Genomic DNA, 56,153 nt, shown 5'->3' with positions numbered 1-56,153 from the left:
GACGTTCCGGTCGATGTCGACGAAGCCGCGATGATCGATGGCGCCTCGCGCTTGCAGATCTTCTGGCGCGTCGTGCTGCCGATGGTGAAGGGCGGCGTCGCGGCGACCGCCGTGCTCTGTTTCATCTTCTCGTGGACCGAATTCCTGCTGTCGCTGTTCCTGACCAACTCGATACGGACGCTGCCGGTCAAGATCACGACCTTCGTCACGTCGACCGGCTCGGAATGGGGATTCATTGCGGCTCTCGGCACCACGGCCGTGATCCCCAGTTTCATCTTCATCCTGCTGGTCCAAAAGCAACTTGTCCGTGGCCTGACCCTCGGATCTCTCAAGGAGTAGGCGCGCGGATCGGGACTACAAAGTCAAACAAAACGTTGGGAGGAGTATCTATGAGTTTCAAGAAGTTCGACCAGCAGACATTCATCGTCGATAGCGCAAACGCCTATACCAACAAGCAGATCTCCAAGCGCGAATTTCTGCGCCGGATGGGATTGGCGGGCGTCGGATTTTCGGCCTTCGGAGCCGGCATGCTCGGCAATCCCAGGGGCTTGCGGACCGGCAACATGCTCACCAGCGCGGCTTATGCCGACGGCCTGCCGGACAACCAAGCCAAATGGCTGAAGGACGTCGGCAGCAAGTTCAAGGGCGCCAAGATCCGCTACTCGACCGAGTCGACGCCGCCGTCGGTGATCCTCAACCAGATCAAGAAGGAGTTCACCGATCCGACCGGTATCGAGGTTGAGGTCGAGATCGTGCCGCTCGAGCAGGTGCTCGCCAAGGCGACGCAGGACGTGCAGGGCCAGCTCGGGTCCTACGACCTCTATTATCTCGATCAGTCCTGGATCTCGATGTTCCAGCCCGACTGCATCGATCCGGTGGCCTACTACAAGGAGAAGCCGGAACTGGCGATGCCCGATTTCGATTGGGACGATTTCTCCAAGCCGCTGGTCAAGAACGTCGCCCAGGTCGAAGGACAATGGATGGGCATTCCGTTCGACATTCCGATCTTCACGCTGATGTACCGCAAGGACATTCTCGAGAAGCACAAGATCGCGGTGCCGACCACCTACGAAGACTTCCTGGCCGCGGCCAAGCAGATCACCGAGGCCGAGAAAGGCAACGGCGTGTTCGGCACCGGCCTGCAGGCCAAGTCCGGGCATTACTCGCTGGAATGCGACTGGAGCCAGGCGGTGTGGGGCCATGGCGGCTCGATCTTCAACAAGAACAAGAGATTCTCGGGCAATGACGAGCAGGGCGTTGCCGGCTTGAAATGGTACCAGGAGTTGCTGAAGGTCTCGCCGCCGAACTCGACGGCATCGACCTGGGACGGCCAGTTCGAGATGATGCATTCGGGACAGGTGGCGCTGGTGCAGAGCTGGGACGAATTCTTCCCGGGTCTCGACGCCGACGACTCCAAGGTCAAGGGCCTGTGGGAGCCGGCAAAGCCGCTGACCGCCAAGAAGCTGCGCTCACCGTCGGATGCCGGATTCAATGAGCAGCCCAATCTCGGCCATCAGGGCGGCTCGTGCATCTCGCTGTCGAAATACTCCAAGAACAAGGAGGCGGCGTGGATCTTCATGCAGTGGGGTTGCTGTAAGGAGATCATGACACGCTGCACGCTGCTCGGCGGCTTCGCGCCGATGCGCAACTCCTCGTTCGCCGATCCCCGGGTCAAGGCAAAGGCCAAGGTCGGCGCCGGCACCACGCGGCACCTCGATACGGTGAAGTGGGTGATCGACAATGCGATGGCGACCGAACCGCACATGGCGCTGTGGGCGGGCCTCTCGACCAACGAGATTCCGACCGAGCTCGGCAAGCTGCTCACTGGCCAGGCCTATGGCGGCGACCCGCAGAAGTGCATGGATGCCCTGGCCAAGGACATTGATGCCAAGGTGAAGGATGCCGGCCTGCTCTAAGGGCTTGCACGACAAGAACTTGCGAAGGCGACCCCGGTCGCCTTCGCTTCTTGTGGAATGAGGCGGCATGACCAAGGATCTGGTAATCGGTATCGACAGCTCGACCTCGGCGACCAAGGCGATCGCCTGGGACCGCAGTGGTCGTGCCGTTGCGGAGGGACGCAAGGCGATCGGCCTCGCCAATCCGCAGCCGGGTTATTTCGAGCAGAACCCGGACGAGTGGTGGGACTCGACGGCGGCCGCCTTGCGCGGCATCACCGAGCAGGTCGGTTCTGGCCGCATCGCGGCGTTGGCGATCTCCAATCAACGCGAGACGTTCAGTGCGTTCAGCGAGGACGGCACCGCGATCAGGCCCGGCATGACCTGGCTCGACGAGCGGGCACGGCCTCAAGTCGTGCGCTTCGGCAAGTCGTTCGGCGCCGAACGCGTCCATGCGATTTCCGGCAAGCCGCTCGACGTGTTGCCCTGCCTGTACCGCATCATCTGGATGGCGGAGCAGGAGCCTGACATCTTCGCGCGCACCGCGCGGTTCGCCGAGGTCCATGGCTATCTGACGCATTGCCTGACCGGCCAGTGGCGGACATCGACGGCATCGGCCGATCCGACCGGGCTGCTCGACATGACGCGCAACACCTGGTCGGTCGAGATTCTCGATGCCGTCGGCATTGCCGCGGAAAAGCTGCCGTCGCTGGAGCGGCCCGGCATGCGGATGGGCGAGGTCACGCCGACGGCTGCCGCGTTCACCGGTCTGTCCGCTGGGACGCCGGTGATCTCCGGCGGTGGCGACGGGCAATGCGCCAGCACCGGTGCCGGTGTCACATCGCCGGGCAGCGCCTACATCAATCTGGGCACGGCCGTCGTATCCGGCAGCTACGGCCTCAACTATGCCTATGACCGCGCATTCCGCACCGAGAAGGCGGTATGCGACGACGGCTACATCTACGAGCAGTGCGTCCGGACCGGAACGTTCCTGGTCGACTGGATGGCGCGTGAGATGTTCGGGATCGATCCGGCGGCGCAGCGCAGCACCTTCAAGGCGCTCGAAGCTGAAGCCGCGACATGTCCGATCGGGGCGGGGGGCGTCGTGGTGCTGCCGTATTGGCTCGGCTGCATGACACCTTATTGGGATCCCTATGCGCGCGGCGTCATCGCCGGGCTGTCGGGCTCGACCCGGCGCGGCGCGATCTATCGCGCGTTGCTGGAAGGCATCGCGCTCGAGGTTGCGGCGCAAGCCGAGAAGATCGCAGCGGTGACCGGCGGCGAGATCGGGCAGTTCTCGGCAATCGGCGGCGGGTCGGACAGCGATCTCTGGCTGCAGATCCTGGCCGATGCCTCCGGCCGTCCCGTGTCCCGCTCGACGGCGCGCGAAGCCTCGTCGCTTGGCGCTGCGATCGCGGCGGCCAAGGGCGCCGGTTGGTACGGCACCATCGCCGAGGCAACCGCGGCGATGACGCGGCCGCCGGCCAGGATATTCCAGCCCGTACCGGCCAACGTCGCGCGTTACGCCGAGCTGCGCGCCATCCACGCCGACCTCTGGCCGAAGATGCTCGATTGGAACGCGCGCCTTGCGGCGTTCGCCGAGGGCACGCCGTCATGAAGCCGATCTCGTGCTTTCCCGCGGAGACCGCGCGTCGGATCGTCTGCGTCCTGACCGATATCGACGACACGCTGACCACCGACGGTCAGCTGTCCGCGGCTTCCTACGCCGCGCTGGAGCGGCTGCGCGGTGCCGGCCTCGCGGTGGTCCCGGTCACCGGCCGGCCCGCGGGCTGGTGCGACATGATTGCGCGGTTCTGGCCGGTCGACGGTGTGATCGGGGAGAACGGCGCGTTCTACTTCCGGCACGATCCGGTGGCCCGCAAGATGGAGCGCAAGTTCATCGCGACCGAAGCCGAGCGCGCCGCCAACCGGCACAAGCTGCGGGAGCTCAGTGAGCGGATTCTATCCGAGGTGCCGGGGGCTGCGATTTCCGCCGATCAACTCTACCGCGAGGCGGACCTTGCAATCGACTTCTGCGAGGACGTGCCGCCGCTGCCGCGCGATGCCGTCGACAAGATCGTCTGGCTGTTCGAGAGCGCGGGCGGCATCGCCAAGGTCTCCTCGATCCATGTCAACGGCTGGTTCGGCCGCTACGACAAGCTCGCCATGACCCGGATCTTCCTGCGCGACCGGTTCGGTCTCGATCTTGATGCCGCGAGGGACCGTATCGTGTTCTGTGGCGACAGTCCAAACGACGCGCCGATGTTCGGCTTCTTTCCGTATGCCTGCGGTGTCGCAAATGTGCGGGACTTCGAAGGCGCGATGGCCGCAACGCCAGCCTTCGTGGCCAACAAGCGGGGTGGCGAAGGTTTCGTCGAGATTGCGGAACACATTTTGTCGGCGAGAGCGGCCGCGTAGCGGGAAGGTTCAGTCATGGCATCTGTCACCATCAATAGCGTACGCAAATCCTATGGCGGGTTCGAGGTGCTGCACGGCATCGATCTCTCCATCGCCAATGGCGAATTCGTCGTGCTGCTGGGGCCGTCGGGTTGCGGGAAATCGACGCTGCTGCGGATGATCGCGGGTCTCGAGCCGATCACGTCGGGCCAGATCAGCATCGGCAACGTCGTGGTCAATGAGCTGCATCCGAAGGACCGCAACATCGCGATGGTGTTCCAGAATTACGCGCTCTACGCACATCTGAGCGTGTTCGACAACATGGCATTCTCGATGCAGCTCAAGAAGGTCCCGAAGGAGGAGATCCGGCGCAAGGTGGAATGGGCCGCGTCGATCCTCAATCTCACGCCCTATCTCGACCGCCAGCCCCGGCAGTTGTCCGGTGGTCAGCGCCAGCGCGTGGCGATGGGCCGTGCCATCGTGCGGGACCCGTCCGTGTTCCTGTTCGACGAACCTTTGTCGAACCTCGATGCCAAGCTGCGCGTGCAGATGCGAACCGAGATCAAGGAGCTGCATCACAAGTTGTCGACGACGACAGTCTATGTCACCCACGACCAGATCGAAGCCATGACGATGGCCGATACCATCGTGGTGCTGCGCGACGGTCACATCGAGCAGATCGGCAAGCCGCTCGACATCTACGACCGTCCGGCAAACCTGTTCGTCGCCGAGTTCATCGGCTCGCCATCGATGAATTTCCTGTCCGGCGAGGTGGCCGCCGAAGCGGGCCGGCTGGTTGTGCGCGCCAACGGCGTCTCGCTGCCCTTGCCGCCCGGCGCCAATGTGACCGCGGGGCAGGTCGTGAAATACGGCATTCGGCCCGAGCATCTGCGGCCGGACACCGGCGGCGCGGGCATCCCGGCCAAGGTATCCGTCGTCGAACCGACCGGTCCCGAAATTCATATCTACGCCGACATCGGGGGACAGGAGATCTGCGCCATCACGCAAGATCGCCTCGAACTGGCGCCTGACGACGCGATCAGCCTGGTTCCCGCACTCGACCGGATCCGCCTGTTCGACCCGACCACAGGCAAGGTCATCAATGGGCCCAACGAAGCCCCGCCGCGCACCCTGATGCGGGCCTAGCTCGAGCACTGCGACTGCGCGGACGTCACCAAACATAAGAAGCCGGAGGAAAAACATGGTGGACTACGTCATCGTCGGCGCGGGCTCGGCCGGATGCGTCTTGGCGAACCGTCTGTCAGCGTCCCCGGACAACAAGGTCGTCTTGCTCGAGGCCGGCGGCAGGGATACCAATCCGTTCATCCACATGCCGGCGGGCTACCTCGCGCTGATGAAATCGGGCAGCGTCGACTGGCATTACCACACTGATCCGCAGGCGCATCTGAACGACCGCATCCTGTTCTGGCCGCGCGGTAAGGTGCTGGGAGGATCCAGCGCGATCAACGGGATGGTCTATATCCGCGGCCATGCCTCCGACTACGACATGTGGGCTCAGCTCGGTAATCGAGGCTGGTCTGCCGCGGACTGTCTGCCCTATTTCATCCGCTCGGAAGGACGCGAGGCGGGAGCTGATGCTTACCACGGCGGCGATGGCCCGTTGCTGACAAGCAGGATGAAGGAGATCACCCATCCGCTGACCAAGGCGTGGTTCGAAGCCGGCAAGCAGGCCGGATTTCCCGCGACCGACGACTTCAACGCCGCGGACCAGGAAGGCTTCGGTCCGGTCGACAGCACGATCGGTGATAACAGGCGCGCCAGCGCGGCGCGGTGCTATCTGCATCCGGTCATGAGCCGTCCGAACCTCCAGGTGATCACCAAGGCGCTGGCGTCGCGCGTGCTGGTCGAAGGCGGCCGCGCCGTCGGCGTCGAGTACATCAGGAACGGCCAGCTCCATACGCTGCGGGCCGACCGCGAGGTGATTCTGTCGGGCGGCGCGATCAACTCGCCGCAGCTGCTGCAGCTGTCCGGGATTGGCGATGGCGATCATCTGCAATCGCTCGGGATCAAGGTCGTGCACGAGCTGAAAGGTGTCGGCCAGAATCTGCAGGACCATCTTGCCTGCGGCGTCAAGCAGCGCTGCACTCAGCCGATCTCGTTCCTCAAGCACACCAAGCCGCTCGGCGCCACCAAGGCCTTCATTCAGTATGTGCTGACCAGGACGGGGCCCGCGACGTCACACGGTCTGGAAGCGATGGCATTCCTGAAATCGCAGCCCGATCTGGTCGCACCGGACCTGCAATATTTCTTTGTCCTGTTGATGTACAGCGATCACGGTCGCCAGATCACCAACGAGCACGGCTTCATGGCCTACTTCAACATCGCGCGTCCCGAAAGCCGCGGCACGATCATGATCAGATCGACGGATCCGCGGCAGCATCCCTCGATCCAGCCGAACTATCTGGAGGCGCAGAAGGACGTAATCAACATGCGTGACGGCATCAGGATCGGCCGCGACATCATCGCGCAACAGGCATTCGACCCGTATCGAGGCGACGAGTATAGCCCTGGTTCCCGCGCGACGTCAGACGCAGACATCGACAGCTATGTGCGTCAAACTGCCGAAACCATCTATCACCCGGTCGGCACGTGCAAGATGGGTTCCGACCCGCTTGCAGTTGTCGATGATCACCTTCGTGTCCACGGCATCGAGGGATTGCGGGTCATCGATGCGTCCATTATGCCGCGATTGGTTTCGGGGAACACCAACGCACCAACAATCATGATTGCGGAAAAGGGAGCGGACTTCGTCCTCGGTCGGCAGCCGCTCGCGGCGATGGCGAGGCTGGCGTAGCTGCCATAGCTGTCCGCGGATGTCGGCGGACCTTCCTTGAAGGTCAGCTTCGCTTCAGATAGGCCGCCAGCATCTTGCGTGCGTCTTCGGCTAGCGCGCCACGCCGGGTCGGCAAGGTCGCTGGCGAACATCGACGAGAGCGTGTAGACGTTGGTGAGATGAAACTGGCTCAACGCGGCAATCATGACATAGAGTCGCAGCGGATCGATGTCGGCGGCAAGCGCGCCCTCGGCGACACCGCGCGCGAGCAGGCTTTGGGCATCGAGAGCGCCGGCGAGGACATCTCGTGAATGCGCGGCGATTTCTTCATGAAGCGTGCCTTCAACAGGTTCTCGGTCCGCAGCAGGCTCGCTCCGCTTTCGGACCGCGACATCGAAGAGAAGCGGCGCGAAGGCGTACGGACCGGCCGAAGCGACTGGGACGCGGATCGTGTCATCGGCGCCGTCTGGCGGCTCGATTCGGCGGATGACGTCGGCTATGTTCTGCAATCGCTGCGGCCGCCATCAGCGGCGCGCCAGACAACTTCCAACTAGACTCTCTAAGGACCTGAAAGGGACGATCATGAGCAAGACCGAACTGTTCGAAAAGGGCCTCAAGGTTCGCAAGGAGGTCCTCGGCGAGGATTACGTCAACAAGTCGATCGCCGGCGCCGATGAATTCACGCGCACCATGGCGGAATGGTCCACCGAGTTCTGCTGGGGCGCGCTGTGGACGCGGCCCGGCGTCGACCGGCGCACGCGCTCGATCGTCAATCTGGCGATGCTCGGCGCGCTGAACCGCCCGCACGAATTGAAGCTGCATGTGAAGGGCGCCCTGAAGAACGGGCTGACGAAGGAAGAAATCAAGGAGATCCTGCTGCAAGTCGCAGTCTATTGTGGCGTTCCCGCCGGCATCGACGCCTTCCGCAATGCGCGCGAGGCGTTCAACGAGATCGATGCCGCCGGTTCCTGAGGTGAGTCCCATGGCGGAGCCCGAATACGAGCTCTTCGCCATCCGTTACGCAACGCGTGATGCACATCGAAGTGAGCATTTCATCGGCAGCGGCCTACGAGCACGAGCCTGCCTGAATCTGCCGATCAAGCAGGCAGCGCCTCCCGATTTGTCGGTCTGAGAAGTTAGCCTCGGTACCCGATCGTCGGACCCTCGATCGATGGAGCGCTTCGCTTCGATTGCTCACCCTTCGGCGTCGCGTTGTCTAGCTCGCTTCGAAGGGAAGCGAGAGGAAAGCCTTGCTTCGGCAGGCTGCGCGACCGGGCCGGCTCCCATAGCCCAATTGGGCTATCCAGGTGCCGCACATGACGTGACTGTTTGGCACAAGCTGCACTGGCCTGTGGGCTCCACCGTGATCTACAGTGACGATCATGGGGCAGGGCAGCGATAGATTTTGGCGAGTGTGTCGTGCGGGCCTGCCAGCCGGCGCTCGCAAATGGCTGCATCATCGGCTCGAAGCGGCCGATGGCGATCTGGCCTTCAAGGTATTGGTCGTGACAGGCGGGATGCTGTCGACCGTCGCGATCGCCTTTGGACTGTTGTCGTCCTGAGCGCCTCAGCTGAAGTTGAGCGAGCTGATGTCGGCGACGAGCCCTGCGGTACGGATCACTCCCGGCGGTAATGAATGCGCTTCAGATTAGCTGCAAATTTGATCGGACGTCGAGACCGCCCGGTCGCTAGTTTAGGCATCGGGACCTGGGCCGCGGTCGTCCTGGTTTGCTGCGCACAACAGGCGGCCGCGCTGCCGCTGACGCCGTTCCGGTATGAGACTCAGGCCCAGCGGCATTGTCCCGGTGATGCCGTGGTCTGGCTCGATTTCCGCCGCGGACGCTACTACCTCAAGGGCCAGAGCCGCTATGCCAGGGGCTTCGATGGCAGCTTCGTGTGCAGGAACGAAGCGCGCGAGAGCGGCTATCGGCGTTCGCTGCTCGGCCTGCGGTGACGTCACCGAAGGCCGGGATGCGTGCGGCCTACCAGCCGTAATAGCGCGGTCGGTAGTAACCGTAGCCTCCGCCAGGCGGGCAATAGCCATAGCCGTATCCCGAGCCATAGCCGTAACCGTATCCGCCGCCGTAATAGGGATATGCGCCGTAGGCCGAGCTCGCGATGGCTCCGCCGACGATCGCGCCCGCCGCAGCCGCGCCCCAGCCGCGATAACCCCATCCTCCTCGATATCCGCCCCAGCCGCCGTAGCCTCCTCGCCAACCGCGATAGCCCCAGCCGCCGCCGCGCCAGCCGCCGCCCCAGCCACCCCAGCGAACCTGAACGGTGGCATTGTCGACCGCGCTCTTCATCGCAGCAACATTGGTTGGAAGCGGCGCGGCCTGGCCGGCGCCAATACCGACCGTGCTCGCGAGCAGGGTCAAGGCGAGCACAGTTTTGATGTTCATCATGACGTCCTCCACATCGGGGTGACACAGGCAGTCGTGATCGCATGGCAGCCAAAACGAAAACCGGCTTCTCGATCATGCGCAGCCGAGCTTCGCAACCAAGCGCGAGCCGACGCTTGATCTGGATCAAGTCGTGCGTGGCAGGGCGATGGCACCGATTCCTGCGTGCCTGCTGACGCTCAATCGAAAGCACGCCCTTGAAAACCCTTCGCCAGCTCGTGGCCGGAGACGAGTTCATCCAGCTCGCAATTCGCCTCGGGTTGCTGGCGCTGCTGATTTACTGGTCGTTCGTGCTGGTTCGGCCGTTCGTGCCGATCCTGACCTGGAGCGTGGTGCTCGCGGTCGCGCTCAATCCCGTCTTCAATTGGCTTGCAGGCGTGCTCGGCGGCCGCGCCGGCATCGCTGCGCTCGTTCTGACCCTGATTTCGCTGGGCGTCGTCATCGGACCGGCGACCTGGCTCGGGATCGGAGCGGTCGAGGGAGTGAGGGAGATCGCCGGACAATTGAGCGCCGGCAACGTGGTCGTGCCGTCGCCGCCGGCGGCGGTCAAGGATTGGCCGCTGATCGGCGCGCCGCTCTATGATTTCTGGGATCGGGCGTCGACCAATCTGCGCGCCGTGCTGCGTGAGGTCGTGCCGCATCTGAAGCCGCTCGCCGGGCCCCTGCTTGGGTTCGCCAGCAATGCCGGGGTCGGGATGCTGAAGTTCCTGCTGGCGGTCGTCCTGGCAGGCTTCCTGTTTCCCTATGGCTCGCAGCTTGCCGCGGCGTGCCGAAGCTTCCTGTCGCGCATCGTGCCGGAACAGAGCGAGCACTTCCTCGACCTGGCAGGCACGACCATTCGGGCGGTCTCCCGCGGCGTCATTGGCATCGCCGTCCTGCAGTCACTGCTGGCCGGCATTGGCTTCAAGCTGGCCGGAATTCCGAGTGCGGGTCTGTTGGCGTTTGTCGTGATGCTGCTGGCGATCGTGCAGATCGGGGCAGCGATCGTGCTCATTCCGGTTATCATCTGGCTGTGGTCGGCCAAGGACTTCACGACGGCGCTCGCGCTGACGTTGTTCTTCCTGGTCGTCGGCGTCCTCGACAATGTGCTGAAGCCGCTGGTGATGGGGCGGGGCCTCACCACACCGGCGCCCGTCATCCTCGTCGGGGTGATCGGCGGCACACTCGCGCACGGCATCGTCGGCCTCTTCATCGGTCCAATCATTCTCGCAGTCGCCTGGGAGTTCATCACGGCATGGATTCGGGACGACCGCGCCCGGCTGGCGGGAGAGCGATGATGTTGTTTCAGCTCCTTGTGGGGTCGGCGGTCAGCGCCATCAACATCGTGATCCATTCGCTGTGGACCGTTGCAGCCATCGGGTGGCTTCGCAACGTCGGCTTGACCGCGTCCGGCCGGGCGTGGCTACAGCTCAGTGGTGTGATGGTCGCAACCGCGCTTGCGCTGATGCTGGCGCACACGCTGGAGATCGTGGTGTGGACGTTGGCCTATTGGGTGCTCGGCGCAGCACCCGATGGCAGCAACCTGCTCTATTTCGCCTTCGTGAACTACACCACGCTTGGCTATGGCGACGTTGTGCCGGTCAAGCAGTGGCTGCTGGTCGGACCGATGGCTGCGATGAACGGTATTCTGATGTTCGGCTGGTCGACCGCGGTCCTGTTCGAGGTGCTGCAAAAGACCATCGAGCGCCAGGCGGCGCTGACGAAATCCCCGTAACGTTGCGGTTAGTTGTCCAGCCTGGCCAGCTGCTCGCGGTCGACCAGCATGATCTCGCGCTGGTTCGAGCCGAGGAAGTCGAGCGCGCCGTAGGCATGCAGCTTTGACAGCGCGCGCGATACCGTCTCGAGGGTAAGCCCGAGGTAGTCGGCAATATCACGCCGGCACATCGGCAGGGCGACGACGCCGACCCCGGTCAGCCGGCGGTCCATTTCGAGCAGGAACGCGGCAACTCGCTCCAACGCGGTCTTGCGACCGAGCAGTAGCATGTGATCTTCGGCGTGCTGCAGGTTGCTGGTGGTCATGATCAGCAGGTTGCGAGCCAGGGCGAAATCGGAATCTGCCACCCGTTCGAGGCTCATCCGCCGGATCAGGCGCACGTCAGTGTCGACGACTGCTTCGGCGGTGAAGCGATGGGTTTCGGCATTTTCAAGGCCGAAAATGTCGCCGACGAGGTGAAAGGCGCCAATCTGGCGGCGTCCGTCGGAGAGGAGCTTGTAGCTGCGGACTGCCCCAGAAACGACCTGGTAGACGTATTCCGCCGGCTCCTTCTCCCCGTAGATCTCGGTGCCCTTCCGGTAGTGGAATTCGCTGGTGATGCAGTTGGCGTGCTGGGCGGTCAGCCCGCCGAGGATGCTCGGTATATTGGCCGGTCTGACATTGACGCGAGCAAACATGGACTAGCTCTCTTTGGGTATCGACTGTTGCAGCGTCCGTGGCGGCTTGAAATGCTTGTCCGCGCGCAATGTCTACGACAGGGCCCGGCCAGTCTCTATTGGTCCTGAGGTCATTGTCCCAAAGGACAGGGTGCGCGAAATGCGGCAATTTGTTCGTAATTGGTGTGCACAGTCTTAGATTACTTTTCAATTTTCATGCTGATAGTCGGGTGCTAGATTTCAAACCCGTTGGTCTCCGGCTCCGAACGCTATGGGCAGTGCAATTCGGCTCTCTGGACTGATCATCCTCCTGGCTGCCTTGTTGTCGCCGGCTGGTTTGCAGGCGCAACAGATGCGCCCACATTCCATGCTGGTGCTGGACCAGTCTGATCGACGTGGCCCCTTCTACTACCAGGTGTTTGTTGGGCTGAGGGATGCGGTGAGCGCTCACGGCCACGCGCCGACCACCGTCTACACGGAAAGCCTCGATCTCAACCGTTTCGGCGGTGAGGCCTATCAGGAGGACTTTCGCCGGTTTCTCGAGGCGAAATATCGCGATCGACCGATCGGCGTCGTGGTCACCATCGGTGCGGCTGCGCTTGAGCTTGCGCTCCGCTGGCGCCCGCAGCTCTGGCCCGACACGCCAATCGTATTTTCGCTGGTCGAAGAGGCCGATTTCAAGCGACTACAACCGCCGGCCTATGTCACCGGCGGCATCGTGAGCTTGAAGCTGAAGGATGCCGTCACGGCTGCTCGCGCCGTGGTGCCGGGACTCAGGAGCGTCGTGCTTGTTGGCGCGGATTGGAACCAACAGGTTCTGTTTCGCAATTGGAAAGACCAAGCAGCGGCCGGCATTCCGGGTCTCGACATCATCGAGATCATTGGACGTCCGATGCCCGAGATCGTCGAGCGGGTCGCAGCGCTCCCCGAACATAGCGCGATCATCTACACCGGCCTCTATAGCGACGGTAAGGGCAACTACTATCCGCCCTCGGATGCCCTCGCATTTGTCGCCGCAAGAGCCAATCGTCCCATTGTCGTCGCAGCGGAGACTTTCCTCAATGCGGGCGGGATAGGCGGATTCGTTATCGTCCCGGCATCGATTGGTGCCGAGGCGGCGCAAAGGGCGCTGCGAATTCTGGATGGCGAGACGCCGGAAAGCCTGCCCCCGTCGATGATCGATGCCGTGAAGCCGATCTTCAACTGGCGGCAGATGCAGCTCTGGAATGTCAGCGAATCGAGGCTGCCAAAAGGCAGCGAAATTCGCTTTCGCGAGCCGACCTTCCTGGAAAAATATCGTTGGCGGGCGGTCGCTCTGGTCACGGCACTCCTGGTTCAAACAACGCTGATTGCATTCCTGCTGCACGAACGGTTCATGCGGCGGAAGGCCGAGGTCGAATCCGGCAATCGCCTGTCTGACCTCGCCCATATCAATCGGCAGGCGACTGCTGGAGAGCTCTCGTCCTCGATCGCCCATGAGCTCAATCAGCCGCTGGGCTCGATCCTGACCAATGCCGAGAGCGCGGAGTTGATCCTGGCCTCGCCGACGCCCGACCTTCAGGAGGTGCGGGAGATCATTTCCGACATCAAGCGCGATGATCTCCGGGCGAGCGAGGTGATCCGCAGGATGCGCAGCCTGCTGAGACGTGCGCCATTTGAGAAAAAGGAGATCGACCTCAACCAGACCATGCGGGAAGCATTCGATTTCCTCAAGCTTCAGGCCTCGGCGCGCAACGTCGCAATCTATTTGCAGACCTCACCGCAGATCCTGCGGGTGAAAGGTGACCCGGTACAGTTGCAGCAGGTCATTCTCAATCTGGTGGTCAATAGCATGGACGCGATGGCCAAGATGCCGTACGGGCGCACGATCATCGGTCGCACCGAGGTCAACGGGGACGCGTCGGCGGTGATTTCGATCTGCGATTCCGGTCCGGGAATTCCGCAGGACAGGCTGAACGAGATCTTCGATCCGTTCTTCACCACGAAGGAGCAGGGCATGGGCGTCGGCCTGTCCATCGCTCGGACGATCGTTCTGGCGCATAGCGGTCAGATCTGGGCCGAAAACCAGTCCGGAGGAGGCGCGGTATTCCACCTTTCACTGCCACTGGCAGCGTAGTGCGTTTGGGTCTTGCTTGTCCGATTGCAAGGTTCAATTTACGACGAACGCAGCATTTTCAGATTGCCGCTGATGATCATTCTACAGATAGCGGCGATCATCCGCGGTGGAGCAGTAATGCACGCTTACGTGCACATAGTCGACGACGATGCCTCGTTTCGCGCAGCTCTCGAGCGCCGGCTCAAGCTCGCAGGCTATCGTGTTGTCACCTACGCGTCGGCCCGGGAATTGCTCGACCGATTGCCTGACGACGAAGAGACCGGCTGTATCCTGCTCGACGTGCGCATTCCCGGAATGAGTGGTCCGGAGTTGCAGCGTCGTCTGAACGAGTTGGGATCGACGCTTCCGATCGTGTTCCTGACCGGACATGCCGACACGGCAACCACCGTCCAGGCCATCAAGGCCGGTGCCGAGGATTTCCTGACCAAGCCGATCGCCTCGGAGCAGCTGATCGAGGCAATCAATCGCGCCGTCGTCCGGCACGAGTTGGCCCGAGGCCAGCGAACCAGACTCGACTCACTCCGCGCGCTGCTGGCGAAGCTGACCCCACGGGAGCGGCAGGTGTTCGATCTGATCGTGTGCGGCCGGATCAACAAGCAGATTGCGCACGAGCTCGGCACCACCGAACGCACCATCAAGGCGCATCGTCATCAAGTCATGGAGAAGATGCAGGTGCAGTCTTTGGCCGAGCTGGTCTCGATCGCGGAACGGCTCGGCACGCGCGCATCCGGTGATGAAATCAAGGCCTGATCCATCGGGAGTTCTGCCCGTCCTGTCCCATGGTACAATATGAAAGCTGTATGACGGAGCTTATCTCAGATATTGGCCGCGACAATGTTGTCGAGCCGATAGCCGCTTGACATGCCCCTTGTCCAAGGGCGGACGAAGGTCATTCAGCGATCAGGGTGAGGCCTCAGGATTTGCCGACCGCGAAATTCGTCTTCGTCGTGGATGATAATCCCTCGATGCTCCGTGGAATCGGACGGCTTCTGCGGCAGTATGGATTTGCATCCAGGCTATTCGAGACCGGAAGCGCATTACTGAGGGATGGCAGCCTTGATAGCGCAGTGTGTCTCATCCTGGACATCAATCTCAGCGATGGCTCCGGGATCGAACTGCGCCACCGGCTGGCGGATCTTGGCGTCGACGTCCCGGTCATCTACATCACCGGAAACGACAGCCCGGCGACACGCATGGCGGCGATGGCATCGGGATGCGTGGCCTATCTGACCAAGCCGTTCACGGCCAGTTCGCTGATCCAGCCGATTGAACGGCTGCTGGCCGGCGTCGCCTAGCGACTGCGGCTCCCGATCATTCGTCGATGGCTTGATCAAGCGTCAGCGCGGGGGCGCCCTTGCGCACGGTCGCAAAGCGGTCGAGTGGCACCGAGGTCGTTATCGTCAGAATGCTGCTGTCGACAACCTCGATCGAGAGCGCCTTTCCGCTATCCATGTCCTCGAGCAGCTTGGGATCGGCGACATCGGCCGCAATGCACATGTTGGTCACGCACCAGCTATAGGGCAGGCGATAGACCTGCTTCTGGTCGACCGATAGTTTGACCCCTGCCCGCAAATACATCCCGACCGGGAGAAAGAGCTGGACGCGGTCGCTGCCGTCGTCGCGCTCGACCAGATCGACGCGAACGGCGGTCTGCCCGGTGGGGAAGGTGCCGGTGATCGTCGTTCGGCACAATGTCTTGGCGCCGGCGGCGTTGAAGCAGAGCTTCTTCCATTCACCATATTTGATGTCCCGGACCGGCGCGCGCGTTCCGCGCGGGGCCACCTCGCCGCCGTCCTTGATCGCAGCGGGCGGTGAAGGCGCCTGTTGGCCGTGAGCCGCACCGATGCCGGCCGCGAACAGCACCAACTTGGCCAAGACTCCATACCGGACCATGGATGCTCCTCCAGCGGGCTGATTAGCTAGCGAACGTTGCCCAGAAATCGTTCGACCAATGGCGACCAAATGGGGATGGAATCGGGAGAGCCGATCAGGAAGTGCCCTTCGTCGCCGAACGGCGGTAACAGATGGTACTCGGCACGGCCGCCGGCGGCGGTGAAGGCCCCGTACATCCGCTTTGACAGCGCCGGGCCGAAGAACGTGTCGTTCTCGATGTAGAACCACAGCATCGGCACCCGCGAGGTGTGGCCGAACGCGCCGGTCGCCTCGACCAGTCTGTCGGGATTGCAATTGTTGTTGGGCTTGCCATCGACGCGGCCGCCGCGGCCTGCCGCGAAGGTGATGATGGCCTTGACCTGCGGTGGATTGAGGCTCGACAGCGCGATCGCCGCCCAGCCGCCGGCCGATTGTCCGACCACGATGACGTCTTTCGGCACGATGCGCTTCTCGGCGGCCATGTAGTCGATGATCCAGAGATCGACCTGCGCGACGGCGAGACCCGCATCGTGGAAATTCGGATTGGTGCATTTGCCGATCTTGGAGAAGAAGGGGCCATAAAGTCCGCGTTCGGGTATGTCGATCGCTGCCGCGCCGTAGCCGGTACCGACCGGCGCCACCACGAGATAGCCGCGCCGTGCGAACCACATCGCGGCATCGCGGAATTCGACCAGCGGGAAGAAGCTGCGATCCCTGGGATTCAGCGAGACGCCATGGTTCATGATGACCAGCGGGAACGGGCCGTCGCCGACCGGACGAACCAGATAGGCGAACATCGGCAGCGGTAACGGCAACACCCAGATCTCTTCCTGGATGCGTTGGGACGGACCTTGGTCATCGGTGCGTGCAGGAGTGGTCAAGCCAAGCAGCAGAAGCACGCCGATTGCGAGGGTCCGTAAGCGGTGCTGACGCATGCCACGCGCTCCAGCGATCATCAGGCAAATGGGCAGGTCACGACAATCGAGCCGAATACGACCAGAAGCACGTTGCAGGCCGCGATGGCTTGATCTGAATCAACGAGCATCGGTCCCGCTTGCGCAACCAGATTCGAGCGTTGCGTCGTTACATGGCGGGCCTGATGTCAATCCAGGGGAAGACGAGTTGGTTTCCGCCGGCGAGCTGGTTGGCCGACTACCGCGCATCCTGGCTTGGGCCGGACGCAATTGCCGGGGTCACGCTGGCGGCCTACGCGATCCCGGTGTCGCTCGCCTATGCGGGACTAGCCGGCCTGCCGCCACAGATCGGCGTCTACGGCTATCTGCTTGGCGGCGTGGGCTACGCCTTGCTGGGCTCGTCGCGGCAACTCGCGGTGGGGCCGACTTCGGCCATCTCGCTGATGATCGCCGGCGCCGTCGGCGCGTTGGCCGGCGGCGATGCCACACGTTACGGGCAGATCGTCAGCATCGTTGCCTTCAGCGTTGCCGTGCTCTGCCTGATTGCGTGGCTGTTCAGGCTCAGCCTGCTGGTGCGGCTGATCAGCGACAGCATTCTGGTTGGCTTCAAGGCCGGGGCTGGGCTCACCATCATCATGAGCCAGCTGCCGAGCCTGTTCGGCGTGGCGGGGGGCGGCCACAACTTCTTCGACCGGGCGATCAAGCTTGCCGGTCAGCTCGGCGATACCAGGCCACTGGTGCTCGGCTTCGGCCTGGCGGCGACCGTTCTGCTGCTGCTCGGCGAGAAGAGACTGCCCGGAAAACCCATCGGGCTGGCAGTCGTTGCGCTGTCGATCCTCATTGCGAGTGTGCTCGGGCTTGCGGCATTGGGATTGCCGGTGACGGGAACAATTCCGACCGGGTTACCGAAAATCTCGTTGCCGACATTTGGCCTGCTCGAGTTTGACGATCTTTTTCCCATCGCTGCCGGCTGCCTCGTGCTTGCCTACGTGGAAGGCGTGTCGGCCGCGCGAAGCTTTGCTGCAAAGCACGGTTACGCGCTCGACGTCCGGCAGGAGTTCCTGGGGCTCGGTGCGGCCAATCTCGCAGCGGCCTTTGGGCATGGCTATCCCGTTGCGGGCGGCCTGTCGCAATCGGCCGTCAACGATGCCGCCGGCGCGCGGACGCCACTGGCCCTGGTGTTCTGTTCGGGAACGCTTGCGCTCTGCCTGCTGTTCTTCACCGGCCTCCTGACCAATCTTCCGAAAACCGTGCTTGCCGCGATCGTCTTTTCGGCCGTCTACAAGCTGGTCGATATTCCGGCGCTTGCCAGGATGTGGCGGATCAGCCGGATCGACTTCTACGCGGCGATCATCGCGCTGGTGTCGGTGCTGTTCCTTGGAATCCTGCAGGGCGTGCTGCTGGCGGCCGTCGCCTCGATCTTCCTGCTGCTGTTGCGCGCGTCGCAGCCCAATATCGCGTTTCTGGGCCGTCAAGCCGGCAGCGGCCGCTATTCCGATCGCGCGCGACATGACGACGTCGAGCCTTTGACTGGGATCATCGCGTTCCGCCCGGAAACCTCGCTGCTCTATGTCAATGCCGAGACGATCTTCGAAACGGTGCTCGCCGCACTGCAGGTGTCGCCCGACGTCAAGCTGGTCGCCTGCGACCTGTCGGCCTCGCCCTTCATCGACCTGGCGGGGTCGCGCATGTTGCACGACCTTCACCAGGAGCTCGCATCGCGCGGAATCTCGTTCTGCATCGTTGGTGCACACGCGCAGCTGCGCGACCTGCTTCAGGCAGATGGCCTCGCCGACAAGACCGATAGCAGGGACTGGATGAGCACGCTTGACCACGTATTGAGCAACAGGAAGCAGCAGCCCAACAACTAGCGTGTGCGGCCAAGTGGATCGCTCCCGGATTCCAGCTCCGGAATCCCAGGATGTCCTGGCCGCTCAGCAGCAAAGGGGTTGTCTCAACCCGGCTGCGGCTTTGACTTGGATCAATGGCAGCGACGGGCGCGGTTCTTACGATCGGCCGGAACCAGCGCCGAGATCACGAGATCAGGAGACATCGATGGCCAATGACGCGAAACCGGCACAGCAACGCATCGATCAGTTCTTCTCCGGACCCGGCGGGCGCGCCGACAATTGGCGCGATCTGGTCGAGGCGGCAAAGTCGTGGAGCAGGGGCGGCGACCGCGCGCCGTATGACGCCGCGTTGTCGGCGTTGGCGGTGACCGAGGAGTTTCACGGCTACCCGGGGCTTCGCTTGATGGCAGCGCTGAAGGAAGCCGCGGCGACGGGCGACGCTGCGACCTCGCATATGCTCGCGACGCGGATCGCGCAGGCCCTTCAGACCAAGTCCTTCCGCCAGCATGCCGGTGACTGGAGCACGCAGGATGATGCCAATGGCGACGTTCCGGATCTGCTCCCGCCAACTCTCGGACAATCGGCGGCGCGCCGACCGTATTTCGAGACCCTGATCGTGACCGGGGTGCCGGCCAGCAATTGGCCGGGACTGCTGGCGGAATGGCGCAAGCTGCGGCGTCCGGTCGACGCCTTCATCTATGAGCCCGTGGTGGTGGGCAGCCTCGAGGATGCCTTCTGTGCAGCCATGCTGAACCCGAACATTGCGGCTGTCGTGATCAATGAGGGCTTCGGGCTGCGCTCGCGGCACGATGCGCCCGTGCTTCGCGCCATGACGGCCGCTATGGGGCTCGCCGACGAGGCAGATGCGTCGGCGCTGCGGCTGGCCCATATCCTGAAGCGGGTCCGTCCCGAGCTTGACCTCTACCTCATGTCCAACCGCGACGTTGAGGAACTGGCCGGCAATCCCGAGGCCGACGTGGTGCGCCGGGTGTTCTACTCGGTCGAGGACATTCTCGAACTACACCTTTCAATTCTGGAAGGTGTGCAGGATCGCTTCGACACACCGTTCTTCGACAATCTGAAGAAATACGCGCAGCGGCCGATCGGCACCTTCCACGCGCTGCCGATCGCGCGCGGCAAGTCCGTGTTCAAGTCGGACTGGATTCGCGACATGGGCGAGTTCTACGGGCTGAACCTGTTCCTAGCCGAGAGCAGCGCCACCACCGGCGGCCTCGACAGCATGCTGGAGCCGACCGGCAACATCAAGAAGGCTCAGGAGAAAGCCGCGCGTGCGCTGGGCGCCGACCGCGTCTACTTCGTCACCAACGGCACCTCGACGTCGAACAAGATGGCCGTGCAGGCGCTGCTCGGCCCCGGCGACATCGCGATCGTCGATCGCAACTGCCACAAGTCGCACCATTACGGCATGGTGCTGGCCGGCGCGCAGCCGCTCTATGTCGAGGCATTCCCGATGACGGAATATTCGATGTACGGCGCGGTGCCGCTGAAGACGATCAAGCAGGCGCTGCTCAACGCCAAGGCCGATGGCCGGCTCGACCGGGTCAAGATGATCGATCTGACCAATTGCACCTTCGACGGTCACATCTACAACACGCGGCGGGTGATGGAGGAATGCCTCGCGATCAAGCCCGACCTGATCTTCCTCTGGGACGAGGCCTGGTTCGGCTTTGCGCGGTTCTCGCCGTTCCTGCGGCGGCGAACCGCGATGGGCGCGGCGAACGAGATCGAGGCCTGGATGCGCGATCCCAAGTCGGTTGCCGCTTACGAGAAGCAGCAGGCCGAGCTCGGCAAGAACCCCTCGGACGAGGTGCTGCTCAAGACCAGGCTGATTCCCGATCCGCGCAAGATCCGGTTGCGGGTCTATCAGACCAACTCGACGCACAAGTCGATGTCGGCGATCCGGCAGGGCTCGATGCTGGCCGTCAAGGACATCGAATTCCACACCGTCGAGGCGCAGTTCAAGGAGGCCGTCTTCACGCACGCTTCGACCAGCCCGAACCAGCAGCTGATCGCAAGCCTCGACGTCTCGCGCCGGCAGATGGAGCTCGAGGGTTATGGCTTGGTGGCCAATGCCATGGAGATCGCGTTCGCGATCCGCAATGCGGTTAACACCAATCCGCTGATCTCGAGATATTTCCGCGTGCTCGGCGCCGATGCCATGGTGCCGAAGCAATACCGCCAGAGCGGCTTCACCGATTATCTCGCGGCCGGCACCAACTGGGCGAGCGCGCTGAAGAGCCTGAACGACGACGAGTTCTGCCTCGATCCGACCCGGATGACGCTGGTCTGCGGCACGGCCGGCTACGACGGAACGTCGTTCAAGGGTCTGCTTGCCAGCCGCTACAACATCCAGGTCAACAAGACCTCGCGCAACTCGGTCCTGATCCAGTCCAATATCAACAACACGCGGAGCGATGTTGCGCATCTCGTCCGGGTGCTGGCCGAGATCGCCGGTGAGATCGATCGCGGGCTCGCCAGGGGCGGGGCGACCGCCAGGGTGGACTTCGACATGCGGGTGAACAGCCTGATGAAGGACGTGCCCGATCTGCCGAACTTCTCGCATTTCCACGCCGCCTATCGCGGCGATGCCGGCACGAAGACGAACGAGGGCGACATCCGCGGCGGGTTCTACTCAGCCTATGATGCCGCGGGATGCGAGTACATTCGCCTGAACGATCCCGAGATCGACCGGCGTCTGAAGAACGGGCCCGATCTCGTCTCCGCGAATTTCGTGATCCCTTATCCGCCGGGCTTCCCGATCATGGTGCCCGGCCAGGTGATCACGCAGGAGACCATCGATTTCATGCGCAAGCTGGATGTGAAGGAGATCCATGGCTACGACGCGGCCGAGGGCTTGAAGCTCGTGACGGCCGAGGCGCTGGCCAGGAAAGGCAAGCCGAAGGCGGCAACACCGAAGCTCAAGGCTGCATCATAGAGTGTCAACACAACCGGTCCCTGGAGGGAAAACATGAGGAAAGCGAGTTTGATCGGAGCTCTTGCTGCATTGGCGATCGGCGTGGCCGGCTTCAGCGCGCCGTCGCGGGCTGAAACAGGCTCGGTCGCTGTCATCTTCACCAAGGGTGGATTCATCGTTGGTGTCGGAGGCGGCGAGGGCGTCCTGACGCTGCGCGGCAAGCACTATCCGTTCACGGTCTCGGGCATGAGCGTCGGCTTCACGATTGGCGCCTCGACCACCAAGCTTGTCGGGCGCGCCCTCAACCTCCGGGGACCGGCTTCGATCGAAGGCTCCTACAGCGCCGCCGGTGCCGGCGGGGCGATCGCCGCGGGCGCCGGAGGCGTGCAATTGCAGAACGCCAATGGCGTGATCCTGCAACTCAGTGGCCCGAAGGTCGGTGCCGAGGTCTCGGCCGCGGTGGGCGGCGTTTCGATCCGTCTGAAATAGGTCCGAAGGACCCGGGCCGCGCGCCCCGCGCGGCCCGGCCTTTCAGTAGCGTTCCTCGACGAACGTCATCCCGCGCAGACCGGCCTGATCGTTGTAGCGACCCTTGGTGGAGCGCTTGGGCAGCTTGACCTTGTCGCGCTTCACCCGTCCGTGGGGAATTGTCTTCAGCAGGAATGAGATGCAGTTCAGCCGCGCCCGCCGCTTGTCGTCGGAGCGGATCACGTTCCACGGTGAGTGTTTCGTGCTGGTCGCCTTCAGCATCAGGTCGCGCGCCCGGGAGTAGTCGTACCAGCGGCGATAGGATTCCGTATCCATCGGGCTCAGTTTCCACTGCCGAAGCGGATCGTCGATCCGCGCCTTGAAGCGGCGTTCCTGTTCATCCATCCCGACCTCGAGCCACAGCTTGATCAGGATGATGCCGCCCTCGATGATGTATTGCTCCATTTGCGGACAAAGCGAGAGAAACCGCTGGTGCTCTGCCGGGGTGCAGAACCCCATCACATATTCGACGCCGGCGCGGTTGTACCAGCTGCGATCGAAGATCACGATTTCTCCGCCGGCCGGAAAATGCTGCATGTAGCGCTGGATGAAGAGCTGGGACTTCTCGCGGTCGGAGGGCGCGGGCAGGGCAACGACACGAAACACGCGCGGGCTGACCTTCTCGGTCATGGCCTTGATCGTTCCGCCCTTGCCGGCCGCATCGCGGCCCTCGAACAGGATGATCACCCTGAGCTTGTTCGCCTGCACCCAATCCTGGAGCTGGCAGAGCTGGACCTGCAGCTTCTGCAGCTCTTCCTCGTAGTTCTTGCGCTTCATCTTCCCGGTAGACTTGTCTTTCGCCATGGATATCCCGTCCATTGTTTGAGCTAGCTGCCCCAGGCAATGACGATGCCGATGTCGCCGGGCATGCCGCCGGGGTAATCGACGACCTGGAAAGCGATGCGATAACCGCGCGGCTGCAGGTAGTCCGCCCAGAGTTGGTAAATCTCCTTGGGGATACCTGTCAGCGTCTTCTCCCAACCGGCCTCCATCTGATTGATGGCCCGCCCCTTGTCGGTGCACAGCGAGTTCGGGAAGCGATAGACCTGCACTTCGCTCAGGCCGTTGCGCACCGCACGCTGGATCACCGTCGATGCCAGCTTGACCTTCTCGTCCTCGGTGAGCCCGGAGGGCTTGCTCAGCCGCTCGATCAAGGCGAGTTTTTCGGCTTCAATGACCGCCGCACGCTTGGCATGCTCCTCAGCCTTTTCGGATTCCTTGAGCGCGGCCTGCTTCTGGATCTCGTGCGCGTTCGGGATCAGGTCATCGATTTTGTCTCGCATGGCCGGGGACTCCTAAGCCCGATCTTCCACCTTGCGCTGGAAAAGGTAGGGATCAGCCAACCGCCATCCTTGATCCAGATCAAATCGGGGCGATAGGATGGCACCCAAAGTCGATCAAGGGGCGCGGCGATTTGATCGCTGCAGGGAGGTTTGGCTTGAGCGAACAGATGCATCCGCTGGCTCCGCACCATTTGCCGTTCTTCATTCCCGGCGCCGACGGGTCGGACACCCTGACGGTGGTGATGGGCATTTTCCTTATAGCTACAGTCTTATGGGTCGGCACCCTTTACTGGAAACTGCACAGCCTGCCGGAGCGCATGGCGCATAAGTCCCAGAAGCTTCAGTTCGAGATCGTCGGCGTCCTCGGCCTGATTTCGCTTTTCACCCACATGCATATCTTCTGGATTGCCGGCCTGCTGCTGGCGCTCATCGACCTGCCGGATTTCGGCACGCCAATCCGCAGCATTGCCGATTCCGTCGAGCGCATCGCCGACGCCACGCCGGGCACACCCGCTGCCGAATCCGAAGCCGAGGTACCCGGCGGCAGTCCCGACGTCCGGGCACCGGCGAAGCCGGAGGTGCACAACCATGCTTGAGCTCATGATCTGCTCGCTGGTGACGATCCTGCCGGATTACCTCTACCGCCGCTATCGGCAAGGCAAGCGGTTCGGCAAGGAGATCACATTCTTCTCCGTCTGGTACGAACTGAGGTGGGGCATCACCGGTTGCCTGATGCTCACGGTCTCGCTGATCACGATGATCTTCTACTTCCATCCCTCGACGAGCAACGCGGCGATCTATTTCAGGACCGTGCCGATCTTGCCGGAGGGCTCTGGCCGTGTCGTCGAAGTCAATGTCGACCACACTGCGGCGGTCAAGAAGGGGGACGTTCTGTTCCGGCTCGATAGTTCGAAGCAAGAGGCTGCGCTCGAGACCGCCAAGCGAAAGGTCGCCGAGGTGGATGCGTCGTTGATTTCGGCGCAGGCCGACGTCGTGAAGGCGGACGCCCAGATCGGGGAGGCGAAAGCCTCCTTGCAGCAGGCCAAGGATGAGCTGGACGTGAAGAGCGAATTGCAGCGTCGCAATCCCGGCATCGTGCCGCAACGCGACATCGAGAAGCTGCAGGTTTTGGTTGATCAGCGGCAGTCCGGCGTCGATGCGGCTAATGCAGTGAAGGAATCGGCGACGTTGCGGGTCTCCACGCTCTTGCCGGCCGAGAAGGCGAGCGCGGAGGCCGCGCGCGCACAGGCGCAAGTGGATCTCGACAAGACCGTCGTTCGTGCCGGCGTTAACGGCCGCGTCGAGCAATTCCTCGTTCGTCCCGGAGATCTCGTCGCCCAGATCATGCGGCCGGCTGGAATCATGATACCCGAGGAAGCTGGCCGGAACAGGTTGCAGGCGGGGTTCGGGCAGATCGAGGCTCAGGTGATGAAGCCCGGCATGGTCGCGGAAGCCACCTGCATGTCGAAGCCCTGGGTCATCATTCCGCTGGTCGTCACCAGCGTGCAGGATTTCATCGCCGCCGGCCAGTTCCGGGCCAGCGAGCTGTTGATCGACCCGCAGAACCTGCAACAGCCAGGTTCGATCCTCGTGTTCCTCGAGCCGCTCTACAAGAACGGCCTTGACGGCGTGACGCCGGGCAGCAGTTGCATCGTCAATGCCTACACGAGCAACCATGACCAGATTGCCGATCCGAAAACCGGCGCGTTGAAGGGCTTCGCCCTGCACGCGGTCGATGCAACGGCGCTCGTTCATGCATTGCTGCTTCGGATCCAGGCTCTGCTGCTGCCGATCAAGACGCTGGTGCTCAGTGGTCACTGACGGGCGCGAACAGGGAGACAGCAGATGAAGCCGGTTGGCAAGCTTCGCGCAATCGTCGTGACGGGCATGATCTTCGCGCTGCCGGATCACGCGCTGGCGTTCGATCTTACAGGCGCCTGGGCGACGAGTGCGGCCCAATGCGGGAAGGTGTTCGCCCGCAAGGGCAGGGCGAACCAGCTGACCTTCTCGAACTTCTCGGGTGTCTATGGTGGCGGATTCATCGCCGAGGCGGATCGCCTCAGGGGCAAGTTCGAGAACTGCAAGATCAAATCACGCAAGGATGACGGCAAGGACCTCAACATCATCGTGGGCTGCGCTTCGGGGATCATGGTGTCCAACGTGCAGTTCTTCCTCAAGGTTGTTGACGACGACACGATCACGCGGGATTTTCCGGGCATCGAGGGGATGCAAGTCTCCTATCATCGCTGCAAGCTCTAGCGGCAAGCTCTAGTGGAATGCAGCCTTTGACCAATTTCTGCGGCCCGATATATTGAGCGTTGTGACGCAGTATCCGGTCAACGCCGGATTGACCGAGTAGTGCGCCGTGGATCCCAACAGTTTGCCAAGGTCATTGCGCATCGCCCTCGTGGTTGGGCTTGTCCTTTTGGCAGGAGGCGCTGGCCTGGCGGGCTATCGCTGGTATGAGCAGCCGACCACCCTGACGATCGCGGTGGGCTCGCTGGATGGCGAAGCCGGCAGGCTGGTCTCGGCGATCGCCGCAAGGTTTGCACAGTCGAAAGCGCCGGTCCGCCTCAGCCTGGTCCAGACCCCGGGGCCACTTGAGTCCGCCACAGCCTTCGCGTCCGGTAAGGTCGACCTCGCCGTCGTCCGCGGCGATGTCGGTGATCTCTCGAAGGCTCAGGCCGTCATCGTGTTGGCGCACGCCACCGTATTGATGATCGCGCCGCCCGGCGCGTCGATATCCGATGTGGCGGAGCTGAAGCGCACGACGATCGGTGTGATCGGCGCCGAAGCCAATCAGAAGCTGATCAAGGTGCTGACCGACGAGTACGACCTGACGCGGGCAGGCGTGACGTTCAAGCCGCTGGCCCCCGCGGACGCGCGCCGCGCGCTCGAGGCCAAGGAAGTGCGGGCGATCCTGCTCGTGATGCCCTTGACCGAGAAATATCTGGCGCTGCTGCGGAATGTTTTTCCGCACACCGGAAAAGCCGGCCCGGTGATGATCGCCATCGAGTCCGCGGGCGCGATCGCCGAAAAGGAGCGCGCCTACGAGAGCTTCGACGTGCCGAAGGGAACCCTGCGCGGCTCGCCGCCAATTCCTGCCGATGATCTGACGACGCTGCAGACGTCGTTCTATCTGGTGGCGCAGAAGAAGCTCGGGAACGACGTGATCAGCGACCTGACGCAGTCGATCATGAATGCGCGGCGGGACTTGCTTGCCGAACTGCCGGCGCTCTCCCAGATCGCGACGCCCGATACCGACGCAGGCGCCTACATCCCCGTGCATCCCGGGGCGGCGGCGATCTATGAGGGAACCAGGGAGAGTTTTCTCGACCAATGGGGCAATGCGATCTTCCTGGCGCCGATGATCGCAGGCGCCCTTGCGTCGGTGCTTGCGGCGGCGTGGAAATTTCTCCGCTCGAGCGAGACGCCCAGCCGGAAGGAGGCGCTTGACACACTGTATGCACTGGCGGCCCGAATTCGGGTAGCGGGGCATGAGGCGGAACTGGCAGAGATCGAGCGCGAGATCGACCAGGTGCTGCGGACGCAGCGCGAACAGCCGGTCGCGGACGACAATGCCGAGCGCGCGGTGACGGCGGTGAACGTTGCCGCTCATCGGCTCGAGAACCTGATCCACGATCGCCGTATCCACCTCGCGTCGCAGCAACCGGGCCAGACCGGAAGCTGAGCGGACCGACACTTTCCTTGATCTCGATCAAAGAGGGGGCATGGCCTTGGCCGATGCTGTCGACTGTTGGTGTCGATGGAGGTCGCGATGGTCCGTTGGGGCAAGACTCTGCTCGCGGTTGTGCTGGTGTCAATGACATCAGTCGCCGCATTGGCGCAGACGGCTGACAAACCGCCAGCCCAAACCAGTCAGCCCGTTCAGGCCAATCAGCCGGCCGCGGCAGCGGCACAACCGGCCGATCAGCTGCTGAAGCCTGAACAGCTGGAAGCGCTGGTCGCACCCATCGCACTCTATCCGGACTCGCTGCTGGCCAATGTGCTGGCGGCATCGACTTATCCGCTCGAGGTGGTGCAGGCCGATCGCTGGCTGAAGGAGCGCAAGAACCTGAAAGGGGATGCGCTGAAGACCGAGGTCGACAAGCAGGCCTGGGATGACAGCGTCAAGGCGCTCGCAAGCACGGCCGATGTGCTCGCGATGATGAGCGACAAGGTCGACTGGACGAAGAATCTCGGCGACGCCGTGCTGGCCCAGCAGGCCGATGTCATGGATGCGATCCAGCGGCTGCGCAGCAAGGCGCAGGCCAACAACAAGCTGGTGACGACCAAGCAGCAGAAGGTCAGCGTCCAGACCCAGGAGAACAAGCAGGTCATCGTCATCGAGCAGACCGATCCGAACACGATCTACGTGCCCTATTACGACCCGGCCACGGTCTACGGCGCGTGGCCATATGCTGCCTACCCGCCCTACTATTTCGGTTACCCGTCGTATATCGGCGCCGGTGTCGTGGCGGCAGGCCTTGCCTTCGGCGCTGGATGGGCGATCGGTCGCTGGGGCAATTACTGGGGCGGCGGCTGCAACTGGGGCAATCGCAACGTCTATGTCAATCACCGGACTACCAACATTGCAAATGGCTGGCAGCATAATTCCGCACATCGCCAGGGCGTCCGCTACAACAACAGCAGCGTGCAGCAGCGCTTCGGCGGCACCAACAACCGGGCCGGTGTCAGCGACCGGATGAACTATCGCGGCCGCGACGGTCAGCAGGTCCTCAACCCCGGCGATCGGCAGGGCGCGGATCGCGGAGGTGATCGGGCGGGAGACCGCGGTGGTGATCGCGCGGGTGATCGCGGCGGAGACCGTGCGGGCGATCGCGCCGGAGATCGTGGCGGCGACCGCGGCGGCGATCGGGCCGGAGATCGTGCCAAGGGAGGCGACCGCGCGGGCGCCGGCAACAAGGCCAAGGGCGGTGGCGATCGCGCAAACGCCGCCAACCGTGGCAGTGCCGGTAACCGTGCAGCTGCGGCGAATCGTGGTGGCGGCGGCAATCGCGGCGGCGCCATGAACGTGTCGTCCGGACGGGCAGCATCGGCGGCATCGGCGCGCGGGCGATCGAGCATGGCCAGCATGCCGCGCGGCGGCGGCGGCGCAAGTTTCGCCGGCCGTGGTGGCGGTGGCTTCAGCGGCGGAGGTGGCGGTGGTTTCCGCGGCGGTGGTGGAGGTGGCGGCGGATTCCGTGGCGGTGGCGGCGGCGGACGGCGCTCCGACATCGCGCTCAAGCACGATATCGAGCTGCTTGGGTATCTCGCCAACGGCCTCGGCTACTACCGCTTCAGCTATCTCGGCAGCAGCAAGGCCTATGTCGGCGTGATGGCGCAGGAGGTCGAGCAAGTCATGCCGGCAGCGGTGACCCGCGGCGCCGACGGCTATCTCAGGGTCTATTACGACAGGCTCGGGATCAAGTTCCGCAGCTATCACGACTGGCTTGCCGCCGGCGCGAAGATTCCATCCTCGTCGGAGGCATCACGATGACAAGCTCTTCGCGATTGAATCGTATTGCTTCCATCAGCATGGCCGCAGCAACGGCGCTCGCCGTGCTGCTGTCTCCGGCTCGTGCCCAGCAGGGCTTCCCCAACCCCGAAGACGCGGCGTCTGCCCTGGCAACCGCGGTCAAGGCTGGCACGAGCCGGGCCATGCTGAAAGTGCTGGGCCGCGACGCGACCGATATCATCGAGTCCGGCGACGATGTCGCCGACGCCAATGCGCGAGAGAGCTTTCTTTCAGCCTACGACGCCAGACATTCGATTAAGGCCGACGGCAACAAGAAGGCGATCCTGATCCTGGGAAAGGACGACTTCCCGTTCCCGATCCCACTCGTCAACAACGCCGACGGCTGGAGTTTCGACGCGGATGCAGGTCGTCGCGAAATCCTCTACCGCAGGATCGGCCGCAACGAGCTGGCCGCAATCCAGACCAGTCTGGCCTATGTCGACGCCCAGAACGAATACGCCGAGAAGGATCGCGGCGAGGGCGTCGGCACCTATGCCCAGCGCATCGTCAGCAGGCCGGGCAAGACCGACGGATTATTCTGGCGCGACGACAAGGATCCGAGCCCGCTCGGTGAACTGGCGGCCCAGGCCGCGGCGGAAGGCTACAAGGTCGGCGAGCAGGCCGCGCCGTACCACGGATACTACTATCGCATCCTGAAGGCGCAGGGCTCCGACGCCCCGGGCGGCGCGCTGAACTATGTGGTGAAGGGCAAGATGATCGGCGGCTTTGCGCTGGTCGCCTGGCCCGCCGAGTACGGCAATTCCGGTGTCATGACCTTCCTGGTCAACCACGCAGGCACTGTCTATCAGAAGGATCTCGGCTCTCGCACCGATTTCCTCGCCAAGCGCATGATCGTGTTCGATCCGGATCACACCTGGAAGAAGGTGGAGCCGACAAATCCTTGAGAGGGGCTGCAATGATGCGAGGCGTTCGTCCCGTTATACTTGCGCTCGTCGCGATGGTCCTGCTGATCGCGCCATGCTTCGCGCAGGCGACCGGCCACGTCCAGGTCAAGTTCGTGAAGGCGGCGCTCGTCGTGGGTGGAGGCGGCGGGACGGGCACGTTGATCTATCGCGGGCGGCATTATCCGTTCATCGCGTCCGGCTTCAGTCTCGGCGTATCCGCCGGCACCTCCGTGAGCTGGCTGGAGGGGACCGCCTCCGGCCTCAGGGACGTCAACGATTTCGCCGGCAGCTACGCGCTGGTCGGAGCGGGCGGTGCATGGGCCGCTGGTGTCGGCGGGGTGACGCTACGCAATGAGCACGGCGTGGTGCTGGTGCTCAAGGGACCGAAGGCAGGCTTGGAATTCGCCGCCAATCTGGGCGGCCTGACGATCTCGCTGCGGTGAACTTGGGCTCGATTTGCCTCAATCTCGAATGCTATTTCGGAAGACATTCCACATTGTAGGCAATGATGATTTGCGCCGGGTCGGCCTTGCCGATGCTCTTCAGGTCTTCGAAGCCGCTCTTGAGCTTGGCTCCCGCCTCTTTCAGGCTTCCCTCGAGCGTGGCCTTGGCCGTGCGGCATCGCTCCTCACTCGTGAACTCCTGGAAGACCACGTTTGGCAGAAGCCTCCATTCAGCCCTGTCGTTCGTAGCAGCTGGGTTCACCGAATAGGAGAACACGTACATCAGCACCCACATCTGCATGCTCCCGTGGTGGTGCGAGGTCACTATGGCTCGTGAGCGGCGAGCATCGGAATTTCGTGGCGAAGATTGCGCGTCGGCCATGATCTAGATCAAGTGTGCGAGCCAATCTGCATGATTTGGCGGCCGGAGTTGTTCTGGTTTTGGGTGCGTCGAAGACATCCGGGTGCGCGGCGCGCCGAGCGATGGATTGATCTATCTCAAGATCGGATCCGAAACGAAGGTCCAGCTTGCACTTGGCGGGAGCGAGACGGCATCCAGCTAATCGGGAGGTGGAGGCATGTACCGGCACATTCTCATTCCGACAGATGGGTCGGAGCTGGCGGAGCATGGTGTGAGGCAAGGGTTGGCGCTGGCGAAATCTCTCGGAGCCAGGGTGTCAGTCATCTTTGTCATTGAGCCCTTCTCGGAAATCGGAGGGAGGTACCGTGAACTGCTCACAAAATTTGCCGAGATACGCAAGGAAGAAGCCATGAGCGCACTGGATCGCGCCGCTCAGGCGGCCAAAGACGCCGGTGTTTCCTGCGAGACCAACCAGGTGGAGAGCGGGAAACCCGATCAAGCCATCATCGCAGCGGCCAAGGACAAGGGCTGCGACCTCATTGCCATGTCGTCGCACGGACGCAGCGGGCTTTCCGCCCTTCTCATCGGCAGCGTGACCAACAAGGTGCTCACGCAAGCGAAAATCCCGGTCCTTGTTTGCCAGTGAACGTGCACGTTCACGCAAGGTCCCGGGCCACATTGCATGAAAATTTGGGAGCAATTCATGAAGAAAATCGCGATGTGTCTGGCTCTCGCGAGCGTGACACTGTTGAGTCCCCTGCAAGCGCAGACAAGCGTCGATATGGCGCGCATAACTTGCGCGCAGTACCTGGCCATGTCCCCAAGCGACTCTTCCGTATTTTCTGCCTGGATGAGCGGGTGGTTCAATCAGAAGAAGGGATATGTCTTCGTGGATCTCAACGCGTACGCGCGGAATGTAGCAAGCGTAAAGGCCTGGTGCGCGACCAATCCCACTCAGACCGTCATGGCGGGCCTCGAGCGCTCCACAGCTGGCCAGTGATCAACAGGATCGGAATATAGCGATGAAGCCATCAATCCTTGCCGTTGCGACCGTTGCCCTACTCGCCATGACTGTTTTGGCCAGGGCTCAAGTTGTCGTCGATCTGTCCCTTATCACCTGCAAGCAACTGCTGGAGTCGGACCAGGAAAGACAAATGCTGATCAGCTCCTGGATGTCGGGCTATTTCAGCGCGTCGAAGAACTTGAGCACGGTCGATTTTCGCTACGTCGAGCGAAACGGCAAGGTAATTGGCAAGTACTGCAAGTCGCACAAGACAGACACCGTCATGAATGCGATGCAAAAGAACTGGCGCTAATCATCGTCGCTGCGAACGCGCCGGCATTGGACAGCGCTCTTGTCCTTCTTGCGTCGGAGGTGAAGCCGGCGATTCCAATGGTCGGCAGGTTTGTCGCGGCTCACTGGCGCTTCTGATCGAGCCTTTTCTCCCTCAACTCGGGTCGCGGTGCCCGTATTTTTACGGTCCGGGCGCTTGACCAAGGTCAAGGCGCGGCTGACGGCCAGATGGTGTGTCGTTTGAGGGTTCGCTCTCTGCGGTGTTGCCGTGTCGGCCGTCTGGTATGTAACTTTCGAAATCCGCCAGCGCGGTCTGCTGCATCAACGGACGCGCAGCCCTCGCGAGACGAGAACCTTTGCCACCGAAGCGGAGGCAAAGCAGTTCGCTCGGTCGAAACTGGACGAAGGGCTGGTCGTGTTCGCCGGCACGCTCAATCCGTATCTCCCAAGGCAATTGATTCCTTCGCAGCGTATTGCCGATTGGCTCGTCGAACCGTGAGCCTGCTCTGACCACCCACGTCCGGGGCATCGGCGGTACGAGCGCTGCGCTTAACCAAGGGCTGCAAGCATCAATCAGACACGCGGTGTTTGATTGCCCTTGAGTGTTGCCATTTTGGCACGCGCTTTTTCGTGACCCGCATCTACGCTTCGATCACTGCCCGAGTGGGCGAGCGCAATGACTGTTCTCGATTAACGCGAAGAGACCCGGAGATCATTTCATGAAGAGATTTTTGCTTTCTGTCGCCGCGATTGTCGGCATGGCCACGCCGGCGTTGTCGGCTGACATGGCCGTCAAGGCGGCGCCTGTGCCGGTCCCTCCGCCGGTCTACAACTGGACCGGCTTCTATATCGGTGCGAATGGCGGCTGGGGCGAGAGCCGCACCTGCTGGGACTTCATCCCCGCTGTTGGAGCCGCTGTGGCTGACGGCTGTAGCTCGCGCTCGGGCGGCGTTTTCGGCGGTCAGCTCGGCTATCGCTGGCAGGCGGGCCAATTCGTGTTCGGCCTGGAAGGACAGGGCGATTGGGCGGATTTGAAGAGCTCCCGCCTGAGCCTGATCAATCCGGCTTTCTCGACGACAACGAAGACCGATGGGCTGGGCCTTTTCACCGGCCAGCTCGGCTGGGCCTGGGATGCCGCGCTGTTCTATGTGAAGGGCGGTGCAGCGGTCACCAGCAATCGTTATGACATCTGGACCACGGTCGGCGGAATCGGGGTGGCGTCGGCGACGTCGACCCGTTGGGGCGGCACCGTGGGCGTCGGCTTCGAATATGGCTTCACCCCGAACTGGTCGGTCGGGCTCGAGTATGACCGCCTTTTCATGGGTGATGCGAACAACACATTCTCGGTCGTCAATCCGATCGTGGCCGGCGCTGCAAACCGGATCGGCCAGGATGTGGATCTGCTGACGATACGGTTGAATTATCGCTTCGGCGGGCCGGTCGTCGCGAGGTACTGATCTCTCCGAGCATATGCAAAAGCCCCGGCACGGTCGCCGGGGCTTTTCTTTGGCTTCAGCGCTGCCGGATCAGCCTCCGGGCATGCGGCAAAGCATCGCACCGTCAGCGCTTCGCGGCTCCGCCCTTTGCCGCCTCATAGGCATCGCGATAGCCCCTGGCGATCGTTCGTACGCCGCGTCCGATATCGTCGTAGACATCGTCAGGGAGGTTCGCGAGCGACACGCGAAGCGACCATTCGGGCGCGTCGAAGCCGCCTCCGTTCAACAGCACGATCCCGTGGGCTTCCGCCAGCCTGAACGCGAGGTCCAGCGGGTGGACGTTCTTCTTCAGGTATTCAACCGCCTCGTCGCCGATGTTCTTCCGGGCCCAGAACTCGAAATCGATCAGGGCGTAGTAGGCATCATAGCTCGGATTCGGGGTCATCTTGTCGGCAAGCCCGAGCCCGTCGAGCAGCGACCACAGGCGCTTGTTGACGATTTCCATGCAGGCGGCCTGATAGGCCTTCTTCACGTCCATCATCTCCGCGAGCGAGAACAGGCTCATCATTACCTGCTGCGGCAACGACAATCCCGCGGTGTGATTGAGCGCGACGTCGCGGCTGTCGGCGACGATGCGGTCGATCAGCTTGAGCTTGCGCGGTTCGAGCGTGAGCGGCCCGTAGCGCTTGTCGAGCGCCTTCACGGCCTCATCCGGCAGATTGGCGATCTTCTTGTCGAAGATGTTGTCTTCGTGGATCGCAATCGCGCCGAGCCGCCATCCCGTGCAGCCGAAATACTTCGAATAAGAGTAGACGCCGATGGTGTTGTGCGGCAGCTCGCCGAGCAGCGAACGGAAGTTGTGCACGAAGGTTCCGTAGACGTCGTCGGTGAGGATCATCAGGTCGGGACGCTTGGTCTTGACCAGATTGGCCAGCTTGGCCACCGTCTCCTTGCTCAACGCCATCCCCGGCGGATTGGACGGATTGACGACGAAGAACGCCTTGATCTTCGGGTCCTCCAGCTTCTTGATTTCCTCGTCGGTGAACTGGAATTTGTTTTCCTGCGGCGCCCTGATCTGAACGACCTTCAGGTCGTAGTCTTCAAGGTGCGTCATCTCGATGTAGGGCGTGAAAATCGGCGTCGCCAGCGCAATGGTATCGCCGGGCATCAGCAGCCGATTGGCCTTCAGCGACTTGAACAGGTAGCACATCGCGGCCGTGCCGCCCTCGACCGCATAGATGTCGAATTTTCCGGCCGGCCGGGGCTCGCCGCAGACGGCCCACATCAGGTATTCGTGCACGATCTTCTCGTTGTGCACCAGCATGCGGTCCGGCACCGGGTAGTTGTCGCCGATGATCGAATCGACCAGTTCGTGAACGAAGGCGTCGGGATCGAAGCCGAATTTTTTGACCGTAAAGGGCAGCATCTCGGTCAGGAAGCTCGCGCCGGGCATGTCCTTATGCTGTTTGAGCCAGGCCTCGAACCGTCCGGCGATGCCGTTTGCCTGAGGCATGCCGCCGATGCCGGCGGGGTGCTCCATCACCCGCTTGCTCTCGGTGATGGCGAACTGACCCAGCAGGAAGAAGCCTTCGCGCGGCGCCGTGGCGACCCAGTTCGGATTGCCCCGCCCGGCGTTCAGGAAGGGCATCTGACTGCGCTTCGAATTGCTCTTCGCGAGGTTGATCAGCTCGTCCTTGATCTCGAAGGGGCTCAGCGCCTCGAATTTCTTTAAGGTCAGAAGATCGGCCATTTTGACACTCCCGGGGCGATGCAAGCTGTTGGAATGGAAGCGACAGGCGCTCTCGCCTGCGCAATCGCGCGCAGCATGATCGGCAGCCGGTGACGGCCCTTGATCTATGTCAACGGTCGGGCGCGGGCGACGTTGCCACGCCGACGGAGCGCTGTGTCACGATGCAGCATGCGAATTCGCGCGCGTTGTCGACAAGACGATGAAGCGACGAGGCAATCGCCGTTGCGATTGACATAGATCAACATTCGTTTCGCCAACGGCCGCCTGATGTCCATCGACGCAATTGCTTGGTTCACCCTGCGTGAGAGGTGGGCGTGTGCCGAGACTCCGGGACAGCATGAACGGGTGACATCATGATCGATTGGCTCTTCCAGACGCTCCGCACCTATCCCGAAATCGCGATCTTCCTCTCGCTGGCGCTCGGCTACTATTTCGGATCCTTCACCTACAAGGGTCTCGGCCTCGGCGCGGTCACCGCGACGCTGATCGCCGCTGTTATCATCGGCCAGATCGGAATCACCATTTCAGGTCCGCTGAAGCCGTTCTTCTTTCTGATGTTCCTGTTCGCCATCGGTTATGGCGTCGGACCGCAATTCGTGCGCGGCATCGCGCAGGATGGCGTCCCGCAGGCGATCTTCGCAGCCGTGGTCTGCGTCTTCTGCCTGCTGTCTGCCTATCTCGGCGCGAAGATCGCCGGCTATGACGTCGGATCGGCCATCGGGCTCTATGCCGGCTCGCAGACGATCTCCGCATCGATGGGGCTTGCAACCGACGCCATCAACCGCCTCGGTCTGCCCGCAGACGAAGCCAAGAAGCTGCTCGATGCCATGCCGGTCGCCTATGCGGTGACCTATATTTTCGGCACGGTTGGGTCGGCGATCGTCCTGGCCCTCGTCGGACCGGCGCTGCTCGGGATCGATCTTGAGACGGCGTGCAGGAAGTATGAGGAAGAGCATGGCGGCAAGAAGCAGCTGGGTGGCCCGGGGACGGCCTGGCACCAGTTCGATGTGCGCGCCTATCGCGTTCACGAGCGTGGGCCCGTCGCCGGCAAGACGGTCGGGCAGGCCGAGGCGCTGCTTCCCGATCATCGCATCTTTGTCCTCCGGCTCCGGCAAGGCGGGAAGATCGTGGAGGCGACTTCGGACACTGTGATCCATGCCGGCGATGTCGTCGCCGTTGCAGGCCGTCGCGATGTGCTCGTGCAGCTGATCGGTGAGCAGGCCGAAGAGGTCGACGATCGCGAGCTGCTGGCGGTCCCGATCGAGGGCGTCGACGTTTACGTGACCAGCAAGGATGTCGACGGCAAGACCTTGGAGGAGCTGGCGAAAGAACCAGGCGCGCGCGGTGTATTCCTGCGCAAGATTGCCCGCGGTGCGATTGCGGTCGAGATTCCGATCCTGCCGAATACCAAGATCAACCGGGGCGACATTCTTACGCTGGTGGGCCGCACGCCTGATGTTGCCGCCGCGACGAAATTGCTGGGCCGGCCGGATCGTGCGACCGACGTTTCCGACGTCGCCTTCATCGGGGCGGCCATTGCGATCGGCGCCCTTGTCGGCGCTTTCGTTTACAAGATCGGAAGCGTGCCGCTCACGTTGTCAACCTCAGGTGGCGCGCTGATCTCCGGTCTGTTCTTTGGCTGGCTCCGATCCGTGCATCCGACCTTCGGCCGCATCCCGTCACCCACCGTGTGGTTCATGAATTCGGTCGGCCTGAACGTCTTCATCGCCATCGTCGGCATCTCCTCAGGCCCGGGATTTGTCGCAGGTCTGCAAAAGCTCGGCTTCAGCCTGTTCCTGTGGGGCGTCGTGGTGACCACCGTGCCGCTGATCCTGGCGATGTTCGTCGGCAAATACGTGTTCCGCTTCCACGATGCGATCCTGCTTGGATGCTGCTCGGGCGCACGGACCACGACCGCTTCGCTGGGTATGATCAATGACCGCGCGAAGAGTCAGATCCCCGGCCTTGGCTATACCGTCACCTACGCGGTCGGTAACACGCTGCTGACGATCTGGGGCATGGTGCTGGTGATGATGATGACATAGCCGCGACCACAGACCATGTTGATCTGGCTGCAGCAGTTCCTCGTCCGTTATCCGGAGCTCGCGCTGTTCCTGGTGATCGCCGCGGGCTACTGGATCGGAAGCTTCAGAATCGGCGCTTTCAGTCTTGGCCCGGTGACGGGCGCGCTGTTCGCCGGCCTTGCGGTCGGCGATTTCGCGCATGTGCCGGTCTCCGGCATGACCAAATCATTCCTGTTCCTGCTGTTCCTGTTCGGGGTGGGCTATTCGGTCGGTCCGCAATTCGTGCTGGCGATGAAGCGCGACGGGCTGAAACCGATGCTGATGGCCGTTGTCGTGAGCCTCACCGGTCTTGCGGCCGCGATCATCGTGGCACGCGTGCTGCGACTTGACCCGGGCTTTGCTGCCGGGTTGATGTCCGGGGCCCTGAGCCAGAGCGCGGCAATGGGCACGGCGACCGACGCAGTCAATTCACTGCCGGTGTCCGAAGCGCAGCGCGCGCTGTTCGTCTCGCACATCGCGGTGGCCGATGCGGTCTGCTACATCTTCGGCTATGCCGGCGTGATCACGTTCTGCACATTGGTCGTGCCGGCACTTCTGAAGATCGACCTCAAGACCGAAGCGCTCAAGCTCGAACAGGCCTTGGGCATCACGCGCGCCAAACCCGGCCTGGCGTCGGCCTGGCGCAAATTCGAGATGCGCGCCTACCGGCTGGATGCCGACGCGGCGATCACCGGACTGACGGTCGCAACAGCCGAAGCCCGCGTGCCTGGGCAACGCGTGTTCATCCACCGCATTCGCCGCGGCGAGCGCATCATCGAGGCGGAGCCCGGAACGACGCTCGCGGCCGGCGACGTCATCGCGCTGTCGGCGCCGCGCCAGATCATCGTCGAGTTGATCGGGCCACGCGGTGAGGAGGTGGAGGACCGGGAGCTGCTCGACATCCCCCTGGTCTCGGCCGACGTGTTCCTGATCAACCCCAAGCTTGCGGGCACGAGTCTCGAGCAGGCGTCGGAACAGAGCTGGGCTCGCGGCCTTTATTTGCCCTCGTTGAGCCGAGGTGGAGAAGCACTCCCCGTCGCCGCCGGCACGGTCCTGGAGCGCGGCGATATGCTTCGTATCGTCGGCCCCGAAGCTGTGGTGCAGACTGCCGCCAAGAGCATCGGCGTCGTTGTCGCGCCGAGCACCAGCATCGATTTCGTGGTGCTGGGGCTCGCGATCTTCTTCGGCGGCCTCGTCGGCGTGCTCCTGAGTTTTTCGGTTGGTGGCATCACCATCTCGCTGAGCACCAGCGTCGGCACGCTGCTCGCCGGACTTCTGGTCGGCTATCTCCGCACCCGTCTGCCGTATTTCGGCCGGATCCCCGATGGCGCCATCAGCCTGATGACGTCGCTCGGGCTGGCTGCCTTCGTCGGCCTGACCGGGATCCATGCCGGTCCCGTCTTCCTTTCCGCGATACGCGAGTCGGGCATCGGCCTGCTGCTGGGCGGCATGATCGTCACCCTGTTGCCGCAGATCGTCGGCTTCTGCTTCGGCCACTTCGTGTTGCGCATGAACCCGATCCTGTTGCTGGGCGCATTGACCGGAGCACAGACGGTAACGGCCGCAATGGCCGCCATTCAGGAGCGCTCGGGTAGCTCCGTGGTGGTGCTTGGCTACACGCCAGCCTATCCGATCTCGAACATTCTGCTGACAACCTGGGGATCAATCATGGTCGTCGTTTTCGCCGGATGACCAGACGGGATGGCCGGCGGTTACCTCGCCATTGAGATCGAGCGCAAGCGACCTGCTCGGTGCGGAATGCGGCGTTTCGCCCTCGGGTTGACTAGATCGATGGTTGTGCCTCCAGGATTTGAACCTGCGGCGGGCTCACCGGTCGCGGGCAGCGAGGAAAGGGTAGCCTTTCTCACTCCTGAGACGACATCGTCTCTGATTGGATCTAGCCAACCGGTCATCGATTGCCAGAGCTAGCTTGAACGCGCCCATGATGGATTGGATCGAGAGTTCAATTTTTTCAATGGGCGAGAGGGCTGTATGTGCACGACGTGTGCACCGGGAGATCAAGAAAAATCTTGTCGCCACCAGTTTGAGACGATCGCGCGATGCGAGGCGGTCTCCCGACGTTGCGAGAGCCTCGGCGGCTCTCGCCCGCGGTCCGGTCTAGTCGGCTGACAAAGGGGCGCCGGTCAGGGACCAGCTTGCTCCGTCGAATGTCGCAATCCGCAGCGTCCTGAAGGGCGTGTAGTCTCCGGGCCGGGTGCTGATCGCGACGCCTGGAAGCATCATCGGCAATCGTTCGCCATTCAGCGAGGTGGCCTGCTTCATGAGGTTCTCGCGGGTCAGATCGTCGCCGCATTTGCGCAACGCCAACTCCACGGCGTGCACATTCATGTAGGCAACGAGCACCGAGTAGTCGTCCGGATTCGCCGAGGGGGCGTACGTCTTCAAGAAATCCTTGTAGGCCTTGACCTCGTCATCATTCGCCCAGGCCGGGTCGCCCGGCTGCTTGAGGAATTGCGTTGTGACGAGGCCCTTCGATGCTTCGAGGCCGGCGGGCTTCAGGATCGTTTCGACCGATGCTGTCGACCCTCCGATCACGTGCAGCGGTTTCCAGCCAAGCTCGTAGACCTTGCGGATCGATTGCGCGGCCGCCTTCGACGATGACTGCTCGATCAGGGTGTCGACACCGGCTGCCTTCAGCTGGACGATCTGCGAGTCGATCGTTGGATCGGCGAGCTCGTAGGAGGCCTGGGCAACGATCATCTCGGCCTTCGGACCGAGGCCGGCGCGCAGGCCCCTGAGATAGTCCTTGCCGTAGTCGTCATTCTGGTAGAGCACACCGATCTTTGCGTCGGGCTTTGCGCTCAGGATGTACTTGGCGATGACGCGGCCTTCGGTCTCGAAGTCCGGATAGAGCGGGATCGTCCACGGAAAGGTCTTGGGATCATTGAAGCGGCGTCCACCTGCGGTGATGAAGAGCTGCGGCACCTGTTTGGCATTGAGGTATTTCTGGATCGCGACGTTGGGCGCGGTGCCGATCGTGCCGACCTCGGCCAATATGCCGACATCCTCGATCAGCTTGCGCGATTGCTCGACTGCCTTCGGCGCGCTGTAGGCGTTGTCGAGCTGCGTAAAGTTGACCTTGCGGCCATTGACGCCGCCGTTCGCATTCAGCATCTCGAAATAGCCGACTACCGCGCGCCCGGCGCCGGCGCCGAAGGCGGAAGCCGGGCCGCTCAGCGGCGTTGACTGGCCGAGTTTTATCTCGGTGTCGCTGACGCCTGGACCGTAGGCTTTCTGTGCATAGGCAGCCGCCGTCAGCAGGGCGGACAGCGCGACGGCCGCCAGCGCCCGGTTGATGATCTGATGCAAGGTCGTCTCCTCCGTGTTGCAATTTGGTTCTTGTTGAAATCGATGGTTGCTAGCGCAGCAGTTCCCGCGCGATCACCACGCGCTGGATCTGGTTAGTGCCCTCAAAAATCTGGGTCAGCTTGGCATCGCGCATCATCCGCTCGACCGGATAGTCCATGGTGTAGCCGTAGCCGCCGAAGATCTGGACCGCGTCGGTCGTCACCTTCATGGCCATGTCGCTGCCGACGCATTTCGCCATGCTGGCGAGAAGGTTCAAGCGCTTCCAGTCGCCCGCATCGCCGGCACGCGCGCATTCGTAGACCAGCGCGCGGGCCGCCTCGATCTGCATCGCCATGTCGGCGAGCATGAATTGGACGCCCTGAAACTCGGCGATCGGCTTCTTGAACTGCTTGCGCTCCTTGGCATAGGCGACGCAGGCGTCGAGCGCGCCTTGTGCGAGGCCGACGGACTGTGCGCCGATGGTCGGCCGGTTGAGGTCGAGCGCGCGCATCGATGCGCGAAAGCCTTTGCCTTCCTCGCCGACCAGGTTTTCCACGGGGACCCGGACGTTGTCGAAGAAGATCGGGGTGTTAGGCGCTCCGCGAAATCCCATCTTGCGCTCGTGGCGGCCGAACGAGATGCCCGGCATTGTCTTCGGCTCGACGATGAAGGCACTGATGCCATCAGCGCCGGCGCCGTCACTGGTTCGCGCCATCACCACGATGTAATCGGCGACGACGCCGTAGCTGCACCACTGCTTGCGACCGTTCAGGACATAGCTGTCGCCGTCTTTCCGGGCGCGAGTGTTGAGCGCGGCAACGTCCGAGCCGGCCTGCGGCTCCGAGATCGCGATCGCCGTGACGACGCCGCCCTCGGCGATGATCGGCAGGTATTTCCGGCGCTGCTCTTCCGAGCCGAAATGCAGCAGTGGCATGATGAACATTGTGTTGAGCGCGGCGATCGACGCGCAGGCGGGCGAGACCTTCGAGATCTCCTCGCGCGCGATGCACGCCATGGTCAGGTTGCCGTTCGGGCCGCCGTAGCGCTCCGGCACCCAGAGCTGCATCAGTCCCATTTCGCCGAACAGCTTCACCAGCTCGAGCGGGAAGCGGTCGGTCTCGTCGATCTCGGCGGCGATCGGCGCTACGTGCTTGGCGACCATCTTGCGCACATTGTCGCGGAAGGCGACCTGCTCCTCGGAAAAACTCATGCGGGCTCCCAGTTTGTTTTATTTGCCGGAAGCCTAAAAAGGGGCTTCCATTGAATGGGTGATCCATTTAATAATTCACCGCATGAGCACCAAGTCAAGCCCTCGCGCGCCGCAGCGCTCCCGTACCGCCTCGCCGATCCGGCGGGAGCGGGCCACCGATCTCCGTGCGGCCGGCTCCGCAGCCGCGCCGACATTCAAGCCGATCCACACCAGGCGGACGTTCGAGGAGATCTGCGAGCGCATTCGTGAGCAGCTGGCGCTCGGTGTGCTGAAACCCGGCGACAAGCTGCCGGCCGAGCGCGAACTCGCGCAACAGCTCGGGGTCAGTCGCAATGTGTTGCGGGAAGCCCTGCGTAGCCTGGAGATGGCCGGCGTGCTGCGGTTGCAGAAGGGCGTCAAGGGCGGCGCCTTCATCCAGCAGGGCGACACCCGCCGCATGAACGAGGTCATGCGCGACATGCTGAGCCTCGGGACGATTTCGGTTCGGGAATTGTCCGAGGCGCGGGTCCACGTGCTCGACCTCGTGGTGCAGCTGGCGTGCGCGAATGCGCGGCGCGCCGATCTCGATGCGCTGGAAGCCAATATCGAGCGGACGGTGCTTGCCACCAGCGAGGGACGGCTGCTCGACCGGGTCGAGTGCTCGCGCGAGTTCTACAAGCTGCTGGCGGCATCGACCGGCAACAAGGTGATTGCAATGATCGTGGACTCGGTCACCGAGATCCACATGCGTTTCGTCTACGCCAAGGTTGCCTCCAGCGGGGTCGCGATGGCGCGGCTGGCGGAGAAGCGGCGGCAGTTCCTCACCGCGCTGAGCGCGCGGAACGCGGAGCTGGCAGGTCGGCTACTGCGGTCGCATCTGGAATCCGTGCAGCGCATGCTGGAGCAGGATCCTGGCGCCATGTCGCTGCATGTCGCATTGGCGGACGTGCAGCCCGGAATGCGCCGGTAGGCGCGCCGGACCGGCGAGCAAGTCAACATAGAAACAGCAATAACAACGGAGGTAAACGTGTCCAATTACGCCAAGTATGAATGCCTGACAGTCGAGGTTGCGGACAAGGTCGCGACCGTGACCCTGAACCGTCCGCAGGCGCGGAATGCCATCAACCAAAAGCTGATCCGCGAACTGCGCACCATCTGGGACGACCTTGCCGACGATCACGCCGTCAACGCCGTGGTGCTGACCGGCGCCGGCGATTTCTTCAGCGTGGGCGGCGATGTGAAGGCGATGTCGGAGCGGCCGGGCGGCGACGTGCTGGAGGAGGGCGAGGTGCACGACCCCATGATCAGCCGGCGCGGCGTCACCCGCCAGCTCGAGCTCGACAAGCCGATCGTCGCGGCGATCAACGGCGACGCCATCGGCCTTGCCGCAACCCATGCGCTGCTCTGCGACATCACCGTGATGGCCGAGGATGCGCGGATCGGCGACACCCACGTCTCCCGCGTCGGCCTGGTCGCAGGCGACGGCGGCACCGTGATCTGGCCGCTGCTGATCGGCATCAACAAGGCCAAGGAATTCCTGATCCGCGGCACGCTCCTGAAGGGCAATGAGGCGGAGCGGATCGGGCTGGTCAATCACGTCGCGCCGCGTGCTGAGGTGCTGGCGAAGGCCCGCGCCATCGCGGTCGAGCTCGCCAATGGCCCGACCTGGGCGATTCGTTGGACCAAGCTGTCGATCAACCAGATCGTCAAGGAACGCGTGAACATGCTCCTGGAAGCCTCGATGGCGCTGGAGCAGGTGACGTTCGAGACCGCCGATCACAAGGAAGCGACCATGTCGTTCAAGGAGAAGCGCAAGCCCAGGTTCGGCAAGGCATAGGTCGAGCAATGGCGGCGACCGAAGTGGGGAGCGACGATGTCACGGGGATGCTGCGCGACTCGTTGCGCGGCTTCCTCGACGAGCATTGGCGTCCGCGGGGGGGCGCGGCGGCGTCCTCGCCGGACGAGCTATCCGCGATCTGGCGCAAGTTGGTCGAGCAGGGCGTGGCCGCGCTCGGGGCGGAGCGCGGCGAGGGCGGGCTTGCCGAGATTCTCGTCGTTATGATGGAGCTCGGCCGCGCCGGATGTCCGGCGCCGATGTGGTCCACCGCGCTCGCCAATCTCGCCATCTCCGCATCCCCGGTCGATGCGACGATTGATTTTCTGGAGCGGCTGCATTCCGGGAACGCGATCGTCGCCTTCTCTTTCGGTGCGCTGGATCCAGATCCGGGAACGGGCTCGATCGAGGTTACGGAGCTCAAAGCGACGGGCGTGCTTCGCTTCGTCGAGGCCGCGGGAAGCGCAACGCATCTCATGGTCGCTCGGGATCAGTCTCACCTTGCGCTGATCGATCTTGGCGAGGCCGGTGTCGAATGCGTCGCGACCCGCGCGATGGGGGCGTGGGGGCTCTACGAGGTCAGGTTGAACGCGGCGCGAGCCACGCTCATTCCCTTCGGCGTCGATCTGGATAAACTCCGTCTTGCGGGCAAAGTCGCGTCGACGGCACGCGCCTATGGCGCGGCGCGGCGCTCATTTGAGCTGGCTGTCGACTATTCCAAGGAACGACATCAGTTCGGGCAACCGATCGGCAAATTCCAGGCCATCCAGCATAAGCTGGCCAATTGCCTGATCGCGCTCGAGGGCGTCAGGCTGATCCTGGATCACGTCGCTGGACTCCACGATCGCGGCGACGAGGCCTGGCGGTACTTTGCCGATTGTGCATCGGCGTTCTCAGGTCATGCGCTGCGGCAGGTGTCGCTGGAGACCCAGCATACCTTCGGTGCGATCGGCTATGCCGAGGAGCACGAGGCGCCGATCCATTTCAAGCGCGTGCACCTCGATACAACTGCGCTCGGTGGCGCTTCGGACGCCAAGCATCGACTGGCGGCGCGGCTGCTGGATGCGGGCGGCGCCGGACTGCCGCAATATGACCTCGGGCCCGCGGGAAATGCGTTTCGTGAGCAGGTTCGGCTCTGGCTCGATGAGAACTGGATTGGAGGTGCGAAGCAGGCGTTCGACCAGCGGCCGTTCGCCAAGCGCGAGTTCGATGCCTCCTTTGCCCGCGATATCGGCGAGACCGGCTGGATCGGTCTCGGATGGCCGGAGCAATTCGGCGGCCAGGCGCGCTCCCCGCTGGAGCAGATCGCCTTCATGGAGACGATGGAGCGGGGTGAGGCACCGCGGATCGGCGCGGCGATCCAGGCCAACGCGCTGATGATGTTCGGCACGGCAGAGCAGCAGCGGACATACCTGCCGGAAATCCTGCGCGGCGAAGCCATGCACGGCATGGGCTACAGCGAGCCGCAGGCGGGGTCGGACCTCGCGGCGCTGCGCACCAGTGCGGTCAGGGACGGCGATCACTGGGTGATCAACGGCCAGAAGATCTGGACCACCACCTGGTGGGGCAAATACATGTTCCTCGCCGCCCGGACCGACAAGAATGCGAGACCGCCGCATGCCGGCATCAGCATGTTCATCGTGCCGATGGATGCGCCGGGCATTGCGACGCGTCCATCCGTGACCATGTATGACGGCACGTTTGCCAACATCTTCTACGACAATGTCCGCATTCCGGCCGAGAACCTGGTCGGCGAGGTCAACGGCGGCTGGAAGGTGCTGACCAGCGCGCTCGCCTTCGAGCGCGGGCTGGTCGGTGGCGGGATCGTCCTGAAGGTCGCGCACGCCTTCGAGCAGCTTCGTGCGCACGTGATCGCAAAGCAAGGGGATCGGTCCCTGGCCGACGATCCGATCGTGCGCAACCGGATTGCGACCTTGGCATCCGAGATCGAAATCGGCCGTCTCCTGATGATGCACTGTGCTGAACTCGCAGCCGATGGTGTGACGCCGCCGGAATATGGCGCGATCAGCAAGGTGTTCTCCGGAGAGCTGATGGAGCGCTTCGGCGAGGCTGCGCTCGACATTCTCGGGATGCGCGCCGCGCTCTCCGAGCAGATGCCGGGCGCGATCGACAACGGCCGCTTCGAGCAGAATTTGCGGCATTCGCTGATGTGGGTGATCAGCATCGGGACCAACGAAATCCAGCGCAGCCTGATCGCGCAACGCGCGCTCGGGCTGCCGAGATAGGAGCGATCGGATGCAGAAGGATGACGACAGGGCGCCGCTCGCCGGAGTGCGCGTGCTTGATTTCTCGATCATGGTGGCGGGGCCTTATTGCGCGCGGCTGCTCGCCGACGTCGGGGCCGAGGTTATCAAGATCGAGCCACCGGAAGGTGACGACATGCGGCTGCGGACGCCGCTACGCGAAGGCCACAGCACCTATTTCGGCCAGCTCAATGCCGGCAAGCGCAGCCTGGCGCTGGACCTCAAGAACGCCGATGCCATCAAGCTCGTGCATCGCATGGTCGCGGAAGCGGATATTCTGGTCGAGAATTTCCGCCCCGGCGTGATGGACCGCCTTGGCCTTGGCTACGAGACGCTTCGCGAAATCAATCCGCGACTGATCTATTGCTCGATCTCCGGTTATGGCCAGTCAGGGCCGGCGGCCGAGCGCGCGGCCTACGCCATGATCGTGCATGCCGAGAGTGGATTTGATACCTCGCTGATGCGCTATGCCGGCGACCGGGAGCGTCCGGCCGCCGGTGCGATCTTTGTTGCCGACATTCTCGGCGGCATCTTCGGCTACTCCGCGATTCAGACGGCGATGGTCCAGCGTGAACGCACCGGGAAAGGACAGCGCGTCGATGTCGCCTTGATGGATTGCATGCTGAACCTCTTGGTCTACGAACTCCAGGAAGCGCAATTCCCGATCCGCGCGCCGCGCCCGACCTATGGGCCGGTCCGTACACGCGACGGCGATATCCTGATCGCGCCGGTCACGCCGCGCAATTTCGCGGCGCTGTGCGAGGTGACGGGGCAGGAAGAGCTGGCGAACGATCCGCGCTTCACGACCATTCCGGCGCGCGGCGCCAACTGGACTTCCATGATGCAGGTGATCGAGAAATGGACCGAGCGTCACACCGTCGCCGAATGCATCGAGGCGCTCGATCGCGCCGGCGTTCCCTGCGCCGAATACCGGACGCCGGGCGCGGCGCTCGCCGATGCGCATTTGCGCCAGCGAGGCGTGTTCGGGGCGGTCTCGGATGGTGCCGGCGAATTCACAGGCGTCAATGCACCGTGGCAGATGTCCGGGGCGGATACGCCGATCGGACGTCACGTTCCCGGAATCGGCGCGCAGCGGGATGACGTGCTATCGCGGATCCTCGGATTATCGCCGGATGCAATCGCGGCGCTCGCAGCTGCGGGTACGTTTGGCAGAGCGCAGGCTTAGGCAGCCTGGTGCCGGCAATCTCAGGTATCGGACGGGGCGTCGGGCGGCGGAGCCTTCGCGATCGCCAGCAGGCATTTGAGGAAATGTGCGCGGTCTTCCTTCCGCAGGGGAGCCAGCATGATGTTCTGCAGCTCGGCCGCTGCCGGGATCACGGCCAGGAGCGCTTCCTCTCCCTTGGCGGTGATCTGCACCTGGAGCGAGCGGCGGTCGTCCGGATTGTCTTTCTTCGAGACCAGCCTGCGTGCGACCATCCGCTTCAGCATTTCGCTCAGCGTATTGCGGTCGCAGCTGATCCGGTCTGCGAGTACGGACGGGGTGAGAGGACCCAATTGGTAGAGCGCCATCAGCACGCCGAACTGCCGCGGCGTGATGTCGCTCTGGCGCGTCATGCTCTGATAGAGCCCGTCGTAGCGCGCCTCCAGCAGCCGCAACAGAAATCCGACGCCGCCTTCGAGTTGCCAGTCGCGCGCGGTATCTGCGGCTGAACCAGTCTTCGTTGCCTTATCGACTGCCATGCCGTCGTTGGATCCCAGCTACAATTGTGCGAATTCGCCTTAGCCGTTAGCAGCTTGGTCTGACGTCCTCAACCCTGCGCCGAACCGCCGTCCAGGCTTGCTTGCGGGGCGATGCAATTGCGCTTGGCTCTTGCCAGCTATCAATCAATGTAGTACGTATACGTATTATATGCGATGCGAAAGACATCGTGCAGGGAGGTCGAACTTGGACCTGCGTGAGCTGCTGTCGATTCCTTATTTGCTTGAAGCCGAGGCGGTTGAAGCCGAGCCGGGGCAGTGGCGGGTTCGTCTCGCCTATCCGGAGCTTCCGGGGTGCACGGTGGAAGCCGCTGTGGTCGAGGAAGCTCTACGGGAGCTCGAGCGGCGGCGCATCGAACTGATTGTCGGCTTGGTGGAGGAGGGCAAGCAGCCTCCGATTCCGCGCAGGCCGCTTACCGCATCCGATCCGCTTTGGACCGCACAGGATCTCGGACTGTCTGACCGCGTTGCCGCGCTTCTCGGCGGCGTAGCGACCCCGATGACACGCAATTGAAGGAGGCATACCCATGCTCTCGCGCGAAGACAATGAACGCCTGGTAAGGGTCGGCAAGGGCACGCCGCTCGGCGACCTGTTTCGGCTGTACTGGATTCCATTCCTCCCGTCGGCGGATCTCGCCAAGGATGGGCAGCCGAAGCGCATTAGGCTGCTGGGCGAGGATCTGGTCGCCTTTCGGGATTCCGAGGGGCGCATCGGATTGGTCGACCAGGCCTGCCCGCATCGCGGCGCGCCGCTGATCTTTGCGCGAAACGAGGATTGCGGGCTGCGCTGCGTCTATCACGGCTGGAAATTCGATGTCACCGGCGCCGTGACCGACATGCCGGCGGAGCCGGTGCGCAGCCGTCTGAAAGAGCGGGTGCGGATCAAGGCCTATCCCTGCAAGGAGCGCAACGGGATGATCTGGACCTATATGGGTCCCGACCAGGCCGAACTTCCGCCGCTGCCGAACCTCGAATGGAATCTGGTGCCGGTCGAGCAGGTGCACATCTCGGTTCGGGTCCAGGAGTGCAACTGGTTGCAGGCGGTCGAGGGCGAGATCGACTCCGCGCACGCGCCGCTGCTGCACGGTCGGCTCGACGCTCAAGGCACCACCAGCGCCTGGATCCAGAAGCGCGATCTGCGTCCGACCTTCGAATGCATCAAGCAAGACTTCGGCATGAGCATCGCCGCGCGGCGCAATTACGATGCCAACACGCTGTACTGGCGGGTCAACCAGTTCCTGCTGCCATTCTATACGCTGGTGCCTCCGCTGTCGCCGTTCCCGGATCTGAGTGGGCACGCCTGGGTGCCAATCGATGACGAGAACACGCTCTGCATCATGTTCTCCTATCATCCGTCGGAGCCGTTGCTGGAGAAGACACGGCAGGTGTTCGCCGAAGGACATAAGGGCCGCGAGAGCGGTCACGCCAGCCGCCACGCGCTGGTGCAGCATCCGGTGACGGTTCCGTATGCCGGCTACTGGACCAAATACAATCCGCAGAACGGCTTTCAATTCGACTACGAGGCGCAGAGGACCACCTGGTTCTCCGGCTTGCCGGGGCTCTGGGTGCAGGACGGTGCCTGCCAGAGCGGCGTCTCGCCAATCTTCGATCGCACCAGGGAGACACTGTGCTCGAGCGACACCGGCATCGCGATGACGCGGCGCTTCATTCTGGAGGCGCTCGGCGCCTATCGCGATCACGCGATCAAGCCTAAGGGAGTCTCGGATCCCGACGTGTTCATGGTGCGCGCGGTGTCGCTGCGGCTGCCACCGGAGGATTCCTGGGTCGATGTCGGCGCGCCATTCATGCGAGCGAAGCTCGGCGCCGATTTCGGGTACGAGCTGTGAGCGCATCACGCCATGGCTGACGTGACGCAGGACGTGCTGGTCAAGCGCATCGGCTACGAGGCCGAGCGGATCAATTCCTACGAGCTGATTGCCAGGACGGGCGGCGAGCTGACGCCATTCACGGCAGGCGGCCATATCAACCTGCATCTGCCGAACGGCATGATCCGCAGCTATTCGCTGATCAATGATCCGCGCGAGCGGCACCGGTATGTGATCGCGGTCAACAGGGATGCCGAGAGCCGGGGTGGCTCCAGCTTCGTTCATGACACCGTCAGGGTCGGTGACATCATGACGATCTCCGGGCCGCGCAACAATTTCGCGCTTCACGAACAGGCTGAGAGTTCGGTCCTGATCGCAGGGGGCATCGGCATCACGCCGTTGCTGTCGATGATCCGGCGTCTGGAGACGCTCGGACGCCGCTGGGAGCTATACTACGCCGCAAGGACCCGCGCCGCCGCCGCATTCCTCGACGAACTCGGCACGTTTCGATCCGGTCATTCGCGGATGCATGTCGATTTCGACGATGAGCGACCGGGCCGTCTCTTCGACCTGCCGGCAATTGTCGGAAACGCGCCGGCTCACGCGCATCTGTATTGCTGTGGTCCAGTTTCCATGCTCGCGGCATTCGAGGCGGCGTCCGCCGGACGGGCCGCCGACCATGTGCATGTCGAATATTTCCAGGCGCGGGAAGCGCCCGCTATCGAGGGCGGTTTCGAAGTCAGGCTCGCGCGAAGCGACCGCACGATTCCGGTCGAGCCCGGCAAGACGATCCTCGATGCATTGCTGGATGCCGGCATTACCGCGAACTACGCCTGCACCGAGGGGGTCTGCGGCACCTGCGAAACGCGCGTGATCGAGGGCATACCCGATCATCGTGACCAGTTTTTGAGCAAGGAAGAGCAGGCGGCAAACAAGAGCGTCATGATCTGCTGCTCGGGCGCCAGGTCCCGCACGCTCGTGCTCGATCTCTAGAACAACGACATAACAAGGGTGGAAACGATGAGGCATCTATCGCGTATTGCTGGAATAGCCCTTCTGGCTATTTGGGCCAGTTCGCCTGCTTCGGCGGACGTTGCGCGGTCCCTGAAGATCGGCGTGCTCAACGACGCGTCCGGCCCATATTCGGACAATGCCGGCGAGGGATCGGTAACGGCGGCCAAAATGGCTGCCGAGGACTTCATGCGGCTGCATCCCGACTTCAAGGTCGAGATCGTCTCGGCCGACCACCAGAACAAGGCTGACGTCGGCGCTGCGATCGCGCGCCGCTGGATCGATCAGGAGAAGGTCGATGCGGTCGCCGATGTACCGAACTCGGCCGTTGGGCTCGCCGTCAACGAAGTGGTTCGCGGCACCAAGGCTGCGCTGATCGCGTCGAGCGCGGCGTCCTCCGACCTGACCGGGAAATACTGCTCACCCAATACGATTCAGTGGACGTTCGACACCTGGGCGGCCTCGCACACGATCGGTGCCTATCTCGTGCGTCACGGCGGCAAGAAATGGTACTTCATCGCCACCGACAACGCGCTCGGTAAATCAATGGTGCGCGACGGAACAGCGGTGATCGGCGCCGGCGGCGGCACCGTTCTCGGATCGGTCAATGTGCCGATCAACAATGCGGACTATGCATCGTTCATCCTGCAGGCCGATAGCTCCGGCGCCGACGTGATCGCGTTCGCGACCGCCGGCGGCGACACCGTCAGCCTGATCAAGCAATCCGCTGAATTCGGGCTGAAGCAGAGCGGGCGCACTTTCGCCGCGCTATTGACCACCACCAACGATGTCGAGTCCAGCGGGCTTGCGGTCGGGGAGGGACTGATCATCACCCAACCGTTCTACTGGGACCTCAATGAAGCGAGTCGCGCCTGGTCGGCCAGGTTCAGCGAGCGGCAGCATGGGCAGTCGCCGACCGCGTTCCACGCCGGTGTTTATTCCTCGGTGCTTGCCTATCTGAACGCGGCGCTGGCAGCAGGAACCAATGACGCGCCGGCCGTGATCCAGAAGTTGAAGGAGACGCCGATCGACGACGCCTTGTTCGGGCCGATCGTGGTGCGCGCCGACGGCCGCGCCATTCACAACATGTACATCTTCAAAGTGAAGAGCCCGGGTGCGTCGAAGACCAAGTGGGACCTGTTGGAGCAGGTCGGTGTGTTGTCTGGCCCCGAAGCCTTCCGTCCGCTCGATCAGGGCGGCTGCTCGCTCGTCGAGCCGAAGAGCAACTGACCGCCATTCGCTTCGCATGAATCCAGACCCGAACTCACGGATCTCCTGATGTTGGATCAACTTGAAACCGACTTCCCCGAGCATACGCCGCGTCCCGCCGAGGCTCCAAAGGCGCTTGCTGGGATCCGGGTGATCGATTTCTCGCATTTCATCGCGGGACCGTTTGCGACCATGATCCTGGCCGATATGGGGGCCGAGGTGATCAAGATCGAAGCACCGGGCCGCGGCGACGACTTGCGCCGTTACCCGCCGGTGCATCCCGATCTCAGGCACGGCGCGCCGTTCCTCTGGACCAACCGCAACAAGCGCAGCGTTGCCCTCGATCTCAAGTCCCCGGAGGGGCTGAAGGTCGCACGTGAGCTGATCGCCACGGCGGACGTCCTTGTCGAGAACTTTTCGGCGAGTGTGATGGCGCGCCTGGGGCTGGATTACGAGAGCTGTCGCAAGATCAAACCCGAGATCGTCTATTGCTCGGTGTCTGCCTATGGCCGTGATGGGGCGTTTTCGGACCGGCTCGGTTTCGATCCGATCGCGCAGGTCGAGAGCGGCTTCGTGTCGATGAACGGATATGCCGACCGGGAGGGTGTGCGGGCCTTGTCGCCGGTGATGGACATCAGCACTGCGATGATGGCGAGCAATGCGATCCTTGGCGCCTTGCTCGCGCGGGAGCGCGGCGGGCAAGGCCAGGCCATCGAGGTCTCGTTGTTCGAGAATGCCGTCCTGATGACCGGCTACGCGACCATGCAGTCGCTATTCAACAGTGCGGATCCAAAGCGTAGCGGAAACACCAGTCCGGACACGTGTCCGTCGGGCGTCTTCCTGGCGAGCGATTGCTCCTTCTACATCAATTGCGGCAATGACAAGATCTTTCAACGCTTGATGACGCAGGTGCTGGAGCGCGAGGATCTTGCCGCGGCCGAAATCTACGCAACCGGCTCTGACCGCATCCGCCGGCGGGAGGAGCTGTTCGCGATCCTCGGCGATGCCTTTGCTCAGCAGCCCTGGTCGCACTGGCAGTCGCGGATGCGGGCGGCCGGCGTGCCCTGTGGCCAGCTGCGCACCGTGGGCGAAGCGATCCGTTCGCCCGAGGCGCGGGAGCGCCGGATCGTCACCCGGATCCCGCACGAGACGGTTGGCTGGGTGCCGAATGTGAACCTGCCGATCCGCTATTCGCGGACGCCGATCGTCGATCCCGTTGCGGCACCGGCGGTCGGGCAGCACACCGATAACGTTCTGCGCGAGTTGCTTGGCTATGACGAAGCGGAGATAACGCGCCTTGCCGCAGGCGGCGCGTTCGGCGGTCAGCCTGCGCGACAGGGGGCCAAGCCGTGACGGCGCGGGCGCAAGACGAGCGGACGCTGCGAGGCCGGGTGGCTGTGATCGGGATCGGCGAAACCGAATATTATCGCCATGGCGCCTCTCCCGACCCTGAATTCAAGCTCGCGCTGAAGGCGATCCTGGCGGCGTGCGAGGATGCCGGGCTCGATCCACGCGAGATCGATGGGTTCGCGTCCTACAGCGACGATCGCAGCGAAGCTTCGCGGCTGGCCGCGGCGTTGGGTACACATCGATTGCGCTCGGCCACCATGCAATGGGGCGGTGGCGGTGGCGGCTGCTGCGCGGCGGTTGCCAACGCAGCCGCCGCAATCGTCGCGGGCCTCGCCGATTGCGTGGTGGTATTCCGCTCATTGGCACAGGGCCAATATGGACGTTTCGGACAGGCAGCCGGGATTCACACCGTTTCGGGCGAACGGTCCTATCTGATGCCCTATGGTGTGCTGGCGCCGCCGCAGCGTTTTGCCATGCGGGTGCAGCGCTACATGCACGAGCACGGCGTGCGGCAGGAGGCGTTGCGCGCAATTGCGCTCGCCTCCTATCACCATGCGCAGGCCAATCCGCGTGCTGTGATGTACGGCAAGCCGCTGGATGCGGGGAAATACGATGCGTCACGCTGGATCGCCGAGCCTTTCCATCTTTACGATTGCTGCATGGAAAATGACGGCGCTGCCGCATTGCTGCTGGTATCGGCCGAGCGCGCCAGCGACTTCCGGCACAAGCCGGTCTATCTGCTCGGCGCGGCCTTCGGGTCCGGACATCGTGCGGCGGCGACGGCGCACAACGCGCCGCTCTATGCCACCGCGAGTTTCGACACCGTCGCCCCCGATCTGTACCGCATGGCCGGGGTAGGGCCGTCAGATGTCGGTGTGGTCCAGGCGTACGAGAATTTCACCGGCGGCGTCGTGATGGCCTTGGCAGAGCACGGTTTCTTCAAGCCGGAGGAGGCCAACGATTTCCTGACTTTTGAGAACCTGATCGCGCCGTCTGGGCGACTGCCGCTCAACACCAGCGGCGGCAACCTCGCCGAATGTTACATGCACGGCTTCGAGTTGGTGTTGGAAGCCGTTCGGCAGGTGCGTGAAACGTCGACGAACCAGGTGCGACGAAACGATATAGCGATGGTCATCGGTGGACCGATGGTGACGCCGGCCAGCAACCTCATTCTGGGTTCGGAGGCGACGCTATGAGTGGACCTGCGCACTATCTTCCCGCCGGATTACCCATTCCGGTCAGCGAGCCGGATGGCCTTTCGGCACCCTATTGGGCGGGCTTGCGTGAAGGCCGTCTTCTGGTGCAGCGCTGCGACCGTTGCACGAGTTGGCAGTTCGGGCCGGAGTGGATATGCCATCATTGTCACGCCTTTGACCTCACATGGACTGAGGTCGAACCAGCGGGCCGCATCTTCAGCTGGGAGCGCGTGTGGCACCCCTCGCATGCGGCGTTGAAACAGCACGGTCCGTATGTCGCCGTGGTGGTCGAGCTGCCGCAGGCAGGCAGCGTGCGCATGGTCGGCAATCTCCTGGGCGATCCGCAGCAGACCGTCGTCATCGGAGCAGAGGTCGAAGGGGTGTTCGAACATCACCCGGAGGCCGATCCGGCCTTCTCATTGCTGCAATGGCGGCCGCGGTGATACTCAACCGTATCGGCCGGCTGACAAGGGTTCTGGACTGACAGACCTTGCGTTCTGCACCAACAGGGGGGCGAACGTCACATCCCCGCTGATCCGATGCCCTTGTCAGGGAAGCGAAACGACGCGCAGATTGTTGGTTGTTCCCGCTTGTGCAAAGGGAATGCCGGCGACGACGACCAGCAGGTCCCGGCTTGATGCAAATTGCTCTGCACGCGCGAATGCAGTCGCGCGCTCGACCATCTCCTCGTAGCTCCCGACATCGTCGGAAAGGACGCTGTGCGCACCCCAGAGCAGGCACAGGCGACGGGACACCTCACGGCTTGGGGTGATGGCGAGGATCGGGAGGCTCGGCCGTTTGCGCGCGACACGAGCGGCCGTGGTGCCGCTCGATGTGTAAGCCACGATGGCTGCGGCGTGAATGACAGAGGCGAGGTCGGCGGCTGCCGTTGCAACGGCATGCGGCGGCGTCTGCTCTTCGCCGGGCTCGGTCGCCTCGACGATCGAGCGGTACATCTTGTGCTGCTCCGTGCTGCGGATGATGCGGTCCATCATCTCGACGGCTTCGCGCGGATAGCGCCCCGCCGCCGATTCCGCCGACAGCATCACCGCGTCCGCGCCGTCATAGATGGCGGTCGCAACGTCGGAGACTTCCGCGCGTGTCGGCGTGGGCGCGGCGACCATGGAGTCCAGCATTTGCGTGGCGACGATCACGGGCTTCACGGCAAGCCGGCAAGCCCGCACCAGCTCCTTCTGACGCCCGGGCACGTCCTCATGCGGAATTTCAACGCCGAGATCTCCGCGCGCAACCATGATGGCGTCGCACAGCTGGATGATGTCGTCGATCCGCTCGAGCGCAGCCGGCTTCTCGATCTTGGCCATCAGGCCGGCGCGATCGCCGACGAGGCCTCGCGCCTCGATGATATCCGAGGGCTTCTGCACGAATGACAGCGCGACCCAATCCACGCCGAGCTTCAGGCCGAACTCCAGATCGAGGCGGTCCTTTTCGGTGAGCGGCGAAAGATCGAGCACCGTTCCCGGCAGATTGACGCCCTTGTGGTTCGAGATCGTGCCACCGACGATCACCTTGGCTTCGATGAAATCGTCACCAAGCCCGGTGACGCGAACCCGGACCCTGCCGTCGTCGATCAGGAGGTCGTGGCCGGGAGCGACGGCCGCGAAAATCTCCCGATGCGGGAGAGGAATCGCGGAGCGGTCGCCGTCGGATCCGGACAGCACGAACCGGATGGTCTCTCCGGCAGCCGCGGCAATCTTGCCATCGCGCAGGGTGCCGACGCGGATCTTCGGACCCTGGAGGTCCATCAGAATGCCGATCGGCCGGCCGGTTTCCTGTTCCAGCTTGCGGATCGCCGCGTGAACCTTCGCGTGGTCGCTTTGCGTCCCGTGGCTGAAGTTCAGACGGAACGTGTCGACGCCTGCCAGCAGCAGCGCCTTGAGCATCTCGGGGGAGCTGCTGGCGGGGCCCACGGTTGCAACGATCTTGGCTCGTCGATGACGACGCATGGGTCACCTCATTGCTGGCTTGCCGGCTGCAATCAGCACGGCGCGGATGTCGTTGACGTTGGTAAGTGTCGGCCCGGTGCGCACGAGGTCTCCAAGACGATCGAAGAAGGTGTAGCTATCATGAGCTGCCAGACAAGCCCGTGGGTCGAGGAAATT

General features: G+C 63.1%; 56 protein-coding genes and 1 pseudogene (2 of these 57 running past the window's edge). 43 read left to right on the top strand and 14 right to left on the bottom strand.

Annotation, left to right across the window (positions count from 1 at the left end; all coding sequences use genetic code 11):
* From JQ616_RS35130 to JQ616_RS35105, 6 genes are all read left to right on the top strand, one after another.
* On the top strand, positions 1-339 hold the 3' end of the coding sequence (locus tag JQ616_RS35130; RefSeq protein ID WP_212022735.1) for a carbohydrate ABC transporter permease. It extends 552 nt beyond the left edge of the window; 339 of the gene's 891 nt are visible here — the last part of the coding sequence; the start codon falls outside the window, past its left edge; the stop codon is at positions 337-339.
* A 50-nt stretch (positions 340-389) separates the two neighbouring features.
* Entirely contained in the window at positions 390-1,916 is a 1,527-nt protein-coding gene (locus JQ616_RS35125) for an ABC transporter substrate-binding protein (protein ID WP_212022734.1), read from the top strand.
* 67 nt (positions 1,917-1,983) lie between these two features.
* Entirely contained in the window at positions 1,984-3,513 is a 1,530-nt protein-coding gene (locus JQ616_RS35120) for an FGGY-family carbohydrate kinase (protein WP_212022733.1), read from the top strand.
* Positions 3,510-4,313 carry an HAD-IIB family hydrolase gene (locus JQ616_RS35115; protein ID WP_212022732.1) on the top strand — a complete coding sequence of 268 codons (804 nt, stop codon included), beginning with the start codon at positions 3,510-3,512 and terminating at the stop codon, positions 4,311-4,313. The genes JQ616_RS35120 and JQ616_RS35115 overlap by 4 nt, the downstream gene beginning before the upstream one ends.
* Before the next feature lie 15 nt (positions 4,314-4,328).
* The gene (locus tag JQ616_RS35110; RefSeq protein WP_212022731.1) at positions 4,329-5,438 is read left to right on the top strand and encodes an ABC transporter ATP-binding protein; all 1,110 of its coding nucleotides are present in this window, start codon (positions 4,329-4,331) and stop codon (positions 5,436-5,438) included.
* 55 nt (positions 5,439-5,493) lie between these two features.
* Positions 5,494-7,107 (top strand): choline dehydrogenase, encoded by a 1,614-nt coding sequence (locus JQ616_RS35105; protein WP_212022730.1) that lies wholly within the window; start codon positions 5,494-5,496, stop codon positions 7,105-7,107.
* 140 nt (positions 7,108-7,247) lie between these two features.
* Here JQ616_RS35105 and JQ616_RS39975 read toward each other — a convergent pair.
* A pseudogene (locus tag JQ616_RS39975) lies at positions 7,248-7,307 on the bottom strand (hypothetical protein); the annotation flags it as partial.
* 90 nt (positions 7,308-7,397) lie between these two features.
* Between JQ616_RS39975 and JQ616_RS35100 the strand changes: the two are divergent.
* From JQ616_RS35100 to JQ616_RS35085, 4 genes are all read left to right on the top strand, one after another.
* Positions 7,398-7,640: a hypothetical protein gene (locus JQ616_RS35100; protein WP_249137672.1), complete on the top strand. Its 243-nt coding sequence runs from the start codon at positions 7,398-7,400 to the stop codon at positions 7,638-7,640.
* A gap of 28 nt (positions 7,641-7,668) precedes the next feature.
* Positions 7,669-8,058: a carboxymuconolactone decarboxylase family protein gene (locus tag JQ616_RS35095; protein WP_212022729.1), complete on the top strand. Its 390-nt coding sequence runs from the start codon at positions 7,669-7,671 to the stop codon at positions 8,056-8,058.
* 401 nt (positions 8,059-8,459) lie between these two features.
* Entirely contained in the window at positions 8,460-8,648 is a 189-nt protein-coding gene (locus JQ616_RS35090) for a hypothetical protein (RefSeq protein WP_212022728.1), read from the top strand.
* A gap of 74 nt (positions 8,649-8,722) precedes the next feature.
* Positions 8,723-9,040 (top strand): hypothetical protein, encoded by a 318-nt coding sequence (locus tag JQ616_RS35085; RefSeq protein WP_212022727.1) that lies wholly within the window; start codon positions 8,723-8,725, stop codon positions 9,038-9,040.
* Positions 9,041-9,068: 28 nt separating this feature from the next.
* On the opposite strand, the gene JQ616_RS35080 is transcribed toward JQ616_RS35085, so the two are convergent.
* A complete protein-coding gene (locus tag JQ616_RS35080; RefSeq protein WP_249137667.1) occupies positions 9,069-9,491 on the bottom strand; it encodes a hypothetical protein in 423 nt (140 codons plus the stop codon).
* A gap of 194 nt (positions 9,492-9,685) precedes the next feature.
* Here JQ616_RS35080 and JQ616_RS35075 point away from each other — a divergent pair, with 194 nt between their 5' ends.
* Both JQ616_RS35075 and JQ616_RS35070 read left to right on the top strand, forming a co-directional pair.
* Entirely contained in the window at positions 9,686-10,765 is a 1,080-nt protein-coding gene (locus JQ616_RS35075) for an AI-2E family transporter (protein WP_212022726.1), read from the top strand.
* Positions 10,765-11,202 carry a potassium channel family protein gene (locus tag JQ616_RS35070; RefSeq protein ID WP_212022725.1) on the top strand — a complete coding sequence of 146 codons (438 nt, stop codon included), beginning with the start codon at positions 10,765-10,767 and terminating at the stop codon, positions 11,200-11,202. Before JQ616_RS35075 ends, JQ616_RS35070 begins: the two co-directional genes overlap by 1 nt.
* An 8-nt stretch (positions 11,203-11,210) precedes the next feature.
* Here JQ616_RS35070 and JQ616_RS35065 read toward each other — a convergent pair whose 3' ends face one another.
* Positions 11,211-11,879 carry a helix-turn-helix domain-containing protein gene (locus tag JQ616_RS35065; protein WP_212022724.1) on the bottom strand — a complete coding sequence of 223 codons (669 nt, stop codon included), beginning with the start codon at positions 11,877-11,879 and terminating at the stop codon, positions 11,211-11,213.
* Positions 11,880-12,129: 250 nt separating this feature from the next.
* Here JQ616_RS35065 and JQ616_RS35060 point away from each other — a divergent pair, with 250 nt between their 5' ends.
* The 3 genes from JQ616_RS35060 to JQ616_RS35050 all read left to right on the top strand — a co-directional run bounded on the left by JQ616_RS35060 (position 12,130) and on the right by JQ616_RS35050 (position 15,269).
* On the top strand, positions 12,130-13,974 hold the full coding sequence (locus JQ616_RS35060) for a sensor histidine kinase (protein ID WP_212022723.1): 1,845 nt from the start codon (positions 12,130-12,132) through the stop codon (positions 13,972-13,974).
* A gap of 117 nt (positions 13,975-14,091) precedes the next feature.
* A complete protein-coding gene (locus tag JQ616_RS35055; protein ID WP_212022768.1) occupies positions 14,092-14,724 on the top strand; it encodes a response regulator transcription factor in 633 nt (210 codons plus the stop codon).
* 170 nt (positions 14,725-14,894) lie between these two features.
* A complete protein-coding gene (locus JQ616_RS35050; RefSeq protein ID WP_212022722.1) occupies positions 14,895-15,269 on the top strand; it encodes a response regulator transcription factor in 375 nt (124 codons plus the stop codon).
* Between the two features lie 16 nt (positions 15,270-15,285).
* Here JQ616_RS35050 and JQ616_RS35045 read toward each other — a convergent pair whose 3' ends face one another.
* Together JQ616_RS35045 and JQ616_RS35040 are read right to left on the bottom strand one after the other, a co-directional pair.
* Entirely contained in the window at positions 15,286-15,867 is a 582-nt protein-coding gene (locus JQ616_RS35045; RefSeq protein WP_212022721.1) for an invasion associated locus B family protein, read from the bottom strand.
* 26 nt (positions 15,868-15,893) lie between these two features.
* On the bottom strand, positions 15,894-16,781 hold the full coding sequence (locus tag JQ616_RS35040; RefSeq protein WP_249137665.1) for an alpha/beta hydrolase family protein: 888 nt from the start codon (positions 16,779-16,781) through the stop codon (positions 15,894-15,896).
* Between the two features lie 164 nt (positions 16,782-16,945).
* Here JQ616_RS35040 and JQ616_RS35035 point away from each other — a divergent pair, with 164 nt between their 5' ends.
* The 3 genes from JQ616_RS35035 to JQ616_RS35025 all read left to right on the top strand — a co-directional run bounded on the left by JQ616_RS35035 (position 16,946) and on the right by JQ616_RS35025 (position 22,034).
* On the top strand, positions 16,946-18,631 hold the full coding sequence (locus JQ616_RS35035) for a SulP family inorganic anion transporter (RefSeq protein ID WP_212022719.1): 1,686 nt from the start codon (positions 16,946-16,948) through the stop codon (positions 18,629-18,631).
* Between the two features lie 184 nt (positions 18,632-18,815).
* Positions 18,816-21,566 carry a decarboxylase gene (locus tag JQ616_RS35030; protein ID WP_212022718.1) on the top strand — a complete coding sequence of 917 codons (2,751 nt, stop codon included), beginning with the start codon at positions 18,816-18,818 and terminating at the stop codon, positions 21,564-21,566.
* A gap of 33 nt (positions 21,567-21,599) precedes the next feature.
* Positions 21,600-22,034 (top strand): hypothetical protein, encoded by a 435-nt coding sequence (locus JQ616_RS35025; RefSeq protein WP_212022717.1) that lies wholly within the window; start codon positions 21,600-21,602, stop codon positions 22,032-22,034.
* A gap of 42 nt (positions 22,035-22,076) precedes the next feature.
* Here the strand turns inward: JQ616_RS35025 and ppk2 are convergent, their stop codons facing one another.
* Positions 22,077-22,877, bottom strand: coding sequence for a polyphosphate kinase 2 (gene ppk2, locus JQ616_RS35020; RefSeq protein ID WP_212022716.1), 801 nt, complete (start codon positions 22,875-22,877; stop codon positions 22,077-22,079).
* A gap of 23 nt (positions 22,878-22,900) precedes the next feature.
* Entirely contained in the window at positions 22,901-23,356 is a 456-nt protein-coding gene (locus JQ616_RS35015; protein ID WP_212022715.1) for a hypothetical protein, read from the bottom strand.
* Positions 23,357-23,511: 155 nt separating this feature from the next.
* On the opposite strand from JQ616_RS35015, the gene JQ616_RS35010 reads away from it, so the two are divergent.
* The 7 genes from JQ616_RS35010 to JQ616_RS34980 all read left to right on the top strand — a co-directional run bounded on the left by JQ616_RS35010 (position 23,512) and on the right by JQ616_RS34980 (position 30,222).
* Complete coding sequence (locus JQ616_RS35010) at positions 23,512-23,952, top strand: hypothetical protein (protein WP_212022714.1); 441 nt, start codon at positions 23,512-23,514, stop codon at positions 23,950-23,952.
* Positions 23,945-25,177: an HlyD family secretion protein gene (locus JQ616_RS35005; protein ID WP_212022713.1), complete on the top strand. Its 1,233-nt coding sequence runs from the start codon at positions 23,945-23,947 to the stop codon at positions 25,175-25,177. Before JQ616_RS35010 ends, JQ616_RS35005 begins: the two co-directional genes overlap by 8 nt.
* Before the next feature lie 24 nt (positions 25,178-25,201).
* Positions 25,202-25,615 (top strand): hypothetical protein, encoded by a 414-nt coding sequence (locus JQ616_RS35000; RefSeq protein ID WP_249137663.1) that lies wholly within the window; start codon positions 25,202-25,204, stop codon positions 25,613-25,615.
* Between the two features lie 133 nt (positions 25,616-25,748).
* Positions 25,749-27,047, top strand: a complete 1,299-nt coding sequence (locus JQ616_RS34995) for a TAXI family TRAP transporter solute-binding subunit (protein WP_249137661.1) — start codon at positions 25,749-25,751, stop codon at positions 27,045-27,047.
* Positions 27,048-27,134: 87 nt separating this feature from the next.
* Positions 27,135-28,856 carry a DUF3300 domain-containing protein gene (locus JQ616_RS34990; protein ID WP_212022711.1) on the top strand — a complete coding sequence of 574 codons (1,722 nt, stop codon included), beginning with the start codon at positions 27,135-27,137 and terminating at the stop codon, positions 28,854-28,856.
* A 38-nt stretch (positions 28,857-28,894) separates the two neighbouring features.
* A complete protein-coding gene (locus tag JQ616_RS34985; protein ID WP_249137659.1) occupies positions 28,895-29,779 on the top strand; it encodes a DUF2950 domain-containing protein in 885 nt (294 codons plus the stop codon).
* 11 nt (positions 29,780-29,790) lie between these two features.
* Positions 29,791-30,222, top strand: a complete 432-nt coding sequence (locus tag JQ616_RS34980) for a hypothetical protein (RefSeq protein ID WP_249137656.1) — start codon at positions 29,791-29,793, stop codon at positions 30,220-30,222.
* Between the two features lie 31 nt (positions 30,223-30,253).
* Here JQ616_RS34980 and JQ616_RS34975 read toward each other — a convergent pair whose 3' ends face one another.
* Complete coding sequence (locus tag JQ616_RS34975; protein WP_249137654.1) at positions 30,254-30,604, bottom strand: hypothetical protein; 351 nt, start codon at positions 30,602-30,604, stop codon at positions 30,254-30,256.
* A gap of 196 nt (positions 30,605-30,800) precedes the next feature.
* Here JQ616_RS34975 and JQ616_RS34970 point away from each other — a divergent pair, with 196 nt between their 5' ends.
* The 5 genes from JQ616_RS34970 to JQ616_RS34950 all read left to right on the top strand — a co-directional run bounded on the left by JQ616_RS34970 (position 30,801) and on the right by JQ616_RS34950 (position 33,334).
* Positions 30,801-31,229 carry a universal stress protein gene (locus JQ616_RS34970; protein ID WP_212022709.1) on the top strand — a complete coding sequence of 143 codons (429 nt, stop codon included), beginning with the start codon at positions 30,801-30,803 and terminating at the stop codon, positions 31,227-31,229.
* A 57-nt stretch (positions 31,230-31,286) separates the two neighbouring features.
* Positions 31,287-31,583, top strand: a complete 297-nt coding sequence (locus JQ616_RS34965) for an HdeA/HdeB family chaperone (protein WP_212022708.1) — start codon at positions 31,287-31,289, stop codon at positions 31,581-31,583.
* A gap of 22 nt (positions 31,584-31,605) precedes the next feature.
* Positions 31,606-31,899, top strand: coding sequence for an HdeA/HdeB family chaperone (locus JQ616_RS34960; protein WP_212022707.1), 294 nt, complete (start codon positions 31,606-31,608; stop codon positions 31,897-31,899).
* A 246-nt stretch (positions 31,900-32,145) separates the two neighbouring features.
* On the top strand, positions 32,146-32,376 hold the full coding sequence (locus tag JQ616_RS34955) for a hypothetical protein (RefSeq protein WP_212022706.1): 231 nt from the start codon (positions 32,146-32,148) through the stop codon (positions 32,374-32,376).
* 220 nt (positions 32,377-32,596) lie between these two features.
* The gene (locus JQ616_RS34950) at positions 32,597-33,334 is read left to right on the top strand and encodes an outer membrane protein (protein WP_212022705.1); all 738 of its coding nucleotides are present in this window, start codon (positions 32,597-32,599) and stop codon (positions 33,332-33,334) included.
* Positions 33,335-33,437: 103 nt separating this feature from the next.
* On the opposite strand, the gene aspD is transcribed toward JQ616_RS34950, so the two are convergent.
* Entirely contained in the window at positions 33,438-35,063 is a 1,626-nt protein-coding gene (gene aspD / locus JQ616_RS34945; protein ID WP_212022704.1) for an aspartate 4-decarboxylase, read from the bottom strand.
* 353 nt (positions 35,064-35,416) lie between these two features.
* Between aspD and aspT (JQ616_RS34940) the strand changes: the two genes are divergently transcribed.
* Both aspT (JQ616_RS34940) and aspT (JQ616_RS34935) read left to right on the top strand, forming a co-directional pair.
* Entirely contained in the window at positions 35,417-37,108 is a 1,692-nt protein-coding gene (aspT, locus tag JQ616_RS34940; protein WP_212022703.1) for an aspartate-alanine antiporter, read from the top strand.
* Positions 37,109-37,123: 15 nt separating this feature from the next.
* Complete coding sequence (gene aspT, locus JQ616_RS34935) at positions 37,124-38,818, top strand: aspartate-alanine antiporter (RefSeq protein WP_212022702.1); 1,695 nt, start codon at positions 37,124-37,126, stop codon at positions 38,816-38,818.
* Between the two features lie 426 nt (positions 38,819-39,244).
* Here the strand turns inward: aspT (JQ616_RS34935) and JQ616_RS34930 are convergent, their stop codons facing one another.
* The gene (locus tag JQ616_RS34930) at positions 39,245-40,456 is read right to left on the bottom strand and encodes an ABC transporter substrate-binding protein (RefSeq protein WP_249137652.1); all 1,212 of its coding nucleotides are present in this window, start codon (positions 40,454-40,456) and stop codon (positions 39,245-39,247) included.
* 49 nt (positions 40,457-40,505) lie between these two features.
* Complete coding sequence (locus tag JQ616_RS34925) at positions 40,506-41,645, bottom strand: acyl-CoA dehydrogenase family protein (protein ID WP_212022701.1); 1,140 nt, start codon at positions 41,643-41,645, stop codon at positions 40,506-40,508.
* A gap of 82 nt (positions 41,646-41,727) precedes the next feature.
* Here JQ616_RS34925 and JQ616_RS34920 point away from each other — a divergent pair, with 82 nt between their 5' ends.
* Genes JQ616_RS34920 through JQ616_RS34905 form a run of 4 tightly spaced genes read left to right on the top strand, consistent with a single transcriptional unit; the run spans position 41,728 to position 46,908 of the window.
* On the top strand, positions 41,728-42,594 hold the full coding sequence (locus JQ616_RS34920) for a FadR/GntR family transcriptional regulator (RefSeq protein ID WP_212022700.1): 867 nt from the start codon (positions 41,728-41,730) through the stop codon (positions 42,592-42,594).
* Positions 42,595-42,651: 57 nt separating this feature from the next.
* Complete coding sequence (locus JQ616_RS34915) at positions 42,652-43,461, top strand: enoyl-CoA hydratase/isomerase family protein (RefSeq protein WP_349630085.1); 810 nt, start codon at positions 42,652-42,654, stop codon at positions 43,459-43,461.
* 8 nt (positions 43,462-43,469) lie between these two features.
* Positions 43,470-45,704, top strand: coding sequence for an acyl-CoA dehydrogenase (locus tag JQ616_RS34910; RefSeq protein ID WP_212022699.1), 2,235 nt, complete (start codon positions 43,470-43,472; stop codon positions 45,702-45,704).
* A gap of 10 nt (positions 45,705-45,714) precedes the next feature.
* Entirely contained in the window at positions 45,715-46,908 is a 1,194-nt protein-coding gene (locus tag JQ616_RS34905; RefSeq protein ID WP_212022698.1) for a CaiB/BaiF CoA transferase family protein, read from the top strand.
* 20 nt (positions 46,909-46,928) lie between these two features.
* On the opposite strand, the gene JQ616_RS34900 is transcribed toward JQ616_RS34905, so the two are convergent.
* Positions 46,929-47,423, bottom strand: coding sequence for a MarR family winged helix-turn-helix transcriptional regulator (locus tag JQ616_RS34900; RefSeq protein WP_212022697.1), 495 nt, complete (start codon positions 47,421-47,423; stop codon positions 46,929-46,931).
* A 205-nt stretch (positions 47,424-47,628) separates the two neighbouring features.
* On the opposite strand from JQ616_RS34900, the gene JQ616_RS34895 reads away from it, so the two are divergent.
* From JQ616_RS34895 to JQ616_RS34865, 7 genes are read left to right on the top strand one after another with little or no spacing between them, the layout of a single operon-like run.
* Entirely contained in the window at positions 47,629-47,955 is a 327-nt protein-coding gene (locus JQ616_RS34895; RefSeq protein ID WP_212022696.1) for a hypothetical protein, read from the top strand.
* A 13-nt stretch (positions 47,956-47,968) separates the two neighbouring features.
* The gene (locus JQ616_RS34890) at positions 47,969-49,288 is read left to right on the top strand and encodes a Rieske 2Fe-2S domain-containing protein (RefSeq protein WP_212022695.1); all 1,320 of its coding nucleotides are present in this window, start codon (positions 47,969-47,971) and stop codon (positions 49,286-49,288) included.
* 12 nt (positions 49,289-49,300) lie between these two features.
* A complete protein-coding gene (locus tag JQ616_RS34885) occupies positions 49,301-50,260 on the top strand; it encodes a PDR/VanB family oxidoreductase (protein WP_212022694.1) in 960 nt (319 codons plus the stop codon).
* A gap of 27 nt (positions 50,261-50,287) precedes the next feature.
* Positions 50,288-51,508: an ABC transporter substrate-binding protein gene (locus JQ616_RS34880; RefSeq protein WP_212022693.1), complete on the top strand. Its 1,221-nt coding sequence runs from the start codon at positions 50,288-50,290 to the stop codon at positions 51,506-51,508.
* Between the two features lie 48 nt (positions 51,509-51,556).
* A complete protein-coding gene (locus tag JQ616_RS34875; protein WP_212022692.1) occupies positions 51,557-52,840 on the top strand; it encodes a CaiB/BaiF CoA transferase family protein in 1,284 nt (427 codons plus the stop codon).
* Entirely contained in the window at positions 52,837-54,033 is a 1,197-nt protein-coding gene (locus JQ616_RS34870) for a thiolase C-terminal domain-containing protein (protein ID WP_212022691.1), read from the top strand. The genes JQ616_RS34875 and JQ616_RS34870 overlap by 4 nt, the downstream gene beginning before the upstream one ends.
* Positions 54,030-54,476: a Zn-ribbon domain-containing OB-fold protein gene (locus JQ616_RS34865; RefSeq protein ID WP_212022690.1), complete on the top strand. Its 447-nt coding sequence runs from the start codon at positions 54,030-54,032 to the stop codon at positions 54,474-54,476. Before JQ616_RS34870 ends, JQ616_RS34865 begins: the two co-directional genes overlap by 4 nt.
* Positions 54,477-54,581: 105 nt before the next feature.
* Here the strand turns inward: JQ616_RS34865 and pyk are convergent, their stop codons facing one another.
* Together pyk and JQ616_RS34855 are read right to left on the bottom strand one after the other, a co-directional pair.
* Positions 54,582-55,997 (bottom strand): pyruvate kinase, encoded by a 1,416-nt coding sequence (pyk, locus tag JQ616_RS34860; RefSeq protein ID WP_212022689.1) that lies wholly within the window; start codon positions 55,995-55,997, stop codon positions 54,582-54,584.
* Between the two features lie 3 nt (positions 55,998-56,000).
* Positions 56,001-56,153 carry the end of a glycerate kinase type-2 family protein gene (locus JQ616_RS34855; protein WP_212022762.1) on the bottom strand. It continues 1,143 nt past the right edge of the window, so 153 of the gene's 1,296 nt are visible here — the last part of the coding sequence; the start codon falls outside the window, past its right edge — the gene reads right to left on this strand; the stop codon is at positions 56,001-56,003.

The organism is Bradyrhizobium tropiciagri, assembly GCF_018130545.1.
GTDB lineage: Bacteria > Pseudomonadota > Alphaproteobacteria > Rhizobiales > Xanthobacteraceae > Bradyrhizobium > Bradyrhizobium tropiciagri_A.
This window is presented reverse-complemented; position numbering and strand designations above follow the sequence as displayed.

What these genes read in the sequence shown, in the direction of transcription:
- ppk2 (WP_212022716.1), bottom strand. Translation starts at nt 22,877, where the DNA reads ATGGCGAAAGACAAGTCTACCGGGAAGATGAAGCGCAAGAACTACGAG.
- JQ616_RS34880 (WP_212022693.1), top strand. Translation starts at nt 50,288, where the DNA reads ATGAGGCATCTATCGCGTATTGCTGGAATAGCCCTTCTGGCTATTTGG.
- JQ616_RS35055 (WP_212022768.1), top strand. Translation starts at nt 14,092, where the DNA reads ATGCACGCTTACGTGCACATAGTCGACGACGATGCCTCGTTTCGCGCA.
- JQ616_RS35070 (WP_212022725.1), top strand. Translation starts at nt 10,765, where the DNA reads ATGTTGTTTCAGCTCCTTGTGGGGTCGGCGGTCAGCGCCATCAACATC.
- JQ616_RS35005 (WP_212022713.1), top strand. Translation starts at nt 23,945, where the DNA reads ATGCTTGAGCTCATGATCTGCTCGCTGGTGACGATCCTGCCGGATTAC.
- JQ616_RS35085 (WP_212022727.1), top strand. Translation starts at nt 8,723, where the DNA reads ATGCGCTTCAGATTAGCTGCAAATTTGATCGGACGTCGAGACCGCCCG.
- JQ616_RS35015 (WP_212022715.1), bottom strand. Translation starts at nt 23,356, where the DNA reads ATGCGAGACAAAATCGATGACCTGATCCCGAACGCGCACGAGATCCAG.
- JQ616_RS35105 (WP_212022730.1), top strand. Translation starts at nt 5,494, where the DNA reads ATGGTGGACTACGTCATCGTCGGCGCGGGCTCGGCCGGATGCGTCTTG.
- JQ616_RS34965 (WP_212022708.1), top strand. Translation starts at nt 31,287, where the DNA reads ATGAAGAAAATCGCGATGTGTCTGGCTCTCGCGAGCGTGACACTGTTG.
- JQ616_RS35095 (WP_212022729.1), top strand. Translation starts at nt 7,669, where the DNA reads ATGAGCAAGACCGAACTGTTCGAAAAGGGCCTCAAGGTTCGCAAGGAG.
- JQ616_RS35125 (WP_212022734.1), top strand. Translation starts at nt 390, where the DNA reads ATGAGTTTCAAGAAGTTCGACCAGCAGACATTCATCGTCGATAGCGCA.
- JQ616_RS35035 (WP_212022719.1), top strand. Translation starts at nt 16,946, where the DNA reads ATGTCAATCCAGGGGAAGACGAGTTGGTTTCCGCCGGCGAGCTGGTTG.
- JQ616_RS35120 (WP_212022733.1), top strand. Translation starts at nt 1,984, where the DNA reads ATGACCAAGGATCTGGTAATCGGTATCGACAGCTCGACCTCGGCGACC.
- pyk (WP_212022689.1), bottom strand. Translation starts at nt 55,997, where the DNA reads ATGCGTCGTCATCGACGAGCCAAGATCGTTGCAACCGTGGGCCCCGCC.
- JQ616_RS34875 (WP_212022692.1), top strand. Translation starts at nt 51,557, where the DNA reads ATGTTGGATCAACTTGAAACCGACTTCCCCGAGCATACGCCGCGTCCC.
- JQ616_RS35060 (WP_212022723.1), top strand. Translation starts at nt 12,130, where the DNA reads ATGGGCAGTGCAATTCGGCTCTCTGGACTGATCATCCTCCTGGCTGCC.
- JQ616_RS34990 (WP_212022711.1), top strand. Translation starts at nt 27,135, where the DNA reads ATGGTCCGTTGGGGCAAGACTCTGCTCGCGGTTGTGCTGGTGTCAATG.
- JQ616_RS35065 (WP_212022724.1), bottom strand. Translation starts at nt 11,879, where the DNA reads ATGTTTGCTCGCGTCAATGTCAGACCGGCCAATATACCGAGCATCCTC.
- JQ616_RS35025 (WP_212022717.1), top strand. Translation starts at nt 21,600, where the DNA reads ATGAGGAAAGCGAGTTTGATCGGAGCTCTTGCTGCATTGGCGATCGGC.
- JQ616_RS35080 (WP_249137667.1), bottom strand. Translation starts at nt 9,491, where the DNA reads ATGATGAACATCAAAACTGTGCTCGCCTTGACCCTGCTCGCGAGCACG.
- JQ616_RS34865 (WP_212022690.1), top strand. Translation starts at nt 54,030, where the DNA reads ATGAGTGGACCTGCGCACTATCTTCCCGCCGGATTACCCATTCCGGTC.
- aspD (WP_212022704.1), bottom strand. Translation starts at nt 35,063, where the DNA reads ATGGCCGATCTTCTGACCTTAAAGAAATTCGAGGCGCTGAGCCCCTTC.
- JQ616_RS34920 (WP_212022700.1), top strand. Translation starts at nt 41,728, where the DNA reads ATGAGCACCAAGTCAAGCCCTCGCGCGCCGCAGCGCTCCCGTACCGCC.
- JQ616_RS35045 (WP_212022721.1), bottom strand. Translation starts at nt 15,867, where the DNA reads ATGGTCCGGTATGGAGTCTTGGCCAAGTTGGTGCTGTTCGCGGCCGGC.
- JQ616_RS35000 (WP_249137663.1), top strand. Translation starts at nt 25,202, where the DNA reads ATGAAGCCGGTTGGCAAGCTTCGCGCAATCGTCGTGACGGGCATGATC.
- JQ616_RS34985 (WP_249137659.1), top strand. Translation starts at nt 28,895, where the DNA reads ATGGCCGCAGCAACGGCGCTCGCCGTGCTGCTGTCTCCGGCTCGTGCC.
- JQ616_RS35040 (WP_249137665.1), bottom strand. Translation starts at nt 16,781, where the DNA reads ATGCGTCAGCACCGCTTACGGACCCTCGCAATCGGCGTGCTTCTGCTG.
- JQ616_RS34925 (WP_212022701.1), bottom strand. Translation starts at nt 41,645, where the DNA reads ATGAGTTTTTCCGAGGAGCAGGTCGCCTTCCGCGACAATGTGCGCAAG.
- aspT (WP_212022702.1), top strand. Translation starts at nt 37,124, where the DNA reads ATGTTGATCTGGCTGCAGCAGTTCCTCGTCCGTTATCCGGAGCTCGCG.
- JQ616_RS34905 (WP_212022698.1), top strand. Translation starts at nt 45,715, where the DNA reads ATGCAGAAGGATGACGACAGGGCGCCGCTCGCCGGAGTGCGCGTGCTT.
- aspT (WP_212022703.1), top strand. Translation starts at nt 35,417, where the DNA reads ATGATCGATTGGCTCTTCCAGACGCTCCGCACCTATCCCGAAATCGCG.
- JQ616_RS35110 (WP_212022731.1), top strand. Translation starts at nt 4,329, where the DNA reads ATGGCATCTGTCACCATCAATAGCGTACGCAAATCCTATGGCGGGTTC.
- JQ616_RS34885 (WP_212022694.1), top strand. Translation starts at nt 49,301, where the DNA reads ATGGCTGACGTGACGCAGGACGTGCTGGTCAAGCGCATCGGCTACGAG.
- JQ616_RS34890 (WP_212022695.1), top strand. Translation starts at nt 47,969, where the DNA reads ATGCTCTCGCGCGAAGACAATGAACGCCTGGTAAGGGTCGGCAAGGGC.
- JQ616_RS35030 (WP_212022718.1), top strand. Translation starts at nt 18,816, where the DNA reads ATGGCCAATGACGCGAAACCGGCACAGCAACGCATCGATCAGTTCTTC.
- JQ616_RS35100 (WP_249137672.1), top strand. Translation starts at nt 7,398, where the DNA reads ATGCGCGGCGATTTCTTCATGAAGCGTGCCTTCAACAGGTTCTCGGTC.
- JQ616_RS34970 (WP_212022709.1), top strand. Translation starts at nt 30,801, where the DNA reads ATGTACCGGCACATTCTCATTCCGACAGATGGGTCGGAGCTGGCGGAG.
- JQ616_RS34975 (WP_249137654.1), bottom strand. Translation starts at nt 30,604, where the DNA reads ATGGCCGACGCGCAATCTTCGCCACGAAATTCCGATGCTCGCCGCTCA.
- JQ616_RS34900 (WP_212022697.1), bottom strand. Translation starts at nt 47,423, where the DNA reads ATGGCAGTCGATAAGGCAACGAAGACTGGTTCAGCCGCAGATACCGCG.
- JQ616_RS34980 (WP_249137656.1), top strand. Translation starts at nt 29,791, where the DNA reads ATGATGCGAGGCGTTCGTCCCGTTATACTTGCGCTCGTCGCGATGGTC.
- JQ616_RS34910 (WP_212022699.1), top strand. Translation starts at nt 43,470, where the DNA reads ATGGCGGCGACCGAAGTGGGGAGCGACGATGTCACGGGGATGCTGCGC.
- JQ616_RS34950 (WP_212022705.1), top strand. Translation starts at nt 32,597, where the DNA reads ATGAAGAGATTTTTGCTTTCTGTCGCCGCGATTGTCGGCATGGCCACG.
- JQ616_RS34960 (WP_212022707.1), top strand. Translation starts at nt 31,606, where the DNA reads ATGAAGCCATCAATCCTTGCCGTTGCGACCGTTGCCCTACTCGCCATG.
- JQ616_RS35115 (WP_212022732.1), top strand. Translation starts at nt 3,510, where the DNA reads ATGAAGCCGATCTCGTGCTTTCCCGCGGAGACCGCGCGTCGGATCGTC.